The organism is Citrobacter sp. RHB36-C18, from assembly GCF_013814485.1.
GTDB classification, from domain to species: domain Bacteria; phylum Pseudomonadota; class Gammaproteobacteria; order Enterobacterales; family Enterobacteriaceae; genus Citrobacter; species Citrobacter braakii.
The window spans coordinates 4779418-4837088 of the sequence record NZ_CP057125.1 but is presented as its reverse complement, the minus strand read 5'-3'; the positions used below and the strand labels follow the sequence as shown (position 1 = coordinate 4837088).

Sequence of the window (57671 nt, the reverse complement as noted above, 5' to 3'; positions counted from 1 at the left end):
AAGCCTGCCTGGATGCCGCGTAAATGTTACTCTGGTAATTATCACGGACCATTAATCACGGAGCGAAAAATGGCGACACATTTTGCCAGAGGGATTCTTACGGAGGGACACCTGGTTTCAGCTCGCCTCCCTTCTCCATGTCATATCGAAGCAAGAGATCTCCCCGCTCATCGCCGAACACGTTTCCTGGCTTCCCGAAGTTTACTCGCTGAACTGATGTTTATGCTTTACGGCACCAGTACGCTGCCCGAGATTGTTACTCAGGCCAAAGGTAAGCCCATTTTTCGCGATAAGAACCTGCCGGGATTTTCGATTTCTTATGCCGGGAATATCGTTGGCGTTGCGCTAACAACTGAAGGAACGTGCGGGCTGGATATGGAACTGCAGCGAGCTACCCGCAGCTTTCACCATCCGCATTCAACGGAAACATGGCGCTTCTCCAGCAACGAAAATCTGTGGATCAATAACCAAAACGACCCCAACGAAGCACGCGCGCAGCTCATTACGTTGCGCCAGAGCGTACTCAAACTCACCGGCGATGTAAGCAATGATGATCCGCACGAACTCCAGCTTTTACCCGGCGCAGGACGTCTGAAATGTGCCCATGTTGCGCAGGTTGAAGCCATTTGCGATGCGGAAGATGTTCTGGTGTGGTCGGTTGCGGTTACGCCAACCATTGAAAAACTCAAGGTTTGGGAGTTTGATGGTAAACAGGACTGGAAAAGTTTGCCTGATATCCAGACCCGCGCCAATGAGCCTACGGGTCGTCTGATCCGGTTCTCTCAATTATGCGCAGCGAAGAGCCATACGCTTTGATTTAACCTTTATGATGAAACAGGAGTCACCATGTCAGAAACATTGAATGTTGTTACGTTACTGGGAAGTCTGCGCAAAGGTTCGTTTAATGGAATGGTTGCCCGTACGCTGCCCAAGATTGCTCCAGCAGGAATGGAAGTCAACGCGTTGCCATCAATTGGTGATATCCCACTGTACGATGCCGACCTCCAGCAGGAAGAAGGTTTTCCGGCAAGCGTAGAAGCGCTGGCAGAGCAAATCAGGAAGGCTGACGGTGTCGTCATCGTGACACCGGAATATAACTATTCCGTGCCTGGCGGACTGAAGAACGCCATCGACTGGCTGTCCCGCCTGCCGGATCAGCCATTATCGGGTAAGCCGGTGCTGATCCAGACCAGCTCCATGGGCGCCATTGGCGGCGCGCGCTGCCAGTACCATCTGCGTCAGATCCTGGTGTTCCTCGACGCCATGGTAATGAATAAACCGGAATTTATGGGCGGCGTGATTCAGAACAAAGTGGACCCGCAGACAGGTGAAGTGATCGACCAAAGTACGCTGGACCATCTAACCGGCCAACTGACCGCATTTGGCGACTACATCCAGCGTGTGAAAGCCTAAAAGAAAAAGCCCGCTGGCTGCAATGCCTGGCGGGCCGTATCCGGTTATCAAATTTGCCTGATGGCGCTGCGCTTATCAGGTCTACACGCCTCGCGCAGCACCGTCTCAGCTGCAATTAATGCGCGTCGATAAACACAATCTTCAACACAAACAGCAGTGCGACAACGATGACGCATGGGCTGAGATCGCGGAAACGTCCGGTACCGATTTTCATCACACAGTAGGAAATAAAGCCCAGCGCGATACCTTCGGTAATCGAGAAGCTAAACGGCATCATCACGGCGGTAATAAACGCCGGAACGGCTTCAGTCAGGTCATCCCACTTCACGCGTGACAGGCTTGATGTCATCAGGACGCCAACGTAAATCAGCGCACCAGCGGCCGCATATCCCGGTACCATTCCCGCCAGCGGCGACAGGAAGATAACCAACAGGAACAGCAGGCCGACAACTACCGCGGTCAGGCCAGTACGTCCACCGACAGAAACTCCGGAAGAAGACTCGATATACGCGGTAACGGAAGAAGTACCGATAAACGCACCAGCAACCGATGACACGCTATCCACATACAGCGCCTGCTTCATACGCGGAAACTTACCCTTCGCATCCGCCAGACCGGCTTTATCCGTGACGCCAATTAGCGTACCGGAGGAGTCGAACAGGTTGACCAGCATGAACGAGAAAATTACGCCCGCAAGACCAATGTTAAACGAACCAGCCAGATCAACATGCCCGATAACGGACATTACGCTCGGCGGCGCGGAGACGATCCCGTTGTAATGGACATCGCCCAGCATCCAACCCAGCAGCGTGGTCACAATGATAGAGATCAGTACCGCCGCATGGATGTTACGTGAAGCCAGAATCGCGATGATAAAGAAGCCCAGAATACCGAGCAGTACGCTGTGGGACGTCAGGTTGCCAATAGACACCAGGGTGTCTTGGTTGGCGACGATAACACCAGCGTTTTTCAGCCCCATCATGCCGATGAACAGACCAATACCGCTGGTGATCCCCACGCGCAAACTAACCGGGATGTTGGCAATCATCCAGTAACGTACGCGGAAAATCGTCAGTAGCAGCAGACCTACCGCGCCCCAGAAGATTGCGCCCATACCGATCTGCCATGACAGGCCCATCGCGCCAACGACCACGAAGGCGAAAAACGCATTCAGACCCATAGCAGGCGCAAGTGCGACCGGCAGGTTGGCAAACAGGCCCATCAGGATGCTACCAAATGCAGCAATCAGGCAGGTGGTCACAAAGACGGCGCTGGTATCCATGCCAGCCACGCCAAGAATTTGCGGGTTAACAAAAACGATATACACCATCGTCAGGAAGGTGGTTAAACCGGCGATCACTTCGGTCCGTGCCGTCGTGCCATGTTCGCGCAGTTTGAACACGCGTTCCAGCATCCCCTGGCCAGAAGCCTGGGTTGTGTGTTGTTGACTCATTATCAATTTCCGAACAAGGAGGGAAAATTCGTCGCTATCCTATACCAAAATGCGACAATAGGGTTGGGTTATGAGCAACTTTTTTCATTGATTTTGCTTATACGGCAACGATTGCGTCGCCCAATAATGCATTACGAAAACGTTAAACTTGTTAAAACGGAAATGACATGTCCCAGATAGAAGCCGTATTTTTTGACTGTGACGGTACCCTTGTCGACAGTGAAGTGATTTGTTCTCGCGCGTATGTCAGCATGTTCCAGGCGTTCGGCATTACGCTCGATCTTGAAGAAACTTTTAAACGCTTCAAGGGGGTAAAGCTGTACGAGATCATCGACATTATCAACGAAGAGCACGGTGTCGAACTGGCAAAAGCCGAATTAGAACCGGTTTACCGCGCAGAGGTCGCACGTCTGTTCGATACGGAACTGGAGGTGATTGCCGGTGCCAATGCGCTGCTGGACAGCATGACCGTCCCTATGTGCGTGGTATCTAACGGTCCGGTCAGCAAAATGCAGCACTCGCTGGGTAAGCTGGGTATGTTGCACCATTTCCCTGATTTACTGTTCAGCGGCTACGATATTCAACGCTGGAAACCCGATCCGGCCCTGATGTTCCATGCGGCGAAAGCGATGGACGTTAACGTTGATAACTGCATTCTGGTTGATGACTCCAGCGCAGGTGCCCAGGCGGGGATTGCTGCAGGGATGGAAGTGTTTTACTTCTGCGCCGATCCGCATAACAAACCAATCGATCATCCAAAAGTGACGACGTTTACCGATCTGGCGCAGTTGCCAGCGTTGTGGAAGGCGCGGGGTTGGAATATTACGCGATAAATAAGCAACCATTACACAATCTGCGTTCGCGGAAAAAGATAACCCCACCGAAAACAGCGGGGTTATCGTTCTTTTTCAAGTCAGCGCTTATTTGGTGAGGCCATTAACAAAATGGCTGCAATATTCCCCGGCCACACGCTGTTCCGGGTTGCTGCTGGTTGTCAGGTCAACATAGGTGTAAGACGAAGGATTGTCGCGGTTAAAATCCCAGATACCGATAAAATTCATGCCATTCTGTTTGGCAAAGGTGGCCAGCGTATCGGCATCATGAAGTTTAAACATGCTACCATCGTCATTCATACCTATCATCGGTGTAACCGCCACCGCCGAGTAGCCGCCGCTCACTGACAGAGAGGCTAACTGACTGGCGATGCTGCGGGCTGCGTCAACCGCAGATTTACCCATATCAGCACGATACTGCGCGCTGTAATAATCCATTGCCATACCGTTTACCACAAACGTTAATCCGGTATTATGCGCTTGTTTTACAATATTCACCCCAGTACTAGTTAAACCGGTTGGCATGGTGGGCAAAGTAAAGGAAATAGCGACTTCTGGATTATTTTTAGTTACCACTTTCAGCGCTTCACAAATATTGCTGATATTATACTGACCATTTTCCAGATCAAAATCCAGGCCATATGCAGAATAATCATCAATAAAAGACTGGTAAATTTCAACCAATTCGGAAGTGCTAAAATAGGTTGATATATCGCTATTCACCGCGCCGCCAAAAGAAATAATAACCTTTTTACCGGCCGCATTGAGATCGTTTGCTAACGGCAATGCCCAGTCCATCGGCATGGTGTCCTGGGCAGCCCAGCAGGCTTTTTTGTTCGCTGATAAAGTAATAAAACCAAATACCAGACCGTCTACCTCCCACGCTTTAGCTTCCTGAGAATAAAGCGGATTTGGACGGCCATTGGGATAATCTTGCCAGTCAGACCATTCTGCATTTACGGTGACATCTATAAACGGGGTATAAAGCGCCTTCATATTTCACCTCATTATTTTTTCATATTAATCAATAATGCCAGAAAACTATTTATCTGGTCTCTGGCTGAGGTGATGCTATATTTTCAGAAGCGGATAATTTATGACGATGGTCACACCCAAATGGTTCATGATAAAAACAAATATTTAATGATAGATATTATCATAGCAATGATGATTATCTGATAAATCTTGTCAGAAGCAGATGCCGTATAAGGGGTTTGAGGGTCAATGGGCAATTCGTGGAAGTTGTCGATCTCCATACGCTGAGGATTGGCATCCGGGAGCAGCAGTTGCGCGGCTGCCAGCGCAATGCGCCGTTTAGGTCGGGTTGGTGATCGGGTTGACATCAATATGCCTGGTGAGCAGTTACAGATTACCTTCAGGTTAGATTTTCAAGTCTGTATGCGTGGCCCGGTACATAAAATCGCCAGCCTTCGCCAGGTTGGCCTACTGAGCCTCGGTTGTGTGGTGCTTATCGCCGTGCCCATATCGTCGGTCTGGGAATGGCGTGCTAATTCTCGCCCCTGCCAATGTGGCAGGGGCGAGGTTTTAACGCGCGGAGATTTCCTCCGTTTCGCTATTCAGGTGGAAATTTCGTGAAGGGCCGCCCCGCAGGTATTTATCGATAACGCTAAAAATACTGCCAAAACGCAGGCGGAAAATAGTCTCGAAATCGCTATCCGCCATCACAGCAGAAGCCTCATCTGGTAAGGAATGCGCCAACGTGCGGGTTAGCAAATGATATTCGCGTAAGCGTTGCGCGGAAATATCGCGCAGCGCCAGCTCATCGGCATTGCGCAGACGATAAAAATCCACCGCCAAATCAAAGCCGTTCCAGGATGCAAACTGCTCCAGCGTCATTCCGGCATCCCGAGCTAAAGTTAGCGCTTTTTGCTGCGCCAACTGCCATGCTCCAGCATTTTTTTGCAGGTAAATTTGCCCGATAGACCTGACAGGAGGCACGTCTCCTTTAGCGCACACGGCACGATCGCTGCTCATAGGTACAGTCAGAACATCTTGCCAGGAGTTATGACTGCTCAACTGACTCAGCGTCAGCATTTCCGCACCATTCAGGCTAAAAAGCATCTGCCGAATTTCACACGGCCACTCTTCGGGAATAAAGCGCAGCCGGGTGAGCTCGGTAATATGCCAGTTAGTAAAGTCATAATAATCCTTCGCACTCAGCACCGCCTTGTTCCATAAATGCGCAGAGCCCGTCGCTTTCAGATGCTCCCACTCTTGCTGATAATGTTCAAAAAGCTCATTAAAGCGCGGGACGCTGTCCAGGGTAACGGTCTGAACATCGATTTCGCTACGGTTAGCGAAATTGAGGATTTTATACGCTGGGACGTAGGCCGCCATGGAAGGTGCCTGAATATTAAATAGCAGGCTGCCGTCAGGATATTTACGCACGCCGGTATCGTTAAAGTGCATATGTCCGCCAACGTGTACGCCAATACCTGTTTTCGCTAACGCATGGCTGGTATCCTCCTTCGGAGCCCGCTTCAACTGAAATTTACCTTTGCCAAAGATGGATTCCAGATCGCTGGCAGCGCCGTTATCAAACTCCACCATAGGGAAATGGCTAAAGGTAATCAGCGTCTTTTTCTGCTCTTTTGCTCGCATGGCAATGGACGTCATCCACGCCACGACCTGCTGCTTGTGAGTGAGCATTTTGTTGTAGCCTGCGTCACCTGAACCCGCGAAGTTTTTAGCAGACTGCGGATTCGTCAGGTCCGCATCCTCGCGCGGCACGTAAACATTCGCATCAACGGCCAGCAGCCATAGGCCTGGTATCGGCTCAACGAGATAGCTGCTGTCAGCGACGGTAAAACAGGGGCCATAATCTGGTTGTCGATATGAACCGCCTGTTCCCTGAGCACAGATTTCATACTGCCGCTGGCGGAAGTCGCTGGCTTGCTTTGCTTTGGCAAACGTATAATCCTGCTGCCCATAGGATGAATAAGGCGTTTCCCAGTAAATATCTTCAGGCTGCGGATCGATACCGAATGGGGACATCATTTTCATGATGTACTCATAACCACGGCTTACCATCTCTTCGCTACAGATGGTCGGCAGTTCCGCACCTGTTGAGATAAGCGCAGTTTTGCCCTGATAACCCGTACACTCTTTGGCGCCAAAACTAAAAATACGTTGAGTTTTCCCTCCCTGACCTAAGAAATCCTCTTCCCCATCGGGTAAATCAAAGGGTCGGTTTGGGTCATGATTACCCGGCGTTGCAAAGAATCGCATTGCATACTTTTGCTCATACTCCTTCAGCAGGGTTACTAACCCGCGAATATGCATAGACTGCCCGTCATCGCTAAAATCACCGGGAAGCGCGATCAGTTTGATCCCCTTTTTCCCGGCGTCATCCAGTGCTGCACGCAGGGCAAAGTAGTTTTCATTAAATAATCGCGTTGACGTGAGCTGAGCATACATGGTGCGAATCATCGCACGCTGCCCACTTTTGCGATTCTTTAGCCCGCTAAATGCGCCATCCTGAAATTCGCCGTACACATCATGAAAATGGATATCCGGCATAAATGCGACGCGATATTGATAATTTTCAGTAGCACCAGCATGGCTACAGAGTAAATACGCCGTTATTCCGGCTATGGAAATTACTCTCATTGAATATCCTTATTTTTATCAAAAAAATAATTAGAGTTTGTAGGTAATACCTACGCGCTAACGCATCTCCCAGACATCACGATAAGTTTTGCCATCTTTCACATATGAACCATCATCCCAATTCGACGTAAGGCACCCAGGTTTTATTTCCTCTCCAGGCCACCGTCATATTATGCACACAATCTTTTTCTTTACCGCGCAATGCCGGGTAGTCAGGGCTACGACCGTTGGGCAAGCAGCAACACAAACAATGTACATAGCGCATCCTTCTGGTCGATTCAGGCAATAAAAAAAGCACAATAGCGAGAGCGCGCATTGTGCTTTGAGAAAGGCAGATTTGGTTATTCACTACGCGGTCGCTATCGGCACCACTGGCGTGGCGACAAACCACGAGCTGATGCAGGCTGGAAATACGGAAGCTGAAAGTTAGCTCATCGCGCTTACGCGAGCACAGCAACACCTGCGGAAACTGACGATGAGCATATCTGTTCATTTCGCACGACTGTCTAAAACCAGAACAGAGAGCCTGACCTGCACAATCCCAAAGCAAGGACCATTTCTGGGTTATCAGGTTTTCGGCACAAGAGGTAGGAGTAATATCAATTTCAACCAAATCGTTGACGGAATTAAACCAGCATGAATCAGCAAGCATGACTTTAATTTTGCTGTCGATGGAGAGCAAAATTAAAGTCATGCTTTTTAATAATCGCAATATGAATGACATTAACATAAGCCCCCACGAAATAATAAAGCGAGTGTAGCGCAAAAAAAATGGCAATAACTGTGACTTATTGCACAGAGCATTAAATGTTTATTTTATTTTTCATCAAAAATCAGAACAAAAAATTCAGATATTAAATAAGAAAATATAATCTATTCTACTGCTATATGACCGCGCGACTGTCGCTGTTCCGGCGTCATGCCAATCTCACGGTTAGACATCAACGAAAAGCCGTAACTGCCTTCAAATCCATACTGCATCGCCAATCAGCCGTTCGGTATGCTGCAAGTATTGTGCGTGGCAGATGTACAGCTGTCACAGTTAATTGTTGATGGTCATATCTATATGCTGATGAAACTGCTTGCGTAGCGCTCGCTAAACCGAGCCAGAAAAAAGGGACGATTACGACTGAACCGACCCCAGACCTCGTTTCCCTGCAGGTAAACCCATTCCTCTTCGTCGTTAAGCCAGCGGCTGAGTTCAGGATCTGTTGCGTCTCTTTTGACAGTGCGTTCTAGCCTTCGGCTACGCTACGCACCCCGACCTCACTGAGGGCGGGGTGCGCCGGGTAACAAAGGAACACACCCGCAACGTGACGGATGACGAGTATCTTTATCACTCTTTCGGATCTTTGCCCGCCAGCAGCTTATCCAGCTCATCACCGCCCACGTGACGGAAGTCTTGTCCCTTCACGAAGTAGAAGATGTATTCGCAGATATTCTGGCAACGATCACCGATACGCTCGATGGAGCGCGCGCAGAACAGAGCGGTCAGCACGCTTGGAATGGTACGCGGATCTTCCATCATGTAGGTCATCAGCTGACGCACGATACCTTCATACTCCTGGTCGACTTTCTTATCTTCGCGATAAATACGTACCGCTTCGTCAAGATCCATTCGCGCAAACGCATCCAGCACGTCATGCAGCATTTGTACGGTGTGGCGACCCAGTGATTCCAGGCTTACCAGCAGCGGCTGATGCTGTTGAGAAAATTTCTCCAGCGCGGTGCGGCAAATTTTATCCGCAACGTCGCCAATACGTTCCAGCTCAGCGATCGTTTTGATAATCGCCATCACCAGACGCAAGTCACTGGCGGTCGGCTGACGCTTGGCAATGATACGCACGCAGGCCTCGTCGATCGCCACTTCCATCATATTGACGTTCTTATCGCCCTCAATGACGCGCTTCGCCAGCTCACTGTCCTGATTGTGCATGGCGGTAATCGCATCAGAAAGCTGCTGCTCGACCATGCCACCCATGGTCATCACCTGGGTACGGATGCTTTCCAGCTCTGCATTGAACTGGCCGGAAATATGTTTATTAAGGTTAAGATTATCCACAACAAGCTCCTGAATCAGCCGTAACGACCGGTGATGTAGTCTTCAGTTTGTTTCTTCGCGGGCTTGGTGAACAGATCGTCCGTGTTACTGAACTCAATCAACTCGCCCAGGTACATAAATGCCGTGTGATCGGAACAACGCGCAGCCTGCTGCATATTGTGGGTAACGATAACGACGGTGTAATCCTCTTTCAGCTCAGTGATCAGCTCTTCGATACGCCCGGTAGAAATAGGGTCGAGCGCTGAACACGGCTCATCAAGCAGAAGCACTTCCGGGCGAATGGCGATCCCACGCGCAATACACAGACGCTGCTGCTGACCACCGGAGAGAGAGTACCCGCTCTGGTGTAATTTATCTTTGGTTTCGTTCCACAGCGCGGCCTTGGTCAATGCCCACTGCACACGCTCGTCCATATCCGCACGAGAGAGTTTCTCAAACAGACGCACGCCAAAAGCGATGTTGTCGTAGATGGACATCGGGAACGGCGTCGGCTTCTGGAATACCATGCCCACTTTGGCACGCAGCAGAGCGATATCCTGAGTGTTGGTGAGAATATTGTCGCCATCAAGCAGGATTTCGCCTTCCGCACGCTGTTCCGGGTACAGTTCAAACATTTTATTGAACGTACGCAGCAACGTCGATTTACCACAGCCTGACGGCCCGATAAACGCCGTTACCTGGTTTTTGGCAATATCCAGGTTGATGTTCTTCAGGGCATGGAACTTGCCATAGTAGAAGTTCAAATCACGAACCTGAATCTTACCCGGGGCAGTATCAACCATACTCATTTCAATCTTTTCCTCATCATGCCTGATGGCGCGCAGCTTTCAGGCCTACAAATGTCTTCAATCGTAGGCCGGATAAGGCGTTTACGCCGCCATCCGGCACTTCGTCTTAACCGTGTTTCTTCTTCGCGAAAATGACGCGCGCCAGAATGTTCAGCAGCAGTACGCACAGGGTAATAATCAGTACCCCGGCCCAGGCCAGTTGCTGCCACTCAGCAAACGGGCTCATTGCAAACTTAAAGATAGTGACCGGCAGGTTGGCGATAGGCTGCATCATGTCGGTGCTCCAGAACTGATTGGAGAGCGACGTAAACAGCAGCGGAGCCGTTTCACCTGCGATACGTGCAATAGCCAGTAAAACGCCTGTAATGATGCCTGAGACAGACGCCTTCAGGGTGATTGCAGAAATCATCTTCCATTTCGGCGTACCCAGCGCATAGGCGGCTTCACGCAGGCTATCCGGTACCAGCTTGAGCATGTTCTCCGTGGTACGAATAACAATGGGCACCTGCAGCAGCGCCAGCGCGATAACGCCCGCCCAGCCGGAGAAGTGCTCCATTTTTGCTACCACGATGGTGTAAACGAACAGACCGACCACGATTGATGGCGCAGAAAGCAGGATGTCGTTGATAAAGCGGATCACCTCAGCCAGCCAGGACTTACGTCCGTACTCTGCCAGGTAGATACCCGCCATAATACCAAGCGGTGTACCAAACACGGTCGCCCACAGAATTAACAGTCCGCTACCGGCCAGGGCATTCGCCAGACCACCACCAGCCGTATTCGGCGGAGGTGTCATTTCGGTGAACAGCGCCAGTGACATACCGTCAATACCGCGGGTGATCGTGGACATCAGGATCCAGATAAGCCAGAACAGACCAAATGCCATGGTCGCCATAGAGAGCGTCAGCGCGATGCGGTTCTTCAGACGACGACGCGCCTGCATTTTACGGCGGGATTCCGCAAGCGCAGCGGTGTTTTGCATTTCAAGCGTAGCCATTAGCGTGCCCCCTCGTTCTTCGCAAGGCGCATGATCATGAACTTAGACGCCGCCAGCACGATGAAGGTAATCACAAACAGAATCAGGCCCAGTTCCATCAACGCGGCAACGTGCAGTCCTGATTCCGCTTCGGCGAATTCATTCGCCAGCGCAGAAGTAATACTGTTGCCCGGCATGTACAGCGAGGCACTATCGAGCTGGTAGGTGTTACCGATGATGAACGTCACCGCCATGGTTTCACCCAGCGCGCGGCCCAGACCGAGCATCACGCCGCCGATCACGCCGTTTTTGGTGAACGGCAGGACGATACGCCAGATAACTTCCCAGGTAGTACAACCGATGCCGTAGGCTGACTCTTTCATCAGCACCGGCGTTTGTTCGAACACATCGCGCATAACCGCCGCAATGTACGGGATGATCATGATGGCGAGGATCACGCCAGCGGCCAGAATACCGATACCAAACGCCGGACCCGCAAACAGCGCGCCAACAAACGGAATGTTGGAAAGGATGTTCCCGACCGGCTCCTGGAAGTAAGTCGCAAACAGCGGGGCAAAGATAAACAGGCCCCACATGCCGTACACGATACTCGGAATTGCCGCCAGCAATTCAATAGCGATACCCAGCGGGCGACGCAGCCAACCAGGAGCAAGTTCAGTCAGGAATAAGGCAATGCCAAAACTCACCGGAACGGCGATCAGCAGTGCGATAAGCGAGGTGACCAGCGTACCGTAAATCGGTACTAATGCACCGTAGATATCGTTTGGCGCATCCCATTCTTTAGTCCACAGAAAGGAGAAGCCAAATTTCTGAATGCTTGGCCAGGAGGAGATAACCAGAGAGACAATAATGCCACCCAACATCAATAGCACAATCAGCGCAGCCAGTTTTACCAGCGCGCTGAATATCATGTCACCTTTTTTACCCGGTGGGTTCAAAGCAGGCTTGGTTGCAGCCATAAATCACTCTTTAAGTTTGGGCCAGGAAGCACGCATTTTATCGTGCTTCCTGGCTAACGTAATGCCATACCCTAAATAATTCGAGTTGCAGCAAGGCGGCAAGCTTGTGAATACCCAGGAGCATAGATTCACTATGTGACTGGGGTGAACAAGCATAGCCAACACAGCAGCGGCTCGAAGTATGACGGGTATTTAGTACAGCGCTTTACCGCTGCTGTCCTTCACGTTGGTCTTCCATGCAGCACGAATCTGATCAACCACGCTGTCCGGCAGGCTGGCGTAATCCAGGTCATTAGCCTGTTTGCCGCCATTTTTGTACGCCCAATCGAAGAACTTCAGCACTTCAGCGCCCTGCTCAGGTTTCTTCTGCTCTTTATGCACCAGGATGAAGGTGGTGGAAGTGATCGGCCACGCATCGTCACCTTTCTGGTTAGTCAGATCCTGAGCGAAGGTTTTGCTCCAGTCAGCGCCTTTTGCAGCGTTGGCAAAGTTTTCTTCGGTCGGACTTACCGGTTTGCCATCAGCAGAGACCAGCTTGGTGTACGCCAGGTTGTTCTGCTTAGCGTAAGCGTACTCAACGTAGCCGATAGAACCCGGCAGACGCTGTACGAACGCAGCGATACCGTCGTTACCTTTACCGCCCAGACCGGTCGGCCAGTTAACGGTAGAGCCGGAACCAATTTTAGATTTCCACTCTTCGTTCACTTTCGCCAGGTAGCTGGTGAAAACGAAGGAAGTGCCGGAACCGTCAGCACGACGCACAACGGCGATATTCTGAGAAGGCAGCTTCAGACCCGGGTTCAGTTTGGTGATGGCTTCATCATCCCACTTCTTAATTTTACCGAGGTAGATGTCGCCCAGCGTTTTACCATCCAGCACCAGTTCGCCGGATTTCAGGCCAGGGATGTTCACCGCCAGCACCACACCACCGATAACAGTCGGGAACTGGAACAGGCCTTCTTGCGCCAGTTTCTCGTCAGACAACGGTGCGTCAGAGGCGCCGAAATCAACGGTATTGGCCGTAATTTGTTTTACACCACCGGAGGAGCCGATACCCTGGTAGTTTACTTTGCTACCGGTCTCTTTCTGATAGGTATCTGCCCATTTGGCATACACTGGCGCAGGGAAGGTTGCACCTGCACCTGTCAAGCTCGCTGCTGCAAACGCAGAAAACGCGCTCATGGATAAGGTCGCGGCGACAACAGTTGCGACAGTGGTACGCATAACTTTCATAATGTCTCCTGCACGGTTTTCGTAAATCGTTGTTTGAGTTGCTACTGTGAGCAAAATAGGACAAACAGGTGACAGTTAAATGTACGAAATATGACAGTTTTATGACAATGAAAAACTCGGGAAGTTTTTTATCTAAAAATACATTTAAAACAGAATGTTAATCACCATCATGACAATAACATTTCGCTGAAATTTTCTTTTTATGACACTGAAAACAGTAGTTGAAGATGACGGTTTGTCACATAAAGCAGGCGGGATAATTGATTAAAAACAGAACAAGCTAAAAAAATGCCCCGCTTGCAGCAGGGCATTTTCAGTTCAGTTAAGTGCGGATTACTCTACGGTAACCGACTTTGCCAGGTTACGCGGCTGGTCCACGTCGGTGCCTTTAATCAGCGCCACGTGATACGCCAGCAACTGCAGCGGAACGGTGTAGAAGATCGGTGCAATCACCTCTTCCACATGCGGCATCTCAATGATGTGCATGTTTTCGCTGCTGGTAAAGCCAGCATCCTGGTCCGCAAAGACGTACAACTGACCGCCACGAGCGCGAACTTCTTCAATGTTGGATTTCAGTTTTTCCAACAGTTCGTTGTTCGGCGCAACTACGATAACCGGCATATCGGCATCAATCAGCGCCAGCGGACCGTGTTTCAGTTCGCCTGCAGCATAAGCTTCAGCGTGAATATAAGAGATCTCTTTCAGCTTCAGCGCGCCTTCCAGCGCAATCGGGTACTGATCGCCACGGCCCAGGAACAGCGCATGGTGTTTGTCTGAGAAACCTTCCGCCAGAGCGGCAATGCGTTTGTCCTGAGACAGCATCTGCTCAATACGGCTAGGCAGCGCCTGCAGACCATGAACGATCTCCTGCTCGATAGACGCATCCAGACCTTTCAGACGAGACAGTTTCGCCACCAGCATCAGCAGAACGGTCAGTTGGGTGGTAAATGCTTTCGTGGAGGCCACACCGATTTCGGTACCGGCATTGGTCATCATCGCCAAGTCGGATTCGCGCACCAGAGAAGATCCCGGTACGTTACAAATAGCCAGCGAGCCCAGATAGCCCAGCTCTTTAGATAAGCGCAGACCCGCCAGGGTATCCGCCGTTTCACCGGACTGGGAAAGGGTAATCATCAGGCTGTTACGACGCACGGCGGATTTGCGATAGCGGAACTCGGAAGCGATTTCGACATCACAAGGAATACCAGCCAGCGATTCAAACCAGTAGCGGGACACCATACCGGAGTTGTAGGACGTACCGCAGGCGATAATCTGGATATGCTCAACCTGAGACAGCAACTCGTTGGCACGTGAACCCAGCTCGCTTAAATCCACTTCACCGTGACTAATGCGACCGGTCAGCGTATTTTTAATTGCGTTCGGCTGTTCGTAGATCTCTTTCTGCATGTAGTGGCGATAAATACCTTTTTCGCCCGCGTCATACTGCAGATTCGATTCGATATCCTGACGCTTCACTTGTGCGCCAGACTTGTCGAAAATAGAGACCGAACGACGGGTCACTTCCGCGATGTCACCCTCTTCCAGGAAGATAAAGCGACGGGTTACCGGCAGCAGCGCCAACTGATCGGAAGCGATAAAGTTTTCCCCCATCCCCAGACCAATCACCAGCGGGCTACCTGAACGGGCCGCCAGCAGCGTTTCCGGGTTACGGGTATCCATGATCACCGTGCCATAGGCACCGCGCAACTGTGGAATAGTACGCAGTACGGCTTCACGCAGCGTACCACCCTGTTCCAGTTCCCAATGCACCAGGTGAGCAATCACTTCGGTGTCGGTTTCAGAAACAAAGGTGTAACCACGGGTTTTCAGTAGTTCACGCAGAGGTTCATGGTTTTCAATGATGCCGTTATGCACCACAACAATGTGTTCAGAAACATGGGGATGCGCGTTCGCTTCTGAAGGTTCACCGTGTGTCGCCCAACGGGTATGAGCGATACCTGTACCACCATGCAGCGGATGTTCTTCCGCAGCAGCAGTCAGCATCTGCACTTTACCCAGACGACGCAGACGGGTCATGTTGCCTTCAGCATCGACAACGGCCAGACCAGCAGAGTCATAACCACGATATTCCAGACGACGTAAACCTTCGAGAAGGATTTCAGCTACATCACGCTGCGCGATAGCGCCAACAATTCCACACATATTTTTTGATTCCGAATTTAGGCATTTGCCTGTCGTTGTCGCTGACCTGTATTTGCCCTTTCCGGGCGCCCCGAGCCTTGTAGAGAGTGGGGTTATTTTTATGGTACTGCTTGTTGAGCGGAGGATTATGTTATCCCCTCATCTCTTGTCTGCCTGATGGCGCTTACGCTTATCAGGCCTACAGAACATCACCGCACGTAGGCCGCCATCCGGCAAAAATCACTTACTTCTTCTTCACCGGACGCTGCCAGCCCTGTTTATGGACCTGAGGTACACGGCTTAATACCAGTTCGTTATCGGCGACATTACGCGTTACGGTAGTGCCAGCAGCGATGGTGGCACCTTTACCCACGGTGACAGGGGCCACCAACTGAGTATCAGAACCCACAAACACATCATCACCAATAATGGTTTTAAACTTATTGGCACCATCGTAGTTGCAGGTAATCGTACCCGCGCCGATATTCACATTATCGCCAATTTCCGCATCGCCCAGATAGGTCAGATGACCAGCTTTAGAACCTTTACCCAGACGCGCTTTTTTCATTTCGACGAAGTTACCCACGTGCGCGCCTTCCTGCAGCTCAGCACCCGGGCGCAGACGCGCGAATGGACCGATGGTGCAAGCGGCTTCCAGATGGGCATCTTCCACCACACTGTATGGGCTAAGCTCACAACCTTCACCAATCACGCTGTTTTTGATGATACAGCCAGCACCAATCTTGACGCGATCACCAACGGTTACGTTACCTTCAATGATAACGTTAGTATCAATTTCAACATCGCGCCCGTGAATAAGCGTACCGCGAAGATCAAAACGTGCAGGATCGCGCAGCATCACGCCCGCCAGCAACAGTTTCTCTACTTGCTCAGACTGATAAACACGCTCCAGACGGGATAACTGAAGACGGTTATTCACCCCTTCCGTTTCGCTAATACGTGCCGGATGTACCGCAGCAATTTCGCGTCCTTCCTGATACGCCATCGCAATGATATCGGTGATGTAGTATTCACCCTGCGCATTGTTATTGGTGAGTTTGGACAGCCAGCGCTTCATATCAGCGCCATTGGCAATCAGAATACCGGTGTTGATTTCCTGGATTTGGCGCTGCTCGTCAGTTGCATCTTTATGCTCGACGATACCGGTGACGTTACCGTTCTCACGCGTAATACGCCCATAGCCGGATGGATCATCCAGTTTTACCGTTAACAGGCCGATGCCGCCCTGCGGTTTAGCATCACGCAGGCTACGTAAGGTATCGGTAGAGATCAGCGGCACATCGCCATAGAGCATTAAAATGTCTTCGTCATCACCAAAGAATGGCGCTGCCTGCTGCATTGCATGGCCGGTCCCCAACTGCTCTGCCTGCAGAATCCAGTTTAGATTGCCATCTTTCAGCGTCTGCTTAAGCAAATCACCACCGTGCCCATAGACCAGATGTACGTGAGTCGCACCTAATTCATTAGCGGCATCAATGACATGCTGAACCATCGGCTTTCCTGCGAGGGTATGCAGCACTTTAGGGAGATCGGAATACATACGCGTGCCTTTGCCTGCGGCAAGGATCACGACGCTCATAGCATTATTCAACATACACGTCCTGACTGTAATTTGAGAACGAATTTATACCGTTTCACATTGAAAATACTACATTTTTTTCATCGTGAAATGGACCGAAGATAAAACGTTCAATCGGGGAAATTTCCCCTCTGATAACTCTCTATTTTCGTCTATTTCGGCGTCTTTTGTCTCCCAAAAACCAGGAGGCTGCTCTTATTAAAGCCTAGGTTAATGTTTTTGCTATTTTTTTACTGCATGAATAAAGAGTTACAAAAGAAAAGTATAATTTTATTAATGTGATTCAGCGAGAAGTAGAAAAAACAGACAGGGAAAATAGAGTTTTAAAAGGGAAGAGGACAAACGATAAAGCGGAGGAGTGGGATTTAATAACAGCTGGCGCGTGCTGATAACCGTATGAAGCATCGCGCCACAGAGCAGGTCGGGAAGACTAAACTTCCATGCTGCTGAAAAGGGCGATGATTTTATTAATCAGTTTCATGTCGGTATCCTGTTTTTATCTGAGTTAATTATGTGACACACATCACACAAAAAAGAGTCTACGCCTCATTTTTTAACCGATCAATATTTTTGTGACATAAATCACAAAATAATAAAACAGCTTTTTAGTTCCACTTTCACTGAAACAAAACCATAAAAAAAGCCAGCCTGGCAACCAGACTGGCTTTTGTGCTTTTCAAGCCGGTGTTACATCGCTTTTTTGGTCAACTCGATAACGCGCAGTTTCGCGATCGCTTTGGCCAGTTCCGCAGATGCCTGAGCGTAATCCACGTCACCATGAGAGCTCTTGATGTGCTCTTCAGCCTTACGCTTCGCTTCCAGGGCTCTCGCTTCATCGAGATCCTGTCCGCGAATCGCGGTATCAGCCAGAACGGTCACGCTGCCAGGCTGCACTTCGAGAATGCCGCCGGACAGATAGATAAACTCTTCATGACCGAACTGTTTAACGATGCGGATCATACCAGGCTTAATGGCGGTGAGCAGCGGTGCGTGACCCGGGAAAATACCCAGTTCACCTTCACTACCCGTTACCTGGATTTTTTCGACCAGACCAGAGAACATTTGCTGCTCTGCGCTGACGACGTCCAGGTGGTAAGTCATTGCCATATCACCCTCCGATTAAGGCGTTAAAGTTTTTTGGCTTTTTCCACGGCTTCGTCGATAGAACCAACCATGTAGAACGCCTGCTCTGGCAGGTGGTCGTATTCGCCTTCCATGATGCCTTTAAAGCCACGGATGGTGTCTTTCAGGGATACGTATTTACCCGGAGAACCGGTGAATACTTCCGCAACGAAGAACGGCTGGGACAGGAAGCGCTGAATTTTACGTGCGCGTGCTACCACCAGTTTGTCTTCTTCAGACAGTTCATCCATACCCAGGATGGCGATGATGTCTTTCAGTTCCTGATAACGCTGCAGCAGAGACTGTACGCCACGCGCGGTGTCGTAGTGTTCCTGACCAACAACCAGCGGATCCAGCTGACGGCTGGTGGAGTCCAGCGGGTCAACTGCCGGGTAGATACCCAGAGAGGCGATCTGACGGCTCAGTACCACGGTTGCATCTAAGTGAGCAAAGGTGGTTGCTGGGGATGGGTCAGTCAAGTCATCCGCAGGTACGTATACCGCCTGAACGGAGGTGATAGAACCGGTTTTGGTAGAGGTGATACGTTCCTGAAGAACACCCATCTCTTCCGCCAGGGTCGGCTGGTAGCCTACCGCTGATGGCATACGACCCAGCAGAGCGGATACTTCTGTACCGGCCAGGGTGTAACGATAGATGTTATCAACGAACAGCAGAACGTCACGACCTTCGTCACGGAACTTCTCAGCCATGGTCAGACCGGTCAGAGCAACGCGCAGACGGTTTCCCGGCGGCTCGTTCATCTGGCCATATACCAGGGATACTTTGTCCAGAACGTTGGAGTCAGTCATTTCGTGGTAGAAGTCGTTACCCTCACGAGTACGTTCACCCACGCCCGCAAACACGGAGTAACCGGAGTGTTCGATCGCGATGTTACGGATCAGCTCCATCATGTTTACGGTTTTACCTACACCCGCACCACCGAACAGACCAACTTTACCGCCCTTAGCGAACGGACACATCAGGTCGATAACTTTGATGCCGGTTTCCAGCAGTTCCTGAGAGCTGGACAGCTCTTCATAGGAAGGTGCCGCGCGGTGGATAGCCCAACGCTCTTCTTCACCGATATCGCCTTTCATGTCGATCGGGTGACCCAGGACGTTCATGATACGACCCAGAGTTGCTTTACCTACCGGGACTTCGATCGGGTGCTCGAGATCTTTGACTTCCAGACCACGACGCAGACCGTCGGAAGAACCCATGGCGATGGTACGTACGATACCGCCGCCGAGCTGCTGCTGAACTTCCAGCACCAGGCTCTCTTTACCATTCATAACCTCAAGAGCATCGTACACGCGCGGTACGGCATCCTGAGGGAATTCGACGTCAACCACGGCGCCGATTACCTGGACAATTTTTCCAGTAGCCATCTTGAATCCTCTACGAATTAACCTGGTTATACCGCGGATGCACCACCGACGATTTCGGTGAGTTCCTGAGTAATGCTGGCCTGACGAGCTTTGTTGTATACCAACTGCAGCTCTTTAATCAGGCTGCCGCCATTGTCGGTCGCGGCTTTCATCGCCACCATACGTGCGGCCTGCTCGCTGGCCAGGTTTTCTACCACGCCCTGATAAACCTGAGACTCGACATAACGACGCAGCAGGGTATCCAGCAGCGCTTTCGGGTCTGGCTCATACAGGTAATCCCAGGATTTACGCTTCAATTCATCATCATCTGATGCCGGCAGAGGCAGCAGTTGGGTGATGGTTGGCGTCTGAGACATGGTGTTAATAAATTTGTTGCTGACAACGTACAGTCTGTCCAGACGACCTTCATCGTAGGCCTGCAGCATCACTTTAACCGGACCGATCAGTTCGGACAGGGAAGGGTTATCCCCCATGCCGGTTACCTGAGCAATCACATTACCGCCAACGGAGTTAAAGAAAGACACGCCCTTAGAGCCGATCATTGCGATATCGCACTGAACGCCTTTATCGGACCATGCTTTCATATCCGCCAGCAGCTTTTTGAACAGGTTAATGTTCAAGCCACCGCACAGACCACGGTCGGTCGACACCACCAGGTAGCCCACGCGCTTAACGTCGCGTTCTTCCAGGTAAGGGTGCTTATATTCCAGATTACCATTCGCAAGGTGACCAATCACTTTGCGCATGGTCTCTGCATAAGGACGGCTGGCCGCCATGCGATCCTGCGATTTACGCATTTTGGAAGCGGCGACCATCTCCATCGCTTTAGTGATCTTCTGCGTGTTCTGGACGCTTGCGATCTTACTACGTATCTCTTTTGCGCCGGCCATGAGCTTCTCCTCAATGCCTTGCGGTCCGCCCTAAAGCAGACCGCCAGACGTTACCAGGACTGGGTTGCCTTGAAGGAATCGAGGATAGCTTTCAGCTTGCCTTCGATTTCATCGTTATAGCCACCGGACTGGTTGATCTCTTGCATCAGCGGAGCATGGTCACGGTCAACGTAAGCCAGCAGAGCGGCTTCGAAGCTACCGATTTTCGCCAGTTCCACATCTTCGAGGTAACCGCGTTCAGCCGCAAACAGCACCACACCCTGCTGTGCTACAGACATTGGGGCGTACTGTTTCTGCTTCAGCAGTTCAGTTACTTTCTGACCGTGGCTCAGCTGCTTACGAGTAGCTTCATCCAGGTCGGAAGCGAACTGAGAAAACGCTGCCAGTTCACGATACTGCGCCAGTGCGGTACGAATACCACCGGACAGTTTCTTGATGATCTTGGTCTGCGCTGCACCACCTACACGAGATACGGAGATACCCGGGTTAACTGCCGGACGAATACCGGAGTTGAACAGGTTGGTTTCCAGGAAGATCTGACCATCTGTAATGGAAATTACGTTGGTCGGAACGAACGCAGAAACGTCACCCGCCTGGGTTTCGATAATCGGCAGAGCGGTCAGGGAGCCGGTTTTACCTTTAACTTCACCATTGGTGAACTTCTCAACGTATTCCGCGTTTACGCGGGATGCGCGCTCCAGCAGACGGGAGTGGAGGTAAAATACGTCGCCCGGGAATGCTTCACGTCCTGGTGGACGACGGAGCAGCAGGGAAACCTGACGGTAAGCAACAGCCTGTTTAGACAGGTCATCGTAAACGATCAGCGCGTCTTCACCGCGGTCACGGAAGTATTCGCCCATTGCGCAACCGGCATATGGCGCCAGGTATTGCAGAGCAGCAGATTCAGACGCGGTCGCCACAACAACGATGGTGTTGGACAGTGCGCCGTGTTCTTCCAGTTTACGAACCACGTTAGAAATGGTGGACGCTTTCTGGCCGATAGCCACGTACACACATTTGATACCGGAATCACGCTGGTTGATGATGGCGTCGATTGCCATCGCGGTTTTACCTGTCTGACGGTCACCGATGATCAGCTCACGCTGGCCACGACCGATTGGGATCATGGCATCAACAGATTTATAACCTGTCTGTACTGGCTGGTCGACGGACTGACGTTCGATTACGCCTGGTGCGATAACTTCGATTGGCGAGAAGCCATCGTTATCAACCGGACCTTTACCGTCAATTGGGGAACCCAGAGTATTCACCACACGACCCAGCAGGCCACGGCCAACCGGAACTTCCAGAATACGACCCGTACACTTAACCTTCATGCCTTCGGCGAGGTCAGCGTATGGACCCATCACAACGGCACCTACGGAGTCGCGCTCCAGGTTCAGTGCGATAGCGTAACGGTTACCCGGCAGGGAAATCATCTCACCCTGCATACAATCGGCCAGGCCGTGAATGCGGATAACACCGTCACTTACAGAAACAATAGTACCTTCGTTGTGAGCTTCGCTCACAACATTGAACTGAGCAATGCGCTGCTTGATCAGTTCGCTGATTTCGGTGGAATTCAGTTGCATGCTCCAGTCCCCTTAAGACTGCAAGACGTCTGCAAGGCGCTCAAGACGGCCGCGTACGCTGCCATCAATGACCATATCACCCGCTCGGATGATTACGCCTGCCATTACAGACTTATCGATTTTGCAATTCAGCTTAACTTTGCGTGACAGACGTTTTTCCATCGCTGCACTAATCTTCGTAAGCTGTTCATCACTCAGTGCATTGGCAGAAGTGACTTCTACCTCAGAGATAGCCTCACTGGCTGCACGCAGATGAATAAACTGCTCAAGAACATCCGGGAGCGCATTCAGACGGTTATTTTCAGCCATTACCCTAATCAGGTTTTGGCCGCTTTCGTCCAACTGCTCACCGCACACGGCGATAAACGACTCAGCGAGCGTTTCCGGCGCCAGCGCGCCAGAGAGAAGCTCTGCCATTTGTTCGTTTTTTGTCACCTCAGCGGCAAACGTCAGCATATCCTGCCAACGGTCAACGCTTTGGTGCTCAACGGCAAAGTCAAAAGCTGCTTTGGCGTAGGGGCGAGCTACCGTAATAAATTCAGACATCAGCCCCTCCCTCCTTACAGTTCAGCGACAAGTTTGTCCACGATGTCGCTATTAGCAGCTTCATCCACGGAACGTTCGATGATCTTCTCGGCGCCAGCAACAGCCAGGATAGCAACTTGCTTACGCAGTTCTTCGCGAGCACGTTTACGCTCGGCGTCAATTTCCGCCTGCGCCTGTGCCACGATTTTAGTACGTTCCTGCTCTGCTTCAGTTTTAGCTTCGTCCAGGATCTGAGCACGGCGTTTGTTCGCCTGCTCAATGATTACCTGAGCTTCCGCCTTCGCTTTTTTCAGCTGGTCGGTCGCGCTGGCCTTTGCAAGGTCAAGATCCTTATGTGCTCGTTCTGCAGAAGCAAGGCCGTCAGCAATTTCTTTTTGACGTTTTTCGATGGCAGCCATTAAAGGCGGCCATACGTACTTCATGCAGAACAGAACGAACAGGACAAACGCGATGGCCTGGCCGAGGATTGTTGCGTTAAGATTCACAGCACAATGCCTCTATCTAGTTAACGTTCTGATATTGCTCTTAATTCAAGCAACGCTTACTACGCGACAGCAAACATCACGTACAGACCCAGACCTACAGCGATCATTGGGATTGCATCCACCAGACCCATAACGATAAAGAACTGAGTACGCAGCAGAGGAATCAGATCCGGTTGACGCGCTGCGCCTTCCAGGAATTTACCCCCGAGGATGCCGATACCGATCGCAGCACCGATTGCCGCCAGACCCATCATCACAGCGGCAGCAATGTACAGCAGATCCATATTCAGGTTTTCCATGACAGTCTCCAGTTTGTTTCAGTTAAAACGTAGTAGTGTTGGTAAATTAATGCTCTTCAGATGCCATCGACAGATAGACAATCGTCAGAACCATAAATATGAAGGCTTGCAGCGTGATAATCAGTATGTGGAAAATGGCCCATGGCACATTCAGGATCCACTGTGACCACCACGGCAACAGACCAGCAATCAGAATGAAAATCAGCTCACCGGCATACATGTTGCCGAACAGTCGCAGACCAAGAGAAATTGGTTTGGACAGCAGGCTTACCCCTTCAAGGATTAAGTTGACAGGGATGAACGCCCAGTGATTGAACGGCTGCAGCGTCAACTCTTTCGCGAAGCCGCCGATGCCTTTCATTTTGATGCTGTAGAACAGAATGAGGATAAATACGCCCAGCGCCATCGACAGGGTGATGTTCACGTCAGCAGACGGAACCACACGCAGAGCCGGCAGGCCAAAGATATGCTCACCGATGTACGGCAGCAGGTCGATAGGCAGTAAATCCATCAAGTTCATCAGGAATACCCAGACGAAAATCGTCAGGGCCAGCGGAGCAATCAGCTTGCTTTTGCCATGGTACATGTCTTTCACGCTACCATGCACAAAGCCGATTACCAGCTCAATCGCGGTCTGAAATTTACCTGGTACGCCGCTGGTCGCCTTTTTAGCTACGCTACGGAACATAAGCAGGAACAACAGACCCAGAACCACCGAGAAGAAAATGGAGTCAATATTGAGCGTCCAGAAGGTGGCTGGGGGGTTGTGCGGATCCACCAGCGAGAATGTACGTAGGTCCAACTGAAGGTTATTCAGATGGTGTCCTATGTAATCCTGCGGCGTCATATTTTCTGAAGCCATGATGCCTTTACCCTTTGTTGTTAATTACAGCCGGCGCCAGTATCTGAACCACCAGCACCAAAACCCACGTAACGATCAGCGGCATGAATACCGCTTTCAAAACAGCCAACGCCACCACCAGCAAAACCAGCATAGCTAACACCTTGAAGGCTTCGCCGAAGGCGAACGTCCAGGCTACTCGGCCTTTAGCTGGTGTATGCGCCTGGTGACGCCAGGCAAATATCATAAACAACACATTAGGCAGTAACACTGCCAATCCACCGCACAATGCGGAGATGCCCCAGAAAGGGTCTTTGAGGCTAAACAGCAATCCACTTGCTATTACCGCCAGAAACTGTGTGAGCAAAAGCTTACGAGCAACGTTTCGACTCAAGAGCGACATAGACATCACGTTTTTACTCCTGCTCCCTTCGAGGTATGCCGCGTGTCGTATAAAACGTTCTTTATGGCTTAGAGTCAAGCATCAAAAAGCGGTCAAATTATACGGTGCGCCTTCGTGATTTCAAACAATAAGTAGCTAAAAAGTGAATAAATGTTTAAATATTTTTCGCTACCCCACATTTATCACTTTTAAGCAAACTGTGAACGATCATGCAAAACTGCAAATGCCGCGTAAATACTGGCGGCAAAGCGTGCACCAGATCACATATTGAACATATTCACCTTCGCATAATTTATTTACGTGGCAAATGATGCCTTTTCATCTTTTTGATATTTAAGCGTAAAAATAGCCACTATTTCAAAAACAACAGCTAACAACAAAAAAACCACGCATTGACATTTATAATAAAAAATTAACACAACGGGTGGTTCTTACGTTCTATTTTTAGCAGACTGATATTTTCACAGCTGACTTGTTTCGCTTTTAACAAAAAACGGTACGTTATAGTTATGATGCAAAACCGTAAGGCGCTAGTGAATTGTAACGACATTTAACCACACTATTCCCTATGACTTTTAACACCTGAATAGCCGTTTTTTTTCTATTTTTTTTGATAAAAATTAAATTTTGTTTGGCTTAATAACCACCAGATGACGTTCACCATCCAGTTGCGGAACGCGTAATTTTTCGACCGACTCGACGCTGAATTCTGCAGGCAACGAAGCAATTTCATCTTCAGGCAACTGCCCTTTTAGCGCATAAAAACGCCCATCCATGCCAGGCAAATGATGGCACCAACTCACCATATCAGTAAGTGACGCGAACGCACGGCTAATGACCCCATCGAACGGCGGCTCTGAAGGGAATTCTTCAACGCGACTTTGCACAGGAGTGATGTTAGTAAGCGCAAGCTCATGCTGCACCTGACGCAAGAAACGGACGCGTTTTCCCAGACTATCCAGCAGTGTGAAATGCGCTTCAGGGCGCACGATAGAGAGAGGAATACCCGGCAGGCCCGGTCCCGTACCCACGTCAATAAAACGCTCCCCCTTCAGATACGGCGCGACGACAATACTGTCCAGAATATGGCGCACCAGCATTTCGTTGGGATCCCGTACCGACGTCAAGTTGTACGCTTTGTTCCATTTGTGCAGCATATCGACATACGCAATCAGCTGATTTTTCTGGTGATCGGTAAGAGAAATACCAGCATCAGCCAGCAGACGAGAGAGTTTGTTGAGCACGGTCGTTACCTGTTCATAATCAATTTCCCGATGCGCTATAGCTTATCGGGACTACAAATTTGTAGGGCGGGCAGGCGAAGCGCCCGCCGCCAAAATAGTGTTATCAAGCGCTGCGGCGCAGCATACCTTGTTTCTTCAGCCATACCAGCAGAATGGAAATGGCGGCAGGCGTTACGCCAGAAATACGCGATGCCTGGCCGATCGATACCGGTTTGTGATCGTTCAGCTTGGCGATAACTTCATTCGACAAGCCTGAGACCTGACGATAATCCAGCGTTGCAGGCAACAGGGTGTTCTCATTACGCTGTTGTCTTTCGATTTCTTCCTGCTGACGGGCGATATACCCTTCGTATTTCACCTGAATCTCAACCTGTTCCGCGGCCTGAGCATCGTCGAGCGCTGGTGCGAACGCAGATAAAGAGGTCAACTGAGCATAGGTCATATCCGGGCGGCGCAGAAGATCTTCACCGCTGGCTTCACGTGACAAAGGCGTAGCCAGGTGAGCATTCACTTCTGCTGCAGATTCCGCTAACGGATTTACCCAGGTTGATTTGAGACGCTGACGTTCCTGTTCGATACGCTCCAGCTTCTCGTTGAAACGAGCCCAGCGCTCGTCGTCCACCAGACCCAGTTCACGCCCAATTTCGGTCAGACGCAGGTCGGCGTTATCTTCGCGCAGCATCAAACGGTATTCTGCGCGTGAGGTGAACATACGGTACGGTTCTTTGGTGCCAAGCGTACACAGATCGTCCACCAGTACACCAAGATAAGCCTGATCGCGACGCGGTGCCCAACCGTCTTTCTCAGCAGACAAGCGCGCGGCGTTCAGACCCGCCAACATCCCTTGCGCGGCAGCTTCTTCGTAACCGGTAGTACCGTTAATCTGGCCCGCAAAGAACAGACCTTGGATGAATTTGCTTTCCAGAGTGGGTTTCAGGTCGCGCGGATCGAAGAAATCATACTCAATCGCGTAGCCAGGACGGACGATTCTGGCATTTTCCATTCCCTGCATGGAGCGGACAATTTGCATCTGCACATCGAACGGCAAGCTGGTGGAGATACCATTCGGATAAATTTCGTTAGACGTGAGTCCTTCCGGTTCGAGGAAGATCTGATGCTGATTACGATCGGCAAAGCGCATCACTTTGTCTTCGATCGATGGGCAGTAGCGCGGACCGATACCTTCGATCACGCCTGCGTACATCGGGCTACGATCGAGGTTATTGCGGATCACGTCATGGGTTCTCTCATTGGTATGCGTGATGTAACACGGCATCTGACGCGGATGTTGAGAAGCATCGCCCAGGAATGAGAAGACCGGCATCGGGTTATCGCTGTTTTGCTGGCCGAGCACGCTGAAATCAATAGTGCGTGCATCGATACGCGGCGGCGTACCGGTTTTCAGGCGGCTGACGCGCAAAGGCAGTTCACGCAGACGGCGTGACAGCGGGATAGACGGCGGATCGCCAGCACGGCCGCCGCTGTAGTTGTCCAGACCAATATGAATTTTGCCGTCAAGAAAAGTCCCTACGGTTAATACAACCGCTTTGGCACGGAACTTCAGTCCCATTTGGGTCACTGCACCCACAACACGATCGTTTTCAACAATCAGATCTTCAACCGCCTGTTGGAAGATCATCAGATTGGGTTGATTCTCGAGTGCGGTGCGTACAGCCTGGCGATAGAGCACGCGGTCGGCCTGAGCTCGGGTAGCACGAACGGCTGGCCCTTTGCTGGCGTTTAGTATCCTAAACTGGATACCTGCATGGTCGATCGCTTTTGCCATCAACCCACCAAGCGCATCCACTTCTTTTACCAGGTGTCCCTTCCCAATACCGCCGATCGCCGGGTTGCAGCTCATCTGTCCCAGAGTGTCGATATTGTGTGTCAAAAGCAGAGTCTGTTGACCCATTCGCGCCGCGGCCATTGCGGCCTCGGTGCCTGCATGACCCCCGCCAATGATGATGACGTCAAAAGGATCCTGATAAAACATGGTAATTGCCTCGCATAACGCGGTGTGAAAGTGGATTGAAGCCCGGGCCGTGGATTCTACTCAACTTTAGTCGATCGAGAAAGCCCTGGGATCCTGGGTATTAAAAAGAAGATCTTTTTATTTAGAGATCTGTTTTATTGTGATCTCTTATTAGGATCGCAACTTTCTGTGGATAAGGGCGATCCTTTGAATAAGATCAACAGGTTGTTGAGGATCATTAGCTGTGAATGATCGGTGATCCTGGCCCGTATAAGCTGGGAGCAGAATGAAGGGTTATACACAACTCAAAAACTGAACAACGGTTGTTCTTGGGATAACTACCGGTTAATCCAAGCTTTTAACCAGACTTATCCACATAAAAAAGTACGATCTTTACAAATCTCTGAGCAATGGATGCCAGGATCCCAGCCAAATTTCAGCCGGATCTTCCGGAATTTCATGTTCCAGTACGTTGATCCTGAGCGTTTCGCCGATCTGTTTTGCTCCGCAGGCTTTCAGTTCGGCTTCCAGCTTGTCGATTGCGCCGCAAAAGGTGTCATATTCACGACTGCCGATCCCGATTGCACCAAAGTGCACTTGTGAAAGGTCCGGTTTTTGCTCGCATAAGGCATCATATAAAGGCTGCAGGTTGTCAGGAATGTCTCCCGCACCGTGCGTGGAGCTAATAATCAGCCAGATCCCATCAGTCGGGACCTCTTCAAGCATTGGCCCATGCAGTATTTCGCTGGAAAAACCCGCGTCGTCCAGTTTTTCAGCCAGATGCTCTGCTACATATTCCGCACTGCCAAGCGTGCTGCCGCTGATAAGAGTGATTTCTGCCATGATCGCCCACCTTTATAAAGAGGGCGTATTGTACGCTGTGAGCGAGCTGGGATCTACCTGTGGAAAAATAGGGGATTAAAAAAAGCGATCATGGCTTGATGGTACGCATGATCGGGTTTTGCAGGACGATCAGGGTCTCCGTGGACTGAATTTCGTCAATTGTTTGGATCTTGTTGATAAGTACCTGCTGTAACGCGTCGATCGACTTGCACATCACCTTTATAAAGATGCTGTAGTGCCCGGTGGTGTAATACGCTTCGGTCACCTCATCGAGGCTTTCCAGTCTGGCCAACGCTGACGGATAGTCTTTCGCACTTTTCAGGATGATGCCGATAAAGCAGCCGACGTCATAGCCCAACTGTTTGGGACTAACATCAATCCGTGCGCCGGTAATAATCCCGGCCTGCTTCATCTTCTCTACGCGAACGTGAATTGTCCCCGGGCTAACGCCGAACTGTTTGGCCAATTCGGCATAGGCCGTTCGGGCATTTTCCATCAGGGCGTCAAGAATGCCGCGGTCCAGATTGTCGATCTGATAATTTTCCATAGGTTTTTCTTATGTAGATTAATGATTCCCTCTATTTTAGACGTTAATTTTAACGAATCAAAATCGAAGACGGCTTTTTGTTTGTTGATTATTGAATATTACCTACATTCTGTTGCTTAATCATAGGCAACAGGACACAGGAGTACACATAATGAAAACCGCTTACATTGCCAAACAACGTCAAATTAGCTTCGTAAAATCTCATTTTTCTCGTCAGTTGGAAGAGCGTTTAGGTCTGATCGAAGTTCAGGCTCCGATCCTCAGCCGCGTAGGAGATGGCACGCAAGATAACTTGTCGGGCTGTGAAAAAGCGGTGCAGGTGAAGGTTAAAGCATTGCCAGACGCTCAATTCGAAGTGGTTCATTCACTGGCGAAGTGGAAGCGTCAAACATTAGGACAACACGACTTTAGCGCAGGCGAAGGGCTGTACACGCATATGAAGGCCCTGCGTCCTGATGAAGACCGCCTTTCCCCGCTGCACTCAGTGTATGTTGACCAGTGGGACTGGGAGCGCGTGATGGGCGACGGCGAGCGTCAATTCTCCACTCTGAAAAGCACGGTAGAGGCTATCTGGGCGGGAATTAAGGCTACCGAAGCTGCGGTGAGCAAAGAGTTTGGTCTGGCACTGTTCCTGCCAGAGCAGATCCACTTTGTTCATAGCCAGGAACTGTTATCTCGTTATCCTGGTCTTGACGCAAAAGGTCGTGAACGTGCGATCGCTAAGGAGCTGGGCGCGGTATTCCTGGTGGGGATCGGCGGCAAGCTCAGCGACGGTCACCGCCATGATGTACGTGCGCCGGATTATGATGACTGGAGTTCAGCGTCCGAGCTGGGTCACGCCGGTCTGAACGGTGATATTCTGGTCTGGAACCCGGTACTGGAAGATGCGTTTGAGCTGTCTTCTATGGGGATCCGTGTGGATGCTGACGCTCTGAAACATCAGCTTTCTCTGACCGGAGATGAAGATCGTCTGAGTCTGGAATGGCACCAGGCGCTGCTGCGCGGTGAAATGCCACAGACGATTGGTGGAGGAATTGGGCAGTCGCGTCTGACCATGCTGTTGCTGCAATTACCACACATTGGTCAGGTTCAGTGTGGCGTATGGCCGGCACAGGTACGTGAAAGCGTCGCCTCTCTGTTGTAAGAATTAACGCCGCCAGCGTCTGAGCAGGCGGCTTCGCATCCCGGTATCAAAGCGCCAGATATGATCGAAAATGCGCATGATACTGGGTTTACCATGTGCTGACATCGCCACCGCGTGAAAACGGTGCTGGTGCACCCGCTGTAATTCCCCCACTTTGCTGACAACCTCATCGGGCAATCGCTGAGCGATAAAATCTGAGATCACCACCGCATCAGCATCAAACCATTCCCGACCCTGCATGCGCTCAGTAATGGCGCGAAAACAGCTGGCAATATCGGTACCACCGCGAAAGCGCTGACTTAAAAAACGGATCGCCTGTTCAATGCCCTCCGGGCCGGATAGCTCATAGCGCACTACTTCTGTTGAAAACAGCATGATGAAACAGCGTCGGTTATCGGCAAGGGCGACGCGCATTAGCGCCAGGCAAAAGGCTTTCGCACACTGCTCATTAAAGCCGCCCATCGATCCCGAAGTATCAACGCAGACGATAAACGGTCCGCGCGGTTGCTCGTCAAAATCCTGATGCACCACGGGGCGTTCCGTGACTTTCTCACGCCATGCTTCGCCGTGCAGGCGATAGGTCAACAGCTGCTTTTCCACCAGTCGTCGGTAGAACTCGTATTCCAGTTCGGTAATGCCCAGCGTGGCCAGTTCCGGCGGCAGCAGGCGCAGGATATCGTCGCTTTGCTGGATGCCATCTACTTGCTCCGGGACGGTTGCCGGTTCGCGCACCAGGGTGCGGAAGGTTTCCATTGGCGCATCTTTACGCGGTACGGATTTCGCTTCTCTGGAACGGCCTAACTGCTCAGCCAGACGCTGGAGTTCAGGTTGTTGCGTCAGGAATTCGCCATATTTCACCATCAACTGATAATCACCGCGCTTGATTTGACCTGCGCTCATATCCCACAACCGGCCTGCTGCGTTGTCATTTTCTGCCAGTACGGGTTCCAGTTGCCCGCTGAGGGTCATCCGTTCCTGTACTTCACTGAGCAAATGCTCGCGCTCTTCTTCCAGCAGTTGCTGATTCAGCGTTGTGGTTTGCACCACCAGGCTCAGGCGCCAGCGCTGGAGAAAAAGCGTATGTAGGGCAGGCGTAAACGCGCTGTTGTCATTGACCAGTTGCTGCGCTTGTCCGGCCCATGGCGAATGGAGGTGGTGCAATAGCGACAATATTTGCGGTAGCTGGACGATAAACTGCGCATGAGAGAGGAGCTGGCTTTGTTGATAGCATATAACCTCTTCCGCTAACTCCGGCGGTACATGGGTATCTTTGAGGCGGCTACGCAAAGATTCACGCCAGCGGGGAATATCGTCAGTGATCGCTTTTTTAAGGCGAGGGAATTTGTTAAAAAATACCACCATCTTTGGAGAAGCCAGCAGGGCGACGATCATCTCTTCGATCATCGCTTCTTCACTGACTGCCAGCATGATGTTGAGCGTATCAAGGGTCAGCATTGTTGCGCCTGGCGGATTTGTGCCCCGACATCCTGCAGACTGGCCTCAATGCGGCCTAACCAGTCGCTATGAATAAACAGACATTTTTGCTGCTCGCTAAATGCGCTGTGCTGCTGATGCCACTCGTTATCGAGCGCTTCAAGCTCCTGTTTTATTTCAGCGGGCATACTCTCTTGTGATGTTCCGGGCAATGCCAGGCGAGAGCCTTGTAAGCTGACGTCGCGTACAACCAGGTGCTGCGCGCTATCCACTTCCATGTTCAGCGTCTGGGCAAAACCGATGCCGTTTAATTTTCCGCGGATCTCACCGCCTTTGGTTAACCACAGTTCCAGCGCGCTACGTTCGAAAGCAATATGGATTACTTCCATATCATGCAGCTTTAAGGGCTTTTGCAGTAGTAATGTCACGACGGAAGACGTGGCCTCCGGCGGTAAATCATAATGAGGACGACGGCTGAACATGCCGCCCTGACGGATCACGGTGAATGCTGTTTTATCGCTTTGCTGCTGCTGGAGCTGAATGCGGCGCTGCACAATACTGCCCAGACGGGTCAGCATGGCTTGCTGTTGCCATGCGTGTCCGGTCATCAATATTTCCAACTGCTGCTGCATCAGATTCAGGCTTTGTGCGTCGTACCACAGGCAGTCTTTCAGCAGGATCAGGTCGATGGGAACTACCGCATCACGTCCGCTAAAGAAGGCGCTGGCCTGGAGCAAGCGAATGGCTTTTTTCCAGCGACGATCGGACACGTAGGGGGCATTCGGTAGCGTGTCCAACTGCTGGCGCAGCATGAAAATAAGCTCAAACACGCGATCGGGAAGCGTGATGGCGCCAATGTCCTTTTGCCACTGGTAATACTCTTCATCCGTCACCTGTAACGATGCCGGGACCGGATTGTCGCTTTCATCCTGCTGACTTAACAGCATCGAGCGGAAGTTGGCCTTGTCCTGGACTTTATCCAGCCACAGACGAATCAGCATACGGTCGTACAGCGCTTCCAGGCTGCTGTCTGCTTCAGGCAGTTCGTTGGAGGCTGCCACCAGCAGGCGCATCGGGATTTTCTCTTCATGCGCGCCGTTGCGGAAGTGGCGTTCGTTGATGGCGGTCAGCAGGGTGTTAAGAATCGCCGGTCCCGCCTTCCAGATTTCATCGAGAAAGACGATTTCAGCTTCAGGGAGATAGCCTGCCGTTAAGCGTTCATAGCGACCTTCGTCTTTTAACGCCTGAATGGACAGCGGGCCGAAAACCTCTTCCGGCGTAGAGAAGCGCGTCATCAGATATTCGAAGGCGCGAGCATTTTGAAAGGCAAATTTCAGTCTGCGGGCAATTAAGCTTTTCGCGATCCCGGGAGGACCTAATAAGAAAACGCTCTCGCCGCTAAGTGCAGCCAGCAGACACAGACGAATGGCGTGGCTACGTTCATAAAGTCCCTTTTCCAGCGCATTGCTCAGACGGGAAATTCTTTCCGCTAATAAATGTGGGTGAGCCATAATGAAGTGGCGTCCTTTCGCCAAATGTACTGCATAAACAGCGAGTATAGATGCTTCACACCAGTGCAGTAATAGACTGAAGGTGCGCTTATTTTTCTTTGAGCCAGATTAATCTGGTCTCATTTAGGGGTACGATTTTGCGATTAATCGTGCATACTGTGCGCCTTTTTGTGGGCCAAGGGACGACGCACACATTTCTTATATATACACCAAATCAATCAAGCTGCACCAAGGCGGCAATGGAGTTTTCTTCTGGGATGGGGGGAATAACGAATGCAGCCCACGCGGAGGTGGCTTGAAAGATGATGTGTATAAACGAAAGACGAGTCTATGAGCACTGATAATAAACAATCATTGTCTGCGATTACCCTTGCGGCCATTGGGGTTGTCTACGGTGATATTGGTACCAGCCCACTTTATACGCTTCGTGAATGTTTGTCCGGCCAGTTTGGTTTTGGCGTTGAACGTGACGCCGTATTTGGCTTTCTCTCGCTGATTTTCTGGCTGCTGATCTTTGTTGTCTCCATTAAATACCTGACGTTTGTCATGCGCGCGGATAACGCCGGAGAAGGCGGGATCCTGACGCTGATGTCATTGGCCGGGCGTAATACTTCAGCACGAACAACCTCCATGCTGGTGATTATGGGGTTGATTGGCGGCAGCTTCTTCTATGGAGAAGTGGTGATAACGCCTGCTATCTCGGTGATGTCGGCGATTGAAGGTCTGGAGATCATTGCCCCGCAACTGGATACCTGGATTGTTCCGCTCTCGATAATCGTACTGACCCTGCTGTTTTTGATTCAAAAACACGGTACCGGCATGGTCGGTAAGCTGTTTGCGCCGATTATGCTGTTGTGGTTCCTGACGCTGGCAGTGTTAGGCGTGCGCAGTATTATTGGCAATCCGGAAGTGCTGCAGGCGCTCAATCCGTATTGGGCGGTGCATTTCTTCCTCGAATTCAAAACGTTGTCCTTTATTGCGCTGGGTGCGGTGGTGTTGTCGATTACCGGTGTTGAAGCGCTGTATGCGGATATGGGCCACTTTGGTAAGTTGCCGATTCGCCTGGCATGGTTCTCCGTGGTATTGCCTTCGCTGGTACTGAACTATTTTGGTCAGGGGGCGTTGCTGTTAAAGCATCCTGAAGCGATTAAAAACCCGTTCTTCCTGCTGGCGCCGGACTGGGCGCTGATACCGCTCCTGATCCTCGCCGCGCTGGCAACGGTTATCGCTTCACAGGCGGTTATCTCCGGCGTCTTCTCACTGACGCGTCAGGCTGTGCGTCTGGGGTATTTATCGCCGATGCGTATCATCCATACCTCGGAAATGGAATCGGGCCAGATCTACATTCCTTTCGTTAACTGGATGCTCTATTTTGCAGTGGTTATTGTGATTGTGAGCTTTGAACACTCCAGCAATCTGGCTGCGGCGTACGGGATTGCGGTGACAGGGACGATGGTGCTGACCTCAATTCTGTCGACCACCGTGGCGCGCAAAAACTGGCACTGGAATAAATACTTCGTCTTCCTGATCCTGGTGGCGTTCTTGTGCGTCGATGTTCCGCTGTTCTCCGCGAACCTCGATAAACTGATTTCCGGCGGTTGGCTGCCTCTGACGCTGGGTCTGGTTATGTTCACCATCATGACCACCTGGAAAAGCGAGCGTTTCCGTCTGCTGCGTCGCATGCATGAGCACGGCAACTCTCTGGAGGCGATGATTGCCTCTCTGGAGAAATCACCACCGGTACGCGTGCCGGGAACGGCGGTGTACATGTCTCGTGCATTGAACGTCATCCCGTTTGCGCTACTGCATAACCTCAAACATAACAAGGTCCTGCATGAACGCGTTATTCTGCTGACGCTACGCACGGAAGATGCGCCATATGTTCACAATGTGCGTAGGGTGCAGATTGAGCAGTTATCGCCCACCTTCTGGCGTGTGGTGGCCAGCTACGGTTGGCGCGAAACGCCGAACGTTGAAGAAGTATTCCATCGCTGCGGTCTGGAAGGCTTAAGCTGTCGGATGATGGAAACCTCGTTCTTCATGTCGCATGAGTCGTTGATTGTTGGCAAACGACCATGGTATCTGCGTCTGCGCGGCAAGCTGTATCTGCTACTACAACGCAATGCGCTGCGCGCCCCGGACCAGTTTGAAATCCCACCTAACCGGGTTATTGAGCTCGGTACTCAGGTCGAGATTTAATCTCATCGACGCCCTCTTTCATCGCGAAAGGGGGCGTTTTGTTTTGTCCCTCCCAGTTTTCATTTCATCGAATGATAATCCTTGCGAAACGTTTCGATGGCGATCACATTTTCGTAACTTTGCGGTGGTTTTATCTCCACTCTTCGCTCTACACTTATCTTCAGCGAAACGTTTCGCTAGTGGGGAAAGAAAATGAAGAAAGGCACGGTACTCAACTCTGAAATTTCATCGGTGATCTCCCGTCTGGGGCATACCGATACGCTGGTGGTGTGTGATGCAGGTTTACCCATCCCGAATAGCACAACGCGTATCGATATGGCATTAACCCAGGGCGTACCTTCTTTTATGCAGGTACTGGATGTGGTGACACGTGAAATGCAGGTCGAGGCGGCCATTCTCGCGACGGAAATTAAACAACATAATCCGCAACTCCACGAAACGTTGCTCAGCCACATTGAGCAACTGCAACAACACCAGGGAAACACCATAGAAATTCGTTACACCACGCATGAACAATTCAAAAAACAAACCGCAGACAGTCAGGCGGTAATTCGCAGCGGAGAGTGTTCTCCGTATGCGAATATCATTCTCTGTGCTGGCGTCACGTTCTGAGGCCATCATGAACGCATTACTGCAACTCAAAGGGATCGATAAAGCGTTCCCGGGCGTAAAAGCGCTATCCGGCGCCGCGCTGAATGTCTACCCAGGCCGCGTAATGGCGCTGGTGGGCGAAAACGGCGCGGGCAAATCCACCATGATGAAAGTGTTGACCGGGATCTATACCCGTGATGCCGGTTCTTTATTCTGGTTGGGAAAAGAGACCACTTTTAACGGCCCTAAATCCTCCCAGGAAGCCGGAATCGGTATCATCCACCAGGAGCTGAATTTGATCCCGCAACTCACTATCGCCGAGAACATTTTTCTTGGCCGTGAGTTCGTTAATCGCTTTGGCAAAATTGACTGGAAGAAGATGTACGCCGAAGCCGATCTGCTGCTTGCCAAACTGAATCTGCGCTTTAAAAGCGACAGACTGGTCGGTGAACTGTCGATTGGCGATCAGCAGATGGTTGAAATTGCCAAAGTGCTGAGCTTTGAATCGAAGGTCATCATTATGGATGAACCGACGGATGCGCTCACCGATACCGAAACCGAATCCCTGTTCCGCGTCATTCGCGAACTGAAATCCCAGGGACGCGGCATTGTCTATATTTCTCACCGCATGAAAGAGATCTTCGAGATTTGTGACGACGTGACCGTTTTTCGCGACGGGCAGTTTATTGCCGAGCGTGAAGTCGCCTCGCTGACCGAAGACTCGCTGATTGAAATGATGGTGGGACGTAAGCTGGAAGATCAATACCCGCGCCTGGAAAAAGCGCCGGGTGATATTCGCCTGAAGGTCGATAACCTGTGCGGCCCTGGCGTAAACGATGTTTCATTCACGCTACGTAAAGGCGAGATCCTTGGCGTATCGGGGCTGATGGGTGCCGGACGTACCGAGCTGATGAAAGTGTTGTACGGCGCATTGCCGCGCACCAGCGGTTACGTCACGCTTGATGGCCATGAAGTGGTCACCCGTTCGCCGCAGGATGGGTTGGCTAACGGCATCGTCTATATTTCTGAAGACCGTAAACGCGATGGTTTAGTGCTGGGCATGTCGGTGAAAGAGAACATGTCACTAACCGCGCTGCGTTATTTCAGTCGCGCTGGTGGAAGCCTTAAACATAAAGACGAGCAGCAGGCGGTAGGTGATTTTATTCGTCTGTTCAATGTTAAAACGCCATCAATGGAACAGGCTATCGGCCTGCTTTCTGGCGGTAATCAGCAGAAAGTGGCGATTGCGCGCGGTCTGATGACCCGACCAAAAGTCCTGATCCTCGATGAACCAACGCGCGGTGTTGACGTTGGGGCTAAAAAAGAAATCTATCAGCTTATCAACCAGTTTAAGGCCGATGGGCTGAGCATCATTCTGGTCTCCTCTGAGATGCCAGAAGTATTGGGCATGAGCGATCGAATTATCGTTATGCATGAAGGGCATCTCGGCGGTGAGTTCACTCGCGAGCAGGCCACTCAGGAAGTATTAATGGCTGCCGCTGTGGGCAAGCTTAATCGCGTGAATCAGGAGTAAAAAAGATGACTACCCAGGCTGTTTCTGGTCGCCGTTATTTCACTAAAGCATGGCTTCTGGAGCAAAAGTCGCTTATCGCTCTGTTAGTGCTGATCGCGATTGTTTCCACCATGAGCCCTAACTTTTTTACCGTTAATAACCTGTTCAACATCCTCCAGCAAACGTCGGTGAACGCCATCATGGCCGTTGGCATGACGCTGGTTATCCTGACGTCGGGGATCGATCTGTCTGTCGGTTCTTTGCTGGCGCTTACCGGTGCGGTTGCGGCTTCCATTGTAGGGATTGAAGTCAATGCGCTGGTGGCTGTCGCTGCGGCCCTGGCGCTCGGTGCTGCTATTGGCGCGGTAACCGGGGTGATTGTCGCGAAAGGCCGGGTACAGGCGTTTATCGCGACCCTGGTGATGATGCTGCTGCTGCGTGGTGTGACCATGGTATACACCAACGGCAGTCCGGTTAATACCGGGTTTACTGACAATGCCGATCTGTTTGGCTGGTTTGGTATTGGTCGTCCGTTAGGCGTCCCTACGCCTGTGTGGATTATGGGGATTGTCTTCCTCGCGGCGTGGTACATGCTGCACCACACTCGTCTGGGTCGTTATATCTATGCGCTGGGCGGTAACGAAGCGGCAACGCGCCTGTCCGGTATCAGCGTAAGTAAAATCAAAATTATCGTTTACTCCTTGTGTGGTCTGCTGGCATCGCTGGCGGGCATCATTGAAGTAGCGCGCCTCTCCTCTGCGCAACCGACGGCAGGTACTGGCTATGAGCTGGATGCTATCGCCGCGGTGGTGTTAGGTGGTACCAGCCTGGCGGGTGGTAAAGGACGTATTGTTGGGACGCTGATCGGCGCATTGATTCTTGGTTTCCTCAATAATGGTTTGAATTTGTTAGGTGTATCCTCCTATTACCAGATGATCGTCAAAGCGGTGGTGATTTTGCTGGCGGTACTGGTAGACAACAAAAAGCAGTAACAACGATTACAGGACATCTTAAATATGAACATGAAAAAACTGGCTACCCTGGTTTCTGCTGTTGCGCTGAGCGCCACCGTGAGCGCGAATGCGATGGCGAAAGATACCATTGCGCTGGTGGTCTCCACCCTTAACAATCCGTTCTTTGTTTCTTTGAAGGACGGGGCGCAAAAAGAGGCCGATAAGCTGGGCTACAACCTGGTGATTCTGGACTCACAGAACAACCCGGCGAAAGAGCTGGCTAACGTTCAGGATTTAACGGTTCGTGGAACTAAAATTCTGCTGATTAACCCGACGGACTCCGATGCTGTTGGTAACGCTGTGAAGATGGCTAACCAGGCGAAAATTCCGGTTATCACCCTGGACCGCGTTGCGTCCAAAGGCGAAGTGGTAAGCCATATTGCATCTGATAACGTGCTGGGCGGTAAGATTGCGGGCGATTACATCGCGAAGAAAGCGGGTGAAGGCGCGAAAGTTATCGAACTGCAGGGTATTGCCGGTACTTCAGCGGCGCGTGAGCGTGGTGAAGGTTTCCAGCAGGCTGTTGCGGCACACAAATTTAACGTACTGGCCAGCCAGCCGGCCGACTTCGACCGCACCAAAGGTCTGAACGTCATGCAGAACCTGCTGACTGCGCATCCTGACGTGCAGGCCGTATTTGCCCAGAACGATGAAATGGCGTTGGGTGCGCTGCGCGCACTGCAAACTGCGGGTAAATCTGATGTGATGGTGGTTGGATTTGACGGTACTCCAGATGGCGAAAAAGCAGTAAATGATGGCAAACTGGCTGCGACCATTGCTCAGCTGCCGGATCAGATCGGCGCGAAAGGCGTTGAGACTGCGGATAAAGTCCTGAAAGGCGAGAAGGTTCAGGCTAAATATCCGGTTGACCTGAAGCTGGTCATCAAGCAGTAATACCGATTCAGGTCGCTCGCGTCCTGATGGAGACATAAAGACGCCATCCCCGTATCGGGTTTTGGGGATGAAAGCGTAAAAAGAAAAGCAGGGCACGCGCCACCCTAATCCGGTGGCGCACTTTGACTTGGAACACCAAATATGAAAACCGCAGGCAACCTCGTTGTTCTTGGCAGTATCAATGCCGATCACATCCTCAACCTTAACTCTTTCCCGACACCTGGTGAAACCGTAACCGGTAACCATTATCAGGTCGCATTTGGTGGTAAAGGCGCGAATCAGGCTGTTGCTGCGGGGCGTAGTGGCGCGAATATCGCATTTATTGCCTGTACGGGTGATGATGATATTGGCGAAAGTGTTCGTAAACAGTTAGCTAAAGATAATATCGATATTGCGCCGATTAGCGTAATTTCGGGGGAATCGACCGGTGTGGCGTTGATTTTTGTGAATGGTGAAGGTGAGAACGTCATCGGCATTCATGCTGGTGCGAACGCGGCACTTTCGCCTGCGCTGGTGGAAGCTCAGCATGAGCGTATTGCCCAGGCGTCCGCCTTACTGATGCAGTTAGAGTCGCCGATCGAAAGCGTACTGGCTGCGGCAAAGATTGCACATCAAAATAAGACCACGGTAGCCCTTAACCCGGCACCGGCACGTGAACTTTCTGACGAACTGCTGGCGCTGGTGGATATTATTACCCCGAATGAAACCGAGGCTGAAAAGCTCACGGGGATCCGGGTTGAAAACGATGAAGACGCGGCCAAAGCTGCGCAGGCATTGCACGCGAAGGGGATCCATACTGTACTGATTACCTTAGGCAGTCGCGGGGTGTGGGCCAGCGTAAATGGTGAAGGTCAGCGTGTGCCAGGGTTTAAAGTGGACGCCGTTGATACCATCGCCGCTGGGGATACCTTTAACGGCGCGTTAATTACAGCGTTACTGGAAGATACTCCGCTGCCTGAAGCTATCCGATTTGCACATGCCGCTGCGGCGATTGCGGTCACCCGTAAGGGCGCACAGCCTTCCGTTCCATGGCGCGAAGAAATAGAAGCTTTTTTAAGTCAACAGAGGTAACGCTTGGCTACAATGAAGGACGTCGCCCGCCTGGCGGGGGTTTCCACGTCGACGGTTTCTCACGTCATTAATAAAGATCGCTTTGTCAGTGAGTCTGTCACTGACAAAGTTGAAGCGGCGATTAAAGAGCTTAACTACGCGCCCTCAGCGCTGGCGCGTAGTCTCAAGTTAAACCAGACCCACACTATTGGCATGTTAATCACTGCCAGTACCAACCCCTTTTATTCCGAGCTGGTGCGCGGCGTTGAACGTAGTTGTTTTGAACGCGGCTACAGTCTGGTGCTGTGCAATACCGAAGGTGATGAACAGCGCATGAACCGTAATCTGGAAACGTTAATGCAAAAACGGGTGGACGGCTTGCTGCTGCTCTGCACGGAAACTCATCAACCTTCCAGGGAGATCATGCAACGCTATCCTTCTATACCGACCGTCATGATGGACTGGTCGCCTTTTGATGGTGAAAGCGATCTGATCCAGGATAACTCCCTGTTGGGCGGGGATTTAGCCACTCAACATCTTATCGAAAAAGGTTTTACGCGCATTGCCTGCATCACCGGGCCGCTGGATAAAACTCCAGCGCGTTTACGTCTGGAAGGATATCGGGCGGCAATGAAGCGGGCGGGGTTGCCGGTCCCGGAAGGTTACGAGATTACCGGTGACTTTGAGTTCGGCGGCGGCTTTGAAGCAATGCAAACGTTGCTGTCGCATAAACAGCGACCGCAGGCCGTTTTTACCGGCAATGATGCCATGGCGGTTGGCGCGTATCAGGCTCTGTACCAATCGGGATTGCGCATTCCGCAGGATATGGCGGTGGTGGGTTATGATGATATCGAGCTAGCGCGCTATATGACGCCGCCGCTGACGACCATCCATCAACCAAAAGATGAACTGGGCGAACTGGCCATCGATGTATTAATCCACCGGATGGCGCAGCCCGCATTACAGCAACAGCGCCTGCAACTTACTCCTGTTTTGATGGAGCGGGGGTCGGTTTAGGATTATGTCGCTCTTTAATCAGATTACGTCCATCTTTTGCTTTTAGCAGCATGAACATCAGCGCAGACACTACCGTGATAGCGCCCATCGTCATAAAGGTGTAGTGGAACTGCTCGACCGTATTGGTTCCTTCCATACCTTCATAGATACGCAGAACGGCAGCGCTGATGGCGACCCCTAAACTGATTGATAACTGCTGAGTAACGGCCAGCACACTGTTGCCGCTGCTGGCGTTTTCATCGGTCAGGTCCGCCAGAGTGATGGTATTCATGGAGGTAAACTGGGTGGACATCGCCATACCCAAAATGAACAACGGCAGGATCAACATCCAGACCGGCATGGCGGGAGATTGCAATGCGAACTGCGCAATCATCAGGCCGATAAATACCGTAACACCCACCAGTGTGGTTCTGTAGCCGAGCCGGCGCAGCACCTGCGTCACCATTGATTTCGCCAGTATTGATCCCAGCGCCGTTGGCGCCATCATGCAACCAGCTATCAGCGCCGGGTATCCAAAGCCTACCTGCAACATCAGCGGCATTAAGAAGGGCACGCACCCTGTACCCAGACGAGTGGCAAGGTTTCCGGCGATCCCGACGGAAAAAGTTCGGGTCTTAAATATAGGAAGCGATATTAGCGGCGTTGGGTGACGACGCGCGTGGCGAATGTAGGCGAGCAGTAACAGAATACTGGCAAGAATAATGCTGAGTGCTATCCAGGTCTCGACAAGCTTCTCACCGAACAGCTCTACCCCGCTGGAAAACAACACCAGGCTCAAACCAAACAGAAAGAAACCGGTCATATCAAAACCGCGGCGCGGCGTGGTGAAGTTCGGCATATATTTGCGGGCATAGAAGATACCGGCAACCCCAATTGGAATATTAATCAGGAAGATCCAGTGCCAACTGGCCCACGTGACCAGTACACCGCCCAATACCGGACCTAAAATCGGCCCCACAAGTCCAGGCATGGTTACGAAGTTAAGCACCGGAAGCAGTTCGCTGCGGGGGTAAGCACGCAATAATGCCAGACGGGCAACGGGCATCATCATAGCGCCGCCAATGCCCTGAATGATGCGGAAAATCACCAGTTCGCTTAGGGAGCTGGACAGCGCACAGGCCAGCGAACCCAGCGTAAACAGGCTAACAGCTATCATAAAGACGCGCCGGGTACCAAACCTGTCTGCCAGCCATCCACTCACCGGGATCAGCATCGCGACCGTCAGGGTGTAACTGATAATGGCTGACTGCATGGCGAGCGGAGAGCGGTTAAGGCTGTGTGCTATTGCGGGTAAGGCTGTATTGAGGATCGTGGCGTCTAGTGCCTGCATAAAAAAGGCCATGGCTGCTATCCACGGTAGCCCGGCCATACTGCGTGATTTCTTTTCTGACATATTATTTATCCGGTAGCACGTTCGGTGCTATCAGCAATGCCTGACAGGCAGCGAAGGCGCGATCGCCATCGCTCTCATCTATTGCGTCGACAATGGCCTGGTGTAAATCCAGCTTGACCACGTCGTTATAGGTAATAGAGGTAAAGTAGGTCTGGTAAACGGAATGGAAGAGTGATGCGAAGGAGATAAGGAACGGGTTCGCACTCATTTCATAGATGTGTTCATGCCAGGCGATATCAACCTCAATCCAACGCTCGCGTCTGAAGTTTCTTTTCAGCTCGACCATTTCTTCCATCAGCGTGTTGAGATGCGCTTTCTGTTCTGCCGTACCTATAGTCGCCGCCAGTAAACACGCCTGAGGCTCCAGGCTGATACGCATCACCAGAAAATGTTTAATGACCTGAGAGAAATTATCTTCTGTCATCCACCAGGTGAGCAGCTCCTGGTCGAGGAAGTTCCAGTTTGCCTGCGGCATGACGCGTGTACCAATACGCGGGCGCGGTAATACCATACCTTTTGCCGTTAACGTCTTTACCGCTTCTCTTACCGCGGTACGACTCACGCCAAACTGATCGCCCAGCTCTATTTCGCCAGGCAATATAGCGCCCGGTGCGTATTCACCTTTTAATATTCGCTGAGCCAGCTTTTCGGCCAGAACGTAGGACAGGTTTTTCTGTGCGGCTAGCTGTTGGGCATTTAACGGCATGAATGGTTTTCCTTACTTTATTTCCTATTCATTAGTATGCCACCTGGAAGTGTTATTGCGGCTGCAAAAACGGCAATTTGCTTATTTTATGGCATGTTAATGGTGATTTTGCTGAAAAAACACGCACTCGGAAAGTTATTTTAAATTTCTCCTTGTCAGCCTGAAATAACTCCCTATAATGCGCCTCCACTGACACGGAACAACGGATTACAAACCGCCGGGTCAGCGGAGAAAAGCGAAAATAAATGCTTGACTCTGAATGAGGAAAACGTAATATACGGGACCTCGCGACAGAGCGCTAAAGCGCGTCGCAACTGCTCTTTAACAATTTATCAGACAATCTGTGTGGGCACTCGAAGATACGGATTCTTAACGTCGCAAGACGAAAAATGAATACCAAGTCTCTGAGTGAACACGTAATTCATTACGAAGTTTAATTCACGAGCATCAAACTTAAATTGAAGAGTTTGATCATGGCTCAGATTGAACGCTGGCGGCAGGCCTAACACATGCAAGTCGAACGGTAGCACAGAGGAGCTTGCTCCTTGGGTGACGAGTGGCGGACGGGTGAGTAATGTCTGGGAAACTGCCCGATGGAGGGGGATAACTACTGGAAACGGTAGCTAATACCGCATAACGTCGCAAGACCAAAGAGGGGGACCTTCGGGCCTCTTGCCATCGGATGTGCCCAGATGGGATTAGCTAGTAGGTGGGGTAACGGCTCACCTAGGCGACGATCCCTAGCTGGTCTGAGAGGATGACCAGCCACACTGGAACTGAGACACGGTCCAGACTCCTACGGGAGGCAGCAGTGGGGAATATTGCACAATGGGCGCAAGCCTGATGCAGCCATGCCGCGTGTATGAAGAAGGCCTTCGGGTTGTAAAGTACTTTCAGCGAGGAGGAAGGCATTGTGGTTAATAACCGCAGTGATTGACGTTACTCGCAGAAGAAGCACCGGCTAACTCCGTGCCAGCAGCCGCGGTAATACGGAGGGTGCAAGCGTTAATCGGAATTACTGGGCGTAAAGCGCACGCAGGCGGTCTGTCAAGTCGGATGTGAAATCCCCGGGCTCAACCTGGGAACTGCATCCGAAACTGGCAGGCTAGAGTCTTGTAGAGGGGGGTAGAATTCCAGGTGTAGCGGTGAAATGCGTAGAGATCTGGAGGAATACCGGTGGCGAAGGCGGCCCCCTGGACAAAGACTGACGCTCAGGTGCGAAAGCGTGGGGAGCAAACAGGATTAGATACCCTGGTAGTCCACGCCGTAAACGATGTCGACTTGGAGGTTGTGCCCTTGAGGCGTGGCTTCCGGAGCTAACGCGTTAAGTCGACCGCCTGGGGAGTACGGCCGCAAGGTTAAAACTCAAATGAATTGACGGGGGCCCGCACAAGCGGTGGAGCATGTGGTTTAATTCGATGCAACGCGAAGAACCTTACCTACTCTTGACATCCAGAGAACTTAGCAGAGATGCTTTGGTGCCTTCGGGAACTCTGAGACAGGTGCTGCATGGCTGTCGTCAGCTCGTGTTGTGAAATGTTGGGTTAAGTCCCGCAACGAGCGCAACCCTTATCCTTTGTTGCCAGCGGTCCGGCCGGGAACTCAAAGGAGACTGCCAGTGATAAACTGGAGGAAGGTGGGGATGACGTCAAGTCATCATGGCCCTTACGAGTAGGGCTACACACGTGCTACAATGGCATATACAAAGAGAAGCGACCTCGCGAGAGCAAGCGGACCTCATAAAGTATGTCGTAGTCCGGATTGGAGTCTGCAACTCGACTCCATGAAGTCGGAATCGCTAGTAATCGTGGATCAGAATGCCACGGTGAATACGTTCCCGGGCCTTGTACACACCGCCCGTCACACCATGGGAGTGGGTTGCAAAAGAAGTAGGTAGCTTAACCTTCGGGAGGGCGCTTACCACTTTGTGATTCATGACTGGGGTGAAGTCGTAACAAGGTAACCGTAGGGGAACCTGCGGTTGGATCACCTCCTTACCTTAAAGAAACGTTCTTTGTAGTGCTCACACAGATTGTCTGATGAAAAGTAAATAGCAAGGCGTCTTGCGATTGAGACTTCAGTGTCCCCTTCGTCTAGAGGCCCAGGACACCGCCCTTTCACGGCGGTAACAGGGGTTCGAATCCCCTAGGGGACGCCACTTGCTGGTATGTGTGAGTGAAAGTCGCCGACCGAAGTATCTCAAAACAGACTTTCGAGTCTCGTTTGAGATATTTGCTCTTTAAAAATCTGGATCAAGCTGAAAATTGAAACGACACACTGTTTCATTTCTCCGTAAACAAGAAATGAAAAGCGGTGTGTCCGAGTCTCTCAAATTTTCGCAACACTGAAGTGTTTTACGAAACATCTTCGGGTTGTGAGGTTAAGCGACTAAGCGTACACGGTGGATGCCCTGGCAGTCAGAGGCGATGAAGGACGTGCTAATCTGCGATAAGCGTCGGTAAGGTGATATGAACCGTTATAACCGGCGATTTCCGAATGGGGAAACCCAGTGTGATTCGTCACACTATCATTACGTGAATACATAGCGTAATGAAGCGAACCGGGGGAACTGAAACATCTAAGTACCCCGAGGAAAAGAAATCAACCGAGATTCCCCCAGTAGCGGCGAGCGAACGGGGAGCAGCCCAGAGTCTGAATCAGCATGTGTGGTAGTGGAACGGTCTGGAAAGTCCGACGGTACAGGGTGATAGTCCCGTACACAAAAGTGCATGTGTTGTGAACTCGAAGAGTAGGGCGGGACACGTGGTATCCTGTCTGAATATGGGGGGACCATCCTCCAAGGCTAAATACTCCTGACTGACCGATAGTGAACCAGTACCGTGAGGGAAAGGCGAAAAGAACCCCGGCGAGGGGAGTGAAAAAGAACCTGAAACCGTGTACGTACAAGCAGTGGGAGCCTCTTTATGGGGTGACTGCGTACCTTTTGTATAATGGGTCAGCGACTTATATTCTGTAGCAAGGTTAACCGAATAGGGGAGCCGAAGGGAAACCGAGTCTTAACTGGGCGTTAAGTTGCAGGGTATAGACCCGAAACCCGGTGATCTAGCCATGGGCAGGTTGAAGGTTGGGTAACACTAACTGGAGGACCGAACCGACTAATGTTGAAAAATTAGCGGATGACTTGTGGCTGGGGGTGAAAGGCCAATCAAACCGGGAGATAGCTGGTTCTCCCCGAAAGCTATTTAGGTAGCGCCTCGTGAACTCATCTTCGGGGGTAGAGCACTGTTTCGGCTAGGGGGTCATCCCGACTTACCAACCCGATGCAAACTGCGAATACCGAAGAATGTTATCACGGGAGACACACGGCGGGTGCTAACGTCCGTCGTGAAGAGGGAAACAACCCAGACCGCCAGCTAAGGTCCCAAAGTCATGGTTAAGTGGGAAACGATGTGGGAAGGCACAGACAGCCAGGATGTTGGCTTAGAAGCAGCCATCATTTAAAGAAAGCGTAATAGCTCACTGGTCGAGTCGGCCTGCGCGGAAGATGTAACGGGGCTAAACCATGCACCGAAGCTGCGGCAGCGACACTATGTGTTGTTGGGTAGGGGAGCGTTCTGTAAGCCGTTGAAGGTGTGCTGTGAGGCATGCTGGAGGTATCAGAAGTGCGAATGCTGACATAAGTAACGATAATGCGGGTGAAAAACCCGCACGCCGGAAGACCAAGGGTTCCTGTCCAACGTTAATCGGGGCAGGGTGAGTCGACCCCTAAGGCGAGGCCGAAAGGCGTAGTCGATGGGAAACAGGTTAATATTCCTGTACTTGGTGTTACTGCGAAGGGGGGACGGAGAAGGCTATGTTAGCCGGGCGACGGTTGTCCCGGTTTAAGCATGTAGGCGGAGATTCCAGGTAAATCCGGAGTCTTGTTAACGCTGAGGTGTGATGACGAGGCACTACGGTGCTGAAGTAACAAATGCCCTGCTTCCAGGAAAAGCCTCTAAGCATCAGGTAACACAAAATCGTACCCCAAACCGACACAGGTGGTCAGGTAGAGAATACCAAGGCGCTTGAGAGAACTCGGGTGAAGGAACTAGGCAAAATGGTGCCGTAACTTCGGGAGAAGGCACGCTGATATGTAGGTGAAGTGATTTACTCATGGAGCTGAAATCAGTCGAAGATACCAGCTGGCTGCAACTGTTTATTAAAAACACAGCACTGTGCAAACACGAAAGTGGACGTATACGGTGTGACGCCTGCCCGGTGCCGGAAGGTTAATTGATGGGGTTATCCGTAAGGAGAAGCTCTTGATCGAAGCCCCGGTAAACGGCGGCCGTAACTATAACGGTCCTAAGGTAGCGAAATTCCTTGTCGGGTAAGTTCCGACCTGCACGAATGGCGTAATGATGGCCAGGCTGTCTCCACCCGAGACTCAGTGAAATTGAACTCGCTGTGAAGATGCAGTGTACCCGCGGCAAGACGGAAAGACCCCGTGAACCTTTACTATAGCTTGACACTGAACACTGGTCCTTGATGTGTAGGATAGGTGGGAGGCTTTGAAGTGTGGACGCCAGTCTGCATGGAGCCAACCTTGAAATACCACCCTTTAATGGCTGGTGTTCTAACGTAGACCCGTAATCCGGGTTGCGGACAGTGTCTGGTGGGTAGTTTGACTGGGGCGGTCTCCTCCTAAAGAGTAACGGAGGAGCACGAAGGTTAGCTAATCCTGGTCGGACATCAGGAGGTTAGTGCAAAGGCATAAGCTAGCTTGACTGCGAGAGTGACGGCTCGAGCAGGTGCGAAAGCAGGTCTTAGTGATCCGGTGGTTCTGAATGGAAGGGCCATCGCTCAACGGATAAAAGGTACTCCGGGGATAACAGGCTGATACCGCCCAAGAGTTCATATCGACGGCGGTGTTTGGCACCTCGATGTCGGCTCATCACATCCTGGGGCTGAAGTAGGTCCCAAGGGTATGGCTGTTCGCCATTTAAAGTGGTACGCGAGCTGGGTTTAGAACGTCGTGAGACAGTTCGGTCCCTATCTGCCGTGGGCGCTGGAGAATTGAGGGGGGCTGCTCCTAGTACGAGAGGACCGGAGTGGACGCATCACTGGTGTTCGGGTTGTCATGCCAATGGCATTGCCCGGTAGCTAAATGCGGAAGAGATAAGTGCTGAAAGCATCTAAGCACGAAACTTGCCCCGAGATGAGTTCTCCCTGACCCTTTAAGGGTCCTGAAGGAACGTTGAAGACGACGACGTTGATAGGTCGGGTGTGTAAGCGTAGCGATACGTTGAGCTAACCGATACTAATGAACCGTGAGGCTTAACCTTACAACGCCGAAGATGTTTTGGCGAAAGAGACATCGAAATTCAGCTTGATTACAGATTACATCGACAGGCCCGAGAGGTGTGTTGATAAACAGAATTTGCCTGGCGGCTGTAGCGCGGTGGTCCCACCTGACCCCATGCCGAACTCAGAAGTGAAACGCCGTAGCGCCGATGGTAGTGTGGGGTCTCCCCATGCGAGAGTAGGGAACTGCCAGGCATCAAATTGCAGTAAACCGGGATGAATAATCCGGGTAGTGACAAAGATATTCGGTGGAGCGGTAGTTCAGTTGGTTAGAATACCTGCCTGTCACGCAGGGGGTCGCGGGTTCGAGTCCCGTCCGTTCCGCCACTTATTAGAAAATTAAGCCTGCTACCAAGCAGGCTTAATGATAAGAAAATTTAGGGGCGTAGCTCAGTTGGTAGAGCACCGGTCTCCAAAACCGGGTGTCGCGAGTTCGAGTCTCTCCGCCCCTGCCAGAAATAATCCTTAGCATTTTTGCTAAGGATTTTTTTTATCTGCAATTTGAATCGTGCCTTCCTGCTGTTTTACTCCCGGCATCCTTGCCTATATTTTCTTTAATTTTCCAGAATATTCGTTCTTAGCAAATCGCAAATTAGTCCATTTTTATCGCTGTTTTGCAGCCAAACTGCATATAAAGGACGTGAAAGCGTTGTACTGTCGGTAACCGTATGGAGATCGCTTTTGGTTTTGGCCCAGTTGACGGGAAGCCAGCTAAAGCCCTTAATCACTGAAAGTTGCTGCCTGGCCAATTCTGCCGAACTGGTGGTGAGTACCGGCACTTCATCTCCCGCTATTAGTCCCGCTTCGTGTTGTTGAAAATCGGGTCCCCATTCCAGGCGTAAATAATTCAGCTCATCTTTGGTTTGCGACGGAGAGCTGCAATAGAGCGCCAGCGTGAAATATCCCAACAGTTGGCTGCTAAATTCGTCCATTTTGGGTGTTTCGGTAGTAATCAGTAGATCAAGCTGTCGTTCATGAAGCTGTTTTACTAACGACTGGCGCTGAGCGATCCTCGCTTCAAACTGCAGGCTGGATTGTGGCTCCTGAGATTGATACAAACGCCTCAACCAGTCATTAAGCATACACTCCCAGAGAGATGCGCTGGCACCGATAGAAAACTCGTTATGTCGCGAGGTATTCGCGACTTCCTTACGTGCTGCCTGCCACGTATTCATCAACGTTTCGGCGTAAGGCAATAATTTTTCACCTGCAGCGGTTAAACGGATATTGTTTCTGTGTCGGGTGAACAGGTTTACACCCAATTGATTTTCCAGTTGTCTGATCCGGAAACTAACCGCTGATTGGGTCAGGTAGAGCGCTTCAGCAGCCCTGCCAAAGTGGCGTGTCCGGCTAACTTCCAGGAAAGTTTTTAACAATTCCGTATCCACAACTCGCTCCATAAAATTATTTGTCGTTATGATTTAAATCTTTTGTTTGACGCTCTGTCAAGCGTAACTAATACTCCGCGCCATAAATAGCTCGGCCAAAGAATTAGGAGCGTGCAGGATGGCGGAAAGCTTTACGACGACTAATCGATATTTCGATAATAAATATTATCCCCGCGGATTCTCCCGTCATGGTGATTTCACCATTAAAGAAGCACAACTGCTTGAGCGTCACGGTTATGCTTTCAACGAGCTGGATCTGGGCAAGCGTGAGCCGGTAACTGAAGAAGAAAAACTGTTTGTTGCGGTATGCCGTGGTGAACGTGAGCCGGTTACCGAAGCTGAACGTGTGTGGTCTAAATACATGACGCGTATTAAGCGTCCAAAACGTTTCCACACCTTATCGGGTGGGAAACCTCAGGTGGAAGGCGCAGAAGACTACACCGAATCTGATGATTAATAAAAAAAGGGCGAAAGCCCTTTTTTTATGTCAGTAATTTCTGCAGATGAATGAGTAACCTGTCTATCGCTCGGTACCCAACGGCCTCCTGTAAATGCTGGCGAGAGATGTGATCACATTGTTCGATATCCGCAATCGTTCGAGCGACCTTAATCAGGCGCAGCCAGGCGCGGATAGACAATCCGAGATGCGCGAGCGTTTCTTCAAGCCACTGTGCATCGTCGCTACGCAGTAGGCAGTATTTATGGATATCCTGACTGTCCAGATGTGCGTTTAACTTATTTTGCCGCTGATACTGACGCTCTCGCGCTGCCATAACACGTTGCTTCACCGTTGCGCTATTTTCCCCTTTCATCGCGTTCTGGCTGAGTATACCGGGCGGCGGTAAGGGAATTTCGAGGGAGAGGTCGAAGCGGTCAAGAAATGGACCTGACAATCGATTTAGGTAGCGCAGCGTCTGTTCTGGGGTACAGCGGTTATGGTTCCCCTGATAATGGCCCGTCGGGCTTGGATTCATCGCAGCTATGAGTTGAAAGCGTGCGGGATAGGTTATTTTTGCTCTGGTGCGGGATAGATGGATCTGCCCGGACTCGATGGGTTCGCGCAGTGCATCCAGCGTGCGCCGCTCAAACTCGGGTAGTTCATCCAGAAACAGTATGCCGTTGTGCGCTAAAGAGATCTCTCCTGGCGCAGGAATAGAGCCTCCACCGACCATGGCGGTTAATGAAGCACTGTGATGTGGCGAGCGAAAAGGGCGTTGCTTCCACTGTTTTTGTATCGTGTCGGAATGGATCAGACTGAGTATCGCGGCACTTTCCAGCGCTTCATCGTTGCTAAGTGGAGGGAGCAGCCCTCTGAGTCGACTGGCTAGCATAGTCTTTCCCGTACCCGGCGGGCCGATGAGCAAGAGATTGTGGCCGCCTGCTGCGGTAAGCTCCAGCCCGCGTTTACCCTGTTCCTGGCCGATAACATCGCTCAGATCATCAGCTAATGCGTTAGGCGTAAAATCTGCGGATGATGGCCTGTCTAAATCATGCTTACCTTCGAGAAATGCGCATACGGTCTGCAGGTGATCGGCGATCAGGCACCCTTCGCCGTGTATCAGTCCAACTTCAGCGGCATTCTCTTTTGCGACAATAATTCGCCTGCCTGCACGAATGGCCTCGGTTGCGCTTGATATCGCGCCGGGAACGCCGCGTAGCGCGCCTGTAAGCGCTAATTCACCTACCAGCTCGTAGGTGTCGAGATTGTGGGGTGTAAGCTGCTTAGAAGCGGCCAGAAGCGCAACAGCGATAGGTAAATCATATCGCCCCCCTTCTTTCGGGAGATCGGCCGGAGCGAGGTTTATAGTTATTTTCTTTGCCGGGAATTCATAACCGCTATTAATAATCGCACTGCGTACCCGATCGCGAGCCTCTTTCACCGTCGTTTCGGGCAGCCCCACCATGGTTAAACCAGGCAGGCCGTTGCTGATATGTACCTCGATGGTAATGGCTGGCGCATTCACGCCTAGCGCGGCGCGTGTGTGAACAATCGATAGTGACATAATTCCTCCTGATAAAAGTATTATGTCGCAATACATCGCGGCAAGATTTCACATAATTACGGTTTTTAGATGCTGATTCCCGTATTTTTGCGCAACGTATAATTGCTTGCATTAAGCCTGGAATGACGCCCGCAAATGCTTTTGAATGGTGTTTGTATTGGGGATCGGGTTACCGAGGATCGCCTGAAGCGTGAAATATTTTCATTTTTGATTTTTTTGTATAAAAAACAACGGTATTTATCTAAACCGTTAACGACGTCAGAAAAACGAATAAAAAAATATCTTGTGTCATTTGCAAATTCTATGGTAACTCTTTAGGTATTCCTTCGAACAAGATGCAAGAAAATACAAAAATGACAGCCCTTCTACGAGTGATTAGCCTGGTCGTGATTAGCGTGGTGGTGATTATTATCCCACCGTGCGGGGCTGCACTTGGACGAGGAAAGGCTTAGAAAACAAGCCTTAACGAACTAAGACCCCCGCACCGAAAGGTCCGGGGGTTTTTTTTGACCTTAAAAACATACACGAGGAGCAGAAAGTGAACGGCAGCATAAAATTCTGTTTCTCAAGATTTACGGCGGGGATGTAACTATGAATGGGGCACAGTGGGTGGTACATGCGTTGCGTGCACAAGGGGTTCAAACCGTCTTTGGTTATCCTGGTGGCGCAATTATGCCGGTTTACGATGCGTTGTATGACGGCGGCGTAGAGCACCTGTTGTGCCGACATGAGCAGGGTGCGGCAATGGCGGCGATTGGATATGCCCGTGCGACCGGTAAAACCGGCGTTTGTATCGCTACTTCCGGCCCTGGCGCAACTAACCTGATCACGGGCCTTGCCGATGCGCTGTTAGATTCTGTTCCAGTGGTGGCGATCACCGGTCAGGTGGCATCACCTTTCATCGGAACGGATGCGTTCCAGGAAGTGGACGTGCTGGGGATGTCTCTGTCCTGCACCAAACACAGCTTCCTGGTACAGTCACTCGAAGAGTTGCCGCGTATCATGGCTGAGGCTTTCGCCGTGGCGAATTCCGGTCGTCCGGGTCCGGTTCTGGTTGATATCCCGAAAGACATTCAATTAGCCAGCGGTACGCTGGAGCCATATTTTACGACCGTCGAAAACGTAGAGACGTTTCCGCACGCTGACGTTGAGCAGGCACGTAAAATGCTGGCGCAGGCGCAAAAGCCCATCCTGTACGTAGGTGGTGGCGTAGGTATGGCGCAGGCGGTCCCGGCCCTGCGTGAATTTATCGCGATAACCCAAATGCCGGTCGCCTGCACGCTGAAAGGTCTGGGCGCAGTAGATGCTGACTACCCGTACTATTTGGGGATGTTGGGAATGCACGGTACTAAAGCCGCGAATTTCGCGGTGCAAGAGTGCGATTTACTGATTGCGGTTGGCGCACGTTTTGATGACCGGGTGACTGGCAAGCTGAATACCTTCGCACCGAACGCCAGCGTAATCCACATGGACATCGATCCAGCGGAAATGAACAAACTGCGCCAGGCCCACGTGGCGCTGCAGGGGGATTTAAATTCTCTGCTGCCAGCATTACAGCAATTGATGAAGATTGACGAATGGCGTCAGCACAGCGCTGAACTGCGCGCAGAACATACCTGGCGCTACGACCATCCGGGGGAAGCTATCTATGCGCCACTGTTGTTAAAGCAGTTATCCGATCGCAAACCTGCGGATAGCGTAGTGACAACGGATGTTGGCCAGCATCAGATGTGGTCGGCACAGCATATGACCTACACTCGCCCTGAAAACTTCATCACGTCGAGCGGTCTGGGGACGATGGGCTTTGGCCTGCCAGCAGCGGTTGGCGCGCAGGTTGCTCGCCCGAATGATACGGTAATCTGTATCTCCGGTGACGGTTCCTTCATGATGAATGTACAGGAATTGGGCACCGTAAAACGCAAGCAGTTGCCGCTGAAGATAGTTTTACTCGACAACCAGCGGTTAGGCATGGTGCGACAATGGCAGCAGCTGTTTTTCCAGGAACGTTATAGCGAAACCACCCTTACCGATAACCCCGATTTCCTCATGTTGGCCAGAGCCTTCGGCATTCCTGGTCAACACATCACCCGTAAAGACCAGGTTGAAGCGGCACTCGACACCATGCTGAACAGCGAGGGGCCATACTTGCTTCATGTCTCAATCGACGAACTTGAGAATGTCTGGCCTCTGGTGCCACCCGGCGCCAGTAACTCAGAAATGCTGGAGAAATTATCATGATGCAACATCAGGTCGCCGTTGAGGCTCGTTTCAACCCGGAAACGTTAGAACGTGTTTTACGCGTGGTACGTCATCGTGGTTTTCAGGTGTGCTCCATGAATATGGAAGCCGCCAGCGATGCGCAGAATATAAATATCGAATTGACCGTTGCCAGCCCCCGGTCGGTCGACTTACTGTTTAGTCAGTTAAGTAAACTGGTAGATGTTGCACATGTTGCTATCTGCCAGAGCACAACCACATCACAACAAATCCGCGCCTGAGCGCAAAAGGAAGAAAAATGACGACGAAAAAAGCTGATTACATTTGGTCTAATGGCGAGATGATTCGTTGGGAAGACGCGAAGGTCCACGTGATGTCCCACGCGCTGCACTACGGTACTTCTGTATTTGAAGGGATCCGTTGCTACGATTCTCACAAAGGGCCGGTAGTGTTCCGTCATCGCGAACATATGCAGCGTCTGCGTGATTCAGCCAAGATCTATCGTTTTCCCGTTTCTCAGAGCGTTGATGAGCTGATGGAAGCTTGCCGTGAGGTGATTCGTAAAAACAACCTGACCAGCGCCTATATCCGTCCGCTGGTGTTTGTTGGCGACGTAGGGATGGGCGTTAACCCGCCTGCGGGATACACCACTGATGTGATAATCGCCGCGTTCCCATGGGGAGCTTACCTCGGTGCTGAAGCGCTGGAGCAGGGGATCGACGCGATGGTTTCTTCCTGGAACCGCGTTGCGCCGAACACGATTCCTACCGCTGCTAAAGCAGGTGGTAACTACCTGTCTTCGCTGTTGGTGGGTAGTGAAGCGCGTCGTCATGGCTACCAGGAAGGCATTGCGCTGGATGTGAATGGCTACATCTCCGAAGGTGCGGGCGAAAACCTGTTTGAAGTAAAAGACGGCATTCTGTTTACCCCGCCATTTACCTCTTCCGCGCTGCCGGGTATCACCCGTGACGCGATCATTAAGCTGGCGAAAGATCTCGATATCGAAGTGCGTGAGCAGGTGCTGTCTCGTGAATCGCTGTACCTGGCCGACGAAGTGTTCATGTCCGGTACCGCGGCCGAAATCACCCCAGTACGCAGCGTCGATGGTATTCAGGTGGGCGAAGGCCGCTGCGGTCCGGTCACCAAACGCATCCAGCAGGCCTTCTTTGGCCTCTTCACCGGTGAAACGGAAGATAAATACGGCTGGTTGGATCAAGTTAACCAATAAACATAAATTTGGGATGGCACGCACCGTCCCAATTATTAGACAGACGGGAGTTAATCAAGCATGCCTAAGTATCGTTCTGCTACCACCACCCACGGCCGCAATATGGCGGGTGCCCGCGCACTGTGGCGCGCCACCGGGATGACCGATGATGACTTCGGTAAACCGATTATCGCTGTGGTGAACTCCTTTACCCAGTTTGTGCCGGGCCACGTCCACCTGCGCGATCTCGGTAAGCTGGTTGCCGAACAAATCGAAGCCTCAGGCGGCGTGGCGAAAGAGTTCAACACCATTGCCGTGGATGATGGTATCGCCATGGGTCATGGCGGCATGCTTTATTCACTGCCGTCGCGTGAGCTGATCGCCGATTCAGTGGAATATATGGTTAACGCCCACTGCGCCGATGCGATGGTCTGCATCTCTAACTGCGATAAAATCACCCCCGGGATGTTAATGGCCTCTCTGCGGCTAAACATTCCGGTGATCTTTGTTTCCGGCGGCCCAATGGAAGCCGGGAAAACCAAGCTCTCTGACCAAATCATCAAGCTTGATCTGGTTGATGCGATGATTCAGGGCGCAGACCCGAAAGTCTCCGACTCGCAGAGCGAGCAGGTTGAACGTTCGGCCTGTCCGACCTGCGGCTCGTGCTCCGGGATGTTCACCGCCAACTCGATGAACTGTCTGACCGAAGCGCTGGGTCTGTCGCAGCCGGGTAACGGTTCGCTGTTGGCGACTCATGCCGACCGTAAAGAGCTGTTCCTCAACGCAGGTAAACGCATCGTTGAGCTGACCAAACGCTACTACGAGCAGGATGACGCTTCAGCCCTGCCGCGCAACATTGCCAGCAAGGCGGCGTTTGAGAACGCCATGACACTGGATATCGCGATGGGCGGCTCCACCAACACCGTTCTGCACCTGCTGGCGGCCGCGCAGGAAGCGGAAATCGACTTCACCATGAGTGATATTGATAAGTTGTCCCGCAAAGTCCCGCAGTTGTGTAAAGTTGCGCCGAGTACGCAGAAATACCATATGGAAGACGTGCACCGCGCGGGCGGCGTACTGGGCATTTTAGGTGAGCTGGATCGCGCCGGGCTTCTGAACCGCGACGTGAAAAACGTGCTGGGGCTGACTCTGCCGCAAACGCTCGATAGTTATGACGTTATGCTGACCAAAGACGACGCGGTGAAAAAAATGTTCCGCGCAGGTCCGGCTGGCATCCGTACCACCCAGGCGTTCTCACAGGATTGTCGTTGGGACACCCTGGATGATGACCGCGCAGAAGGTTGCATTCGCTCGTTGGAACATGCTTACAGCAAAGACGGCGGCCTGGCAGTCTTGTACGGTAACTTCGCGGAAAACGGCTGTATCGTAAAAACTGCTGGTGTGGATGACAGCATCCTGAAATTCACCGGCCCGGCAAAAGTGTATGAAAGCCAGGACGATGCGGTTGAAGCTATCCTCGGCGGTAAAGTGGTTGCCGGCGACGTGGTGGTGATTCGCTACGAAGGGCCGAAGGGTGGGCCAGGCATGCAGGAAATGCTCTACCCAACCACCTTCCTGAAATCGATGGGTCTCGGTAAGGCCTGCGCGCTGATTACCGACGGTCGCTTCTCTGGCGGTACTTCGGGGCTTTCCATTGGTCACGTTTCTCCTGAAGCGGCCAGCGGCGGTAATATCGCAATTATCGAAGATGGCGACATGATTGCTATCGATATCCCGAATCGTGGCATTCAACTGCAACTGAGCGATGCGGAAATCGCTGCGCGCCGTGAAGCGCAAGAAGCTCG

The 57671-nt window shown here is 51.4% G+C and carries 47 protein-coding genes, 3 tRNA genes, 3 rRNA genes and 2 pseudogenes (1 of these 55 running past the window's edge); 24 read left to right on the top strand and 31 right to left on the bottom strand.

Going from position 1 to position 57671, the window contains the following annotated elements; genetic code table 11:
• Nucleotides 1–69: 69 nt before the first annotated feature.
• The gene (locus HVZ52_RS22875; protein WP_016155074.1) at nt 70–816 is read left to right on the top strand and encodes a 4'-phosphopantetheinyl transferase superfamily protein; all 747 of its coding nucleotides are present in this window, start codon (nt 70–72) and stop codon (nt 814–816) included.
• A 30-nt stretch (nt 817–846) separates the two neighbouring features.
• On the top strand, nt 847–1413 hold the full coding sequence (locus tag HVZ52_RS22870) for an NADPH-dependent FMN reductase (protein WP_003827046.1): 567 nt from the start codon (nt 847–849) through the stop codon (nt 1411–1413).
• 115 nt (nt 1414–1528) lie between these two features.
• Here HVZ52_RS22870 and adeP read toward each other — a convergent pair whose 3' ends face one another.
• Complete coding sequence (gene adeP, locus HVZ52_RS22865) at nt 1529–2866, bottom strand: adenine permease AdeP (RefSeq protein ID WP_016155075.1); 1338 nt, start codon at nt 2864–2866, stop codon at nt 1529–1531.
• A 167-nt stretch (nt 2867–3033) separates the two neighbouring features.
• On the opposite strand from adeP, the gene yieH reads away from it, so the two are divergent.
• Entirely contained in the window at nt 3034–3699 is a 666-nt protein-coding gene (gene yieH, locus HVZ52_RS22860; RefSeq protein ID WP_104651921.1) for a 6-phosphogluconate phosphatase, read from the top strand.
• 87 nt (nt 3700–3786) lie between these two features.
• Here yieH and HVZ52_RS22855 read toward each other — a convergent pair whose 3' ends face one another.
• Nucleotides 3787–4695 (bottom strand): chitinase, encoded by a 909-nt coding sequence (locus HVZ52_RS22855; protein WP_181598722.1) that lies wholly within the window; start codon nt 4693–4695, stop codon nt 3787–3789.
• A gap of 221 nt (nt 4696–4916) precedes the next feature.
• Here HVZ52_RS22855 and HVZ52_RS23125 point away from each other — a divergent pair.
• Nucleotides 4917–5130: pseudogene (locus HVZ52_RS23125) on the top strand (diaminopimelate epimerase); the annotation flags it as partial.
• A gap of 114 nt (nt 5131–5244) precedes the next feature.
• On the opposite strand, the gene HVZ52_RS22845 reads toward HVZ52_RS23125, so the two are convergent.
• The 23 genes and pseudogenes from HVZ52_RS22845 to asnC all read right to left on the bottom strand — a co-directional run bounded on the left by HVZ52_RS22845 (nt 5245) and on the right by asnC (nt 29282).
• The gene (locus HVZ52_RS22845) at nt 5245–7329 is read right to left on the bottom strand and encodes a metallophosphoesterase (protein ID WP_181598720.1); all 2085 of its coding nucleotides are present in this window, start codon (nt 7327–7329) and stop codon (nt 5245–5247) included.
• Between the two features lie 112 nt (nt 7330–7441).
• Nucleotides 7442–8059, bottom strand: coding sequence for an oligogalacturonate-specific porin KdgM family protein (locus HVZ52_RS23120; protein ID WP_249417947.1), 618 nt, complete (start codon nt 8057–8059; stop codon nt 7442–7444).
• 143 nt (nt 8060–8202) lie between these two features.
• Nucleotides 8203–8425: pseudogene (locus HVZ52_RS23115) on the bottom strand (AraC family transcriptional regulator); the annotation flags it as partial.
• A gap of 240 nt (nt 8426–8665) precedes the next feature.
• Nucleotides 8666–9391 (bottom strand): phosphate signaling complex protein PhoU, encoded by a 726-nt coding sequence (gene phoU, locus HVZ52_RS22835; protein WP_003023824.1) that lies wholly within the window; start codon nt 9389–9391, stop codon nt 8666–8668.
• Nucleotides 9392–9405: 14 nt separating this feature from the next.
• Nucleotides 9406–10179: a phosphate ABC transporter ATP-binding protein PstB gene (pstB, locus tag HVZ52_RS22830; RefSeq protein WP_003023821.1), complete on the bottom strand. Its 774-nt coding sequence runs from the start codon at nt 10177–10179 to the stop codon at nt 9406–9408.
• A gap of 106 nt (nt 10180–10285) precedes the next feature.
• Nucleotides 10286–11176: a phosphate ABC transporter permease PstA gene (gene pstA, locus HVZ52_RS22825; protein ID WP_016155077.1), complete on the bottom strand. Its 891-nt coding sequence runs from the start codon at nt 11174–11176 to the stop codon at nt 10286–10288.
• The gene (pstC, locus tag HVZ52_RS22820; protein WP_016155078.1) at nt 11176–12135 is read right to left on the bottom strand and encodes a phosphate ABC transporter permease PstC; all 960 of its coding nucleotides are present in this window, start codon (nt 12133–12135) and stop codon (nt 11176–11178) included. The genes pstA and pstC overlap by 1 nt, the downstream gene beginning before the upstream one ends.
• 192 nt (nt 12136–12327) lie before the next feature.
• Nucleotides 12328–13368 (bottom strand): phosphate ABC transporter substrate-binding protein PstS, encoded by a 1041-nt coding sequence (gene pstS / locus HVZ52_RS22815; protein WP_181598719.1) that lies wholly within the window; start codon nt 13366–13368, stop codon nt 12328–12330.
• Between the two features lie 333 nt (nt 13369–13701).
• Nucleotides 13702–15531: a glutamine--fructose-6-phosphate transaminase (isomerizing) gene (glmS, locus tag HVZ52_RS22810; RefSeq protein ID WP_016155081.1), complete on the bottom strand. Its 1830-nt coding sequence runs from the start codon at nt 15529–15531 to the stop codon at nt 13702–13704.
• A gap of 223 nt (nt 15532–15754) precedes the next feature.
• The gene (gene glmU / locus HVZ52_RS22805; RefSeq protein ID WP_181598718.1) at nt 15755–17125 is read right to left on the bottom strand and encodes a bifunctional UDP-N-acetylglucosamine diphosphorylase/glucosamine-1-phosphate N-acetyltransferase GlmU; all 1371 of its coding nucleotides are present in this window, start codon (nt 17123–17125) and stop codon (nt 15755–15757) included.
• Between the two features lie 672 nt (nt 17126–17797).
• Nucleotides 17798–18217, bottom strand: a complete 420-nt coding sequence (locus HVZ52_RS22800) for a F0F1 ATP synthase subunit epsilon (RefSeq protein ID WP_003023809.1) — start codon at nt 18215–18217, stop codon at nt 17798–17800.
• Nucleotides 18218–18237: 20 nt separating this feature from the next.
• Nucleotides 18238–19620: a F0F1 ATP synthase subunit beta gene (gene atpD / locus HVZ52_RS22795; protein WP_003023806.1), complete on the bottom strand. Its 1383-nt coding sequence runs from the start codon at nt 19618–19620 to the stop codon at nt 18238–18240.
• A 26-nt stretch (nt 19621–19646) separates the two neighbouring features.
• The gene (gene atpG / locus HVZ52_RS22790) at nt 19647–20510 is read right to left on the bottom strand and encodes a F0F1 ATP synthase subunit gamma (RefSeq protein ID WP_016155083.1); all 864 of its coding nucleotides are present in this window, start codon (nt 20508–20510) and stop codon (nt 19647–19649) included.
• Nucleotides 20511–20560: 50 nt separating this feature from the next.
• On the bottom strand, nt 20561–22102 hold the full coding sequence (gene atpA, locus HVZ52_RS22785; RefSeq protein WP_003023802.1) for a F0F1 ATP synthase subunit alpha: 1542 nt from the start codon (nt 22100–22102) through the stop codon (nt 20561–20563).
• A gap of 12 nt (nt 22103–22114) precedes the next feature.
• Nucleotides 22115–22648 carry a F0F1 ATP synthase subunit delta gene (gene atpH / locus HVZ52_RS22780; protein ID WP_006687767.1) on the bottom strand — a complete coding sequence of 178 codons (534 nt, stop codon included), beginning with the start codon at nt 22646–22648 and terminating at the stop codon, nt 22115–22117.
• A 14-nt stretch (nt 22649–22662) separates the two neighbouring features.
• Nucleotides 22663–23133 carry a F0F1 ATP synthase subunit B gene (atpF, locus tag HVZ52_RS22775; RefSeq protein WP_003827022.1) on the bottom strand — a complete coding sequence of 157 codons (471 nt, stop codon included), beginning with the start codon at nt 23131–23133 and terminating at the stop codon, nt 22663–22665.
• 59 nt (nt 23134–23192) lie between these two features.
• Complete coding sequence (gene atpE / locus HVZ52_RS22770; RefSeq protein ID WP_003023794.1) at nt 23193–23432, bottom strand: F0F1 ATP synthase subunit C; 240 nt, start codon at nt 23430–23432, stop codon at nt 23193–23195.
• Nucleotides 23433–23478: 46 nt separating this feature from the next.
• Nucleotides 23479–24294 carry a F0F1 ATP synthase subunit A gene (gene atpB / locus HVZ52_RS22765; RefSeq protein WP_003023792.1) on the bottom strand — a complete coding sequence of 272 codons (816 nt, stop codon included), beginning with the start codon at nt 24292–24294 and terminating at the stop codon, nt 23479–23481.
• A 7-nt stretch (nt 24295–24301) separates the two neighbouring features.
• Nucleotides 24302–24682 carry a F0F1 ATP synthase subunit I gene (gene atpI / locus HVZ52_RS22760; protein ID WP_003023790.1) on the bottom strand — a complete coding sequence of 127 codons (381 nt, stop codon included), beginning with the start codon at nt 24680–24682 and terminating at the stop codon, nt 24302–24304.
• A 614-nt stretch (nt 24683–25296) separates the two neighbouring features.
• Nucleotides 25297–25920, bottom strand: coding sequence for a 16S rRNA (guanine(527)-N(7))-methyltransferase RsmG (rsmG, locus tag HVZ52_RS22755; RefSeq protein WP_047358453.1), 624 nt, complete (start codon nt 25918–25920; stop codon nt 25297–25299).
• A gap of 103 nt (nt 25921–26023) precedes the next feature.
• Nucleotides 26024–27913, bottom strand: a complete 1890-nt coding sequence (gene mnmG, locus HVZ52_RS22750; RefSeq protein ID WP_016155085.1) for a tRNA uridine-5-carboxymethylaminomethyl(34) synthesis enzyme MnmG — start codon at nt 27911–27913, stop codon at nt 26024–26026.
• 372 nt (nt 27914–28285) lie between these two features.
• Nucleotides 28286–28735, bottom strand: a complete 450-nt coding sequence (gene mioC, locus HVZ52_RS22745) for an FMN-binding protein MioC (protein ID WP_016155086.1) — start codon at nt 28733–28735, stop codon at nt 28286–28288.
• An 88-nt stretch (nt 28736–28823) separates the two neighbouring features.
• Nucleotides 28824–29282 (bottom strand): transcriptional regulator AsnC, encoded by a 459-nt coding sequence (gene asnC / locus HVZ52_RS22740; protein ID WP_003023780.1) that lies wholly within the window; start codon nt 29280–29282, stop codon nt 28824–28826.
• 151 nt (nt 29283–29433) lie between these two features.
• Between asnC and asnA the strand changes: the two genes are divergently transcribed.
• A complete protein-coding gene (gene asnA, locus HVZ52_RS22735; RefSeq protein ID WP_181598717.1) occupies nt 29434–30426 on the top strand; it encodes an aspartate--ammonia ligase in 993 nt (330 codons plus the stop codon).
• 3 nt (nt 30427–30429) lie between these two features.
• Here the strand turns inward: asnA and viaA are convergent, their stop codons facing one another.
• Nucleotides 30430–31881, bottom strand: a complete 1452-nt coding sequence (gene viaA / locus HVZ52_RS22730; protein WP_181598716.1) for an ATPase RavA stimulator ViaA — start codon at nt 31879–31881, stop codon at nt 30430–30432.
• Entirely contained in the window at nt 31875–33371 is a 1497-nt protein-coding gene (gene ravA, locus HVZ52_RS22725) for an ATPase RavA (protein WP_047358450.1), read from the bottom strand. Before ravA ends, viaA begins: the two co-directional genes overlap by 7 nt.
• 330 nt (nt 33372–33701) lie before the next feature.
• On the opposite strand from ravA, the gene kup reads away from it, so the two are divergent.
• The 7 genes from kup (at nt 33702) to rbsR (ending at nt 41648) form a co-directional block, all read left to right on the top strand.
• Nucleotides 33702–35570 carry a low affinity potassium transporter Kup gene (gene kup / locus HVZ52_RS22720; RefSeq protein ID WP_003023768.1) on the top strand — a complete coding sequence of 623 codons (1869 nt, stop codon included), beginning with the start codon at nt 33702–33704 and terminating at the stop codon, nt 35568–35570.
• A 192-nt stretch (nt 35571–35762) separates the two neighbouring features.
• A complete protein-coding gene (gene rbsD / locus HVZ52_RS22715; RefSeq protein WP_016155090.1) occupies nt 35763–36182 on the top strand; it encodes a D-ribose pyranase in 420 nt (139 codons plus the stop codon).
• Nucleotides 36183–36189: 7 nt separating this feature from the next.
• Entirely contained in the window at nt 36190–37695 is a 1506-nt protein-coding gene (rbsA, locus tag HVZ52_RS22710) for a ribose ABC transporter ATP-binding protein RbsA (protein ID WP_181598715.1), read from the top strand.
• A 5-nt stretch (nt 37696–37700) separates the two neighbouring features.
• On the top strand, nt 37701–38666 hold the full coding sequence (gene rbsC, locus HVZ52_RS22705; protein WP_003023762.1) for a ribose ABC transporter permease: 966 nt from the start codon (nt 37701–37703) through the stop codon (nt 38664–38666).
• 24 nt (nt 38667–38690) lie between these two features.
• On the top strand, nt 38691–39581 hold the full coding sequence (gene rbsB / locus HVZ52_RS22700) for a ribose ABC transporter substrate-binding protein RbsB (RefSeq protein ID WP_003023760.1): 891 nt from the start codon (nt 38691–38693) through the stop codon (nt 39579–39581).
• A 141-nt stretch (nt 39582–39722) separates the two neighbouring features.
• Entirely contained in the window at nt 39723–40652 is a 930-nt protein-coding gene (gene rbsK, locus HVZ52_RS22695) for a ribokinase (RefSeq protein ID WP_181598714.1), read from the top strand.
• A gap of 3 nt (nt 40653–40655) precedes the next feature.
• The gene (rbsR, locus tag HVZ52_RS22690) at nt 40656–41648 is read left to right on the top strand and encodes a ribose operon transcriptional repressor RbsR (RefSeq protein ID WP_016155093.1); all 993 of its coding nucleotides are present in this window, start codon (nt 40656–40658) and stop codon (nt 41646–41648) included.
• Here the strand turns inward: rbsR and mdtD are convergent.
• Together mdtD and HVZ52_RS22680 are read right to left on the bottom strand one after the other, a co-directional pair.
• On the bottom strand, nt 41614–43041 hold the full coding sequence (mdtD, locus tag HVZ52_RS22685) for a multidrug transporter subunit MdtD (RefSeq protein WP_016157827.1): 1428 nt from the start codon (nt 43039–43041) through the stop codon (nt 41614–41616). The two genes, rbsR and mdtD, sit on opposite strands and share 35 nt — an antisense overlap.
• Nucleotide 43042: 1 nt before the next feature.
• On the bottom strand, nt 43043–43747 hold the full coding sequence (locus HVZ52_RS22680; RefSeq protein ID WP_016157828.1) for a FadR/GntR family transcriptional regulator: 705 nt from the start codon (nt 43745–43747) through the stop codon (nt 43043–43045).
• 455 nt (nt 43748–44202) lie between these two features.
• On the opposite strand from HVZ52_RS22680, the gene HVZ52_RS22675 reads away from it, so the two are divergent.
• The 6 genes from HVZ52_RS22675 (at nt 44203) to HVZ52_RS22650 (ending at nt 49506) form a co-directional block, all read left to right on the top strand.
• Nucleotides 44203–45744 (top strand): 16S ribosomal RNA (locus tag HVZ52_RS22675).
• 85 nt (nt 45745–45829) lie between these two features.
• A tRNA-Glu gene (locus tag HVZ52_RS22670) sits at nt 45830–45905 on the top strand.
• Between the two features lie 220 nt (nt 45906–46125).
• Nucleotides 46126–49032 (top strand): 23S ribosomal RNA (locus HVZ52_RS22665).
• A 98-nt stretch (nt 49033–49130) separates the two neighbouring features.
• A 5S ribosomal RNA gene (rrf, locus tag HVZ52_RS22660) occupies nt 49131–49246 on the top strand.
• Together the 16S, 23S and 5S rRNA genes with 3 tRNA genes alongside form the textbook arrangement of a ribosomal RNA operon.
• Before the next feature lie 55 nt (nt 49247–49301).
• Nucleotides 49302–49378: transfer RNA gene (locus tag HVZ52_RS22655), tRNA-Asp, on the top strand.
• 52 nt (nt 49379–49430) lie between these two features.
• Nucleotides 49431–49506: transfer RNA gene (locus HVZ52_RS22650), tRNA-Trp, on the top strand.
• 99 nt (nt 49507–49605) lie between these two features.
• Here HVZ52_RS22650 and hdfR read toward each other — a convergent pair.
• Nucleotides 49606–50451: an HTH-type transcriptional regulator HdfR gene (hdfR, locus tag HVZ52_RS22645; protein WP_085951100.1), complete on the bottom strand. Its 846-nt coding sequence runs from the start codon at nt 50449–50451 to the stop codon at nt 49606–49608.
• 106 nt (nt 50452–50557) lie between these two features.
• On the opposite strand from hdfR, the gene maoP reads away from it, so the two are divergent.
• The gene (gene maoP, locus HVZ52_RS22640) at nt 50558–50896 is read left to right on the top strand and encodes a macrodomain Ori organization protein MaoP (RefSeq protein WP_003018025.1); all 339 of its coding nucleotides are present in this window, start codon (nt 50558–50560) and stop codon (nt 50894–50896) included.
• A gap of 25 nt (nt 50897–50921) precedes the next feature.
• On the opposite strand, the gene HVZ52_RS22635 is transcribed toward maoP, so the two are convergent.
• Nucleotides 50922–52442, bottom strand: a complete 1521-nt coding sequence (locus HVZ52_RS22635) for a YifB family Mg chelatase-like AAA ATPase (protein ID WP_181598713.1) — start codon at nt 52440–52442, stop codon at nt 50922–50924.
• 353 nt (nt 52443–52795) lie between these two features.
• Between HVZ52_RS22635 and ilvL the strand changes: the two genes are divergently transcribed.
• From ilvL to ilvD, 5 genes are all read left to right on the top strand, one after another.
• Complete coding sequence (gene ilvL / locus HVZ52_RS22630; RefSeq protein ID WP_001311244.1) at nt 52796–52894, top strand: ilv operon leader peptide; 99 nt, start codon at nt 52796–52798, stop codon at nt 52892–52894.
• Between the two features lie 139 nt (nt 52895–53033).
• Nucleotides 53034–54680, top strand: a complete 1647-nt coding sequence (gene ilvG, locus HVZ52_RS22625) for an acetolactate synthase 2 catalytic subunit (RefSeq protein WP_016157831.1) — start codon at nt 53034–53036, stop codon at nt 54678–54680.
• Entirely contained in the window at nt 54677–54940 is a 264-nt protein-coding gene (gene ilvM, locus HVZ52_RS22620; RefSeq protein ID WP_003018017.1) for an acetolactate synthase 2 small subunit, read from the top strand. Before ilvG ends, ilvM begins: the two co-directional genes overlap by 4 nt.
• Nucleotides 54941–54957: 17 nt before the next feature.
• On the top strand, nt 54958–55887 hold the full coding sequence (locus HVZ52_RS22615) for a branched-chain amino acid transaminase (RefSeq protein WP_003018014.1): 930 nt from the start codon (nt 54958–54960) through the stop codon (nt 55885–55887).
• Nucleotides 55888–55947: 60 nt separating this feature from the next.
• A protein-coding gene (gene ilvD, locus HVZ52_RS22610; protein ID WP_016157832.1) for a dihydroxy-acid dehydratase crosses the window boundary here: on the top strand, nt 55948–57671 show its 5' portion. The gene runs 127 nt beyond the window's last position; only the first 1724 of its 1851 coding nucleotides appear in the window; it begins with the start codon at nt 55948–55950; its stop codon lies beyond the right edge, outside the window.

Bases quoted from the DNA above. Each gene is read 5' to 3' on its own strand.
- HVZ52_RS22875 (WP_016155074.1), top strand. From the start codon at position 70: ATGGCGACACATTTTGCCAGAGGGATTCTTACGGAGGGACACCTGGTT.
- HVZ52_RS22870 (WP_003827046.1), top strand. From the start codon at position 847: ATGTCAGAAACATTGAATGTTGTTACGTTACTGGGAAGTCTGCGCAAA.
- adeP (WP_016155075.1), bottom strand. From the start codon at position 2,866: ATGAGTCAACAACACACAACCCAGGCTTCTGGCCAGGGGATGCTGGAA.
- yieH (WP_104651921.1), top strand. From the start codon at position 3,034: ATGTCCCAGATAGAAGCCGTATTTTTTGACTGTGACGGTACCCTTGTC.
- HVZ52_RS22855 (WP_181598722.1), bottom strand. From the start codon at position 4,695: ATGAAGGCGCTTTATACCCCGTTTATAGATGTCACCGTAAATGCAGAA.
- HVZ52_RS22845 (WP_181598720.1), bottom strand. From the start codon at position 7,329: ATGAGAGTAATTTCCATAGCCGGAATAACGGCGTATTTACTCTGTAGC.
- HVZ52_RS23120 (WP_249417947.1), bottom strand. From the start codon at position 8,059: ATGTTAATGTCATTCATATTGCGATTATTAAAAAGCATGACTTTAATT.
- pstB (WP_003023821.1), bottom strand. From the start codon at position 10,179: ATGAGTATGGTTGATACTGCCCCGGGTAAGATTCAGGTTCGTGATTTG.
- pstA (WP_016155077.1), bottom strand. From the start codon at position 11,176: ATGGCTACGCTTGAAATGCAAAACACCGCTGCGCTTGCGGAATCCCGC.
- pstC (WP_016155078.1), bottom strand. From the start codon at position 12,135: ATGGCTGCAACCAAGCCTGCTTTGAACCCACCGGGTAAAAAAGGTGAC.
- pstS (WP_181598719.1), bottom strand. From the start codon at position 13,368: ATGAAAGTTATGCGTACCACTGTCGCAACTGTTGTCGCCGCGACCTTA.
- glmS (WP_016155081.1), bottom strand. From the start codon at position 15,531: ATGTGTGGAATTGTTGGCGCTATCGCGCAGCGTGATGTAGCTGAAATC.
- glmU (WP_181598718.1), bottom strand. From the start codon at position 17,125: ATGTTGAATAATGCTATGAGCGTCGTGATCCTTGCCGCAGGCAAAGGC.
- HVZ52_RS22800 (WP_003023809.1), bottom strand. From the start codon at position 18,217: ATGGCAATGACTTACCACCTGGACGTCGTCAGCGCAGAGCAGCAAATG.
- atpD (WP_003023806.1), bottom strand. From the start codon at position 19,620: ATGGCTACTGGAAAAATTGTCCAGGTAATCGGCGCCGTGGTTGACGTC.
- atpG (WP_016155083.1), bottom strand. From the start codon at position 20,510: ATGGCCGGCGCAAAAGAGATACGTAGTAAGATCGCAAGCGTCCAGAAC.
- atpA (WP_003023802.1), bottom strand. From the start codon at position 22,102: ATGCAACTGAATTCCACCGAAATCAGCGAACTGATCAAGCAGCGCATT.
- atpH (WP_006687767.1), bottom strand. From the start codon at position 22,648: ATGTCTGAATTTATTACGGTAGCTCGCCCCTACGCCAAAGCAGCTTTT.
- atpE (WP_003023794.1), bottom strand. From the start codon at position 23,432: ATGGAAAACCTGAATATGGATCTGCTGTACATTGCTGCCGCTGTGATG.
- atpB (WP_003023792.1), bottom strand. From the start codon at position 24,294: ATGGCTTCAGAAAATATGACGCCGCAGGATTACATAGGACACCATCTG.
- atpI (WP_003023790.1), bottom strand. From the start codon at position 24,682: ATGTCTATGTCGCTCTTGAGTCGAAACGTTGCTCGTAAGCTTTTGCTC.
- mnmG (WP_016155085.1), bottom strand. From the start codon at position 27,913: ATGTTTTATCAGGATCCTTTTGACGTCATCATCATTGGCGGGGGTCAT.
- mioC (WP_016155086.1), bottom strand. From the start codon at position 28,735: ATGGCAGAAATCACTCTTATCAGCGGCAGCACGCTTGGCAGTGCGGAA.
- asnC (WP_003023780.1), bottom strand. From the start codon at position 29,282: ATGGAAAATTATCAGATCGACAATCTGGACCGCGGCATTCTTGACGCC.
- asnA (WP_181598717.1), top strand. From the start codon at position 29,434: ATGAAAACCGCTTACATTGCCAAACAACGTCAAATTAGCTTCGTAAAA.
- viaA (WP_181598716.1), bottom strand. From the start codon at position 31,881: ATGCTGACCCTTGATACGCTCAACATCATGCTGGCAGTCAGTGAAGAA.
- ravA (WP_047358450.1), bottom strand. From the start codon at position 33,371: ATGGCTCACCCACATTTATTAGCGGAAAGAATTTCCCGTCTGAGCAAT.
- kup (WP_003023768.1), top strand. From the start codon at position 33,702: ATGAGCACTGATAATAAACAATCATTGTCTGCGATTACCCTTGCGGCC.
- rbsD (WP_016155090.1), top strand. From the start codon at position 35,763: ATGAAGAAAGGCACGGTACTCAACTCTGAAATTTCATCGGTGATCTCC.
- rbsA (WP_181598715.1), top strand. From the start codon at position 36,190: ATGAACGCATTACTGCAACTCAAAGGGATCGATAAAGCGTTCCCGGGC.
- rbsC (WP_003023762.1), top strand. From the start codon at position 37,701: ATGACTACCCAGGCTGTTTCTGGTCGCCGTTATTTCACTAAAGCATGG.
- rbsB (WP_003023760.1), top strand. From the start codon at position 38,691: ATGAACATGAAAAAACTGGCTACCCTGGTTTCTGCTGTTGCGCTGAGC.
- rbsK (WP_181598714.1), top strand. From the start codon at position 39,723: ATGAAAACCGCAGGCAACCTCGTTGTTCTTGGCAGTATCAATGCCGAT.
- mdtD (WP_016157827.1), bottom strand. From the start codon at position 43,041: ATGTCAGAAAAGAAATCACGCAGTATGGCCGGGCTACCGTGGATAGCA.
- HVZ52_RS22680 (WP_016157828.1), bottom strand. From the start codon at position 43,747: ATGCCGTTAAATGCCCAACAGCTAGCCGCACAGAAAAACCTGTCCTAC.
- hdfR (WP_085951100.1), bottom strand. From the start codon at position 50,451: ATGGAGCGAGTTGTGGATACGGAATTGTTAAAAACTTTCCTGGAAGTT.
- maoP (WP_003018025.1), top strand. From the start codon at position 50,558: ATGGCGGAAAGCTTTACGACGACTAATCGATATTTCGATAATAAATAT.
- HVZ52_RS22635 (WP_181598713.1), bottom strand. From the start codon at position 52,442: ATGTCACTATCGATTGTTCACACACGCGCCGCGCTAGGCGTGAATGCG.
- ilvL (WP_001311244.1), top strand. From the start codon at position 52,796: ATGACAGCCCTTCTACGAGTGATTAGCCTGGTCGTGATTAGCGTGGTG.
- ilvG (WP_016157831.1), top strand. From the start codon at position 53,034: ATGAATGGGGCACAGTGGGTGGTACATGCGTTGCGTGCACAAGGGGTT.
- ilvM (WP_003018017.1), top strand. From the start codon at position 54,677: ATGATGCAACATCAGGTCGCCGTTGAGGCTCGTTTCAACCCGGAAACG.
- HVZ52_RS22615 (WP_003018014.1), top strand. From the start codon at position 54,958: ATGACGACGAAAAAAGCTGATTACATTTGGTCTAATGGCGAGATGATT.